The organism is Actinomyces sp. ICM58 (genome assembly GCF_000283035.1).
In the GTDB taxonomy this organism is placed as follows: domain Bacteria; phylum Actinomycetota; class Actinomycetes; order Actinomycetales; family Actinomycetaceae; genus Pauljensenia.
Map to the genome: position 1 here is coordinate 1 of NZ_ALIY01000014.1, position 40,605 is coordinate 40,605.

Consider the following 40,605-nt stretch of genomic DNA (forward strand, 5'->3'; position numbering starts at 1 on the left):
GGCCACGACGCCGGGCAGGCCCGGGTCGCGGAAAGCGGCGCCGGTCGAGTGGGAGTACTCGCGCGCGATGCCGCGCATCGAGAAGCAGTAGCCGCGGTCCGGGGTCACGTTGATCTCCAGGACCTCCTCCCCCAGCCCCAGCCAGGACACGATGTCCGTGCCGACCGCGGGGATCTCACGATCCGGGAAGTACTGCGGCAGGACGATGATGCCGCTGTGATCCTCGCCCAGACCCAGCTCGCGCGCGGAGCAGATCATGCCGTCGGAGACGTGACCGTAGGTCTTGCGTGCGGCGATCTGGAAGTCGCCCGGCAGCACGGCTCCCGGCAGCGAGACAACCACCAGGTCGTCAACGTCGAAGTTGTGCGCGCCGCAGATGATGCCGCGGCTGGGCAGCTCCGAAGGCTCCTTGCCCGTGCCGGGGGCGTCGTTGTACTCGCCCACGTCCACGCGGCAGTAGTTGACGGTCTTGCCGTTCGAAGCGGTCTCCTCCACGCGCGTCAGGACGCGGCCCACGACGAGGGGGCCGATGACGCGGGCGGGATGGATTTCTTCTTCCTCGAGGCCGACCTTGACCAGGGCGGCGGCCAGGGCCTCGGCGTCCGTCCCCTCAGGAACGTCGACGTGGTCGGCCAGCCAGCTCAGCGGAACCATAGGCATGTCAGTTTCCCCTTCCATTGACGCCGAACTGCTGGGAGAAGCGAACGTCTCCCTCGACGATGTCATGCATGTCAGCGATGCCGTGACGCAGCATCAGCGTGCGCTCAATGCCCATGCCGAACGCGAAGCCCGAGTAGACCTCGGGATCGATGCCGTTGGCGCGCAGGACGTTGGGGTTGACCATTCCGCAACCGCCCCACTCGATCCAGCCGGGGCCGCCCTTCTTCTGGGGGAACCACAGGTCCATCTCGGCGCTGGGCTCGGTGAAGGGGAAGTAGGAGGGGCGCAGGCGGGTCTTCGCCTCGGGGCCGAACATGGCCTTGGCAAAGTGATCGAGAACGCCCTTGAGGTGCGCCATCGTCAGTCCCTTGTCAACCGCGAGGCCCTCGACCTGGTGGAAGACCGGCGTGTGCGTCGCATCCAGCGCGTCGGAACGGAAGACCTTACCCGGGCACGCCACGTACAGCGGCACACCGCGCGCGAGCATCGAGTGGGACTGCACGGGCGAGGTGTGCGTGCGCATCACCAGGTGGCCGTCCTCCTCCTTCTCGCCGCCCACGCTGCGGCCGTCAATGTAGAGGGTGTCCTGCATCTGGCGGGCGGGGTGATCGATGTCGAAGTTGAGTGAGTCGAAATTGAACCACTCGTGCTCGATCTCGGGGCCCTCGGCGATGTCCCAACCCATGGCCACGAAGAAGTCAGCGACCTCTTCCATGAGCGTCTCCAGGGGGTGGCGGGCACCGGCGGGGCGGCGGCGCGTGGGGACCGTGACGTCCACGGACTCCTCGACCAGCATGCGTGCCTCGTGCTCGGCGGCGAGGACCTCCTTGCGGGCATCGAGCGCCTCGGTCAGCGCCTTGCGCGCCTGTCCGAGGTTCTTTCCGGCCAGACCGCGCTTCGAGGGCTCCAGCGAACCGATCGTGCGGTTCGCGGTCACGAGCGGGGCTTGATCGCCAAGAAGAGCGGCGCGAACGGCCTTGAGGGCGTCCAGCGAATCTGCTTCTTCAATATCGACGAGGCCCTGGGCGCGCACTGCGTCGACGGCGGCCTCGTCAAGAGGATCAAGGTCAGGGGCATTGCCAGCCATGTCCTGCTTCCTTCTTCTTTCCTACTGGGGTCATTACTGCGCGCATCACGCGCACTGTCCCCCATCCTACCCGGTCGCGCATCCTCACAGCTCACCGGGTCCGCCGCCGCGCTACCCTGGAAGGCGTGAATGCGCGTGAGCGCACCCGTTGTCTCCAGACAGGACCCCCATGTCTCACATCACGCACCCTGAAGGCGCGGCCCCGGCCTCGTCGCCAACCCCCACCCTCTTCAACGCCAAGCGCGTGCGCGTCCAGCACATCGCGCGCGCCAAGGCCGAGGGCATCCCCCTGACCATGCTCACCGCCTACGACGCCCTGACCGCGCCCATCCTGGAGGCCGCCGGGATCGACATACTCCTCGTGGGCGATTCGCTGGGGAACGTGATCTTGGGGCACGGCTCGACGCTGCCCGTCACCCTGGAGGACATGGAGCGCGCCACAGCCGCCGTCGCTCGCTCAACCTCTCGGGCGATGATCGTCGCCGATCTGCCTTTCGGCACCTACGAGGACACCGCGGAGCACGCCTTCGCCTCGGCGAGCACGCTCATGAAGGCCGGCGCCCACGCCGTCAAGCTTGAGGGCGGGCAGAGCCGCGCTCACATCATCGCCGCACTCACGGCCGCCGGCATCCCCGTGTGCGCGCACCTGGGATACACGCCCCAGTCCGAAAACACGCTGGGCGGACCGCGCATGCAGGGACGAGGCGCTGGTGCCGATCAGCTGCGCGCGGACGCCGAAGCCGTCGAAAAGGCCGGAGCCTTCGCCGTCGTCTTCGAGATGGTGCCCGCTTCCATCGCGACGGAGCTCACCCAAACCCTGAGTATCCCCACCATCGGCATTGGCGCGGGTCCGAACACCGACGGACAGGTGCTCGTGTGGTCCGACATGGCCGGATACTCCGACTGGACGCCCTCTTTCGTGCGACAGTTCGGCCAGCTTGGTCAGGCTCTGCGCGAGGCCGCGTCCGACTACGTGGAGGCGGTGCGCGAGCGCTCCTTCCCCGGCCCCGACAACTACAAAAACGACTGACGCCACCCGTTTGCAGGAGGAAGAACCATGGAAGCATCACCGCTGGCACGCCGCGCGCCCCTGGGCACGCTGAAGCCCGGACGCGTCTCGGCCCGGCGCGCCGTGCCTGAGCACATCGCGCGCCCCGAATACATGTTCCACGACGGCCCCGAGCGCGTCACGACCTCGGACGTCAAGAGCCCCGAGACGATCGCGAAGATCCGCGAGGCCGGGCGCATCGCCGCCGGTGCCATCGAGGCCGTGGGCGCCGCTATCGCGCCGGGCGTGACCACCGACGAGCTAGACCGTATCGGCCACGAGTACCTGCTCGCGCACGACGCCTACCCGTCGTGTCTAGGCTACATGGGCTTCCCCAAGTCCCTCTGTTCCTCGATCAACGAGGTCATCTGCCACGGCATCCCCGACGACCGCCCGCTTCAAGACGGCGACATCATCAACATCGACATCACGGCCTACAAGGACGGCGTCCACGGCGACACCTGCGCCATGTTCGAGGTCGGCACGGTCGACGAGGAGTCCCACCTGCTCATCGAACGAACGAAGAACGCGATGATGCGCGGCATCAAGGCCGTGGGTCCGGGCCGCGAAATCAACGTGATCGGGCGCGTCATCGAGGCATACGCGAAGCGATTCGACTACGGGGTCGTGCGCGATTTCACGGGCCACGGCGTCGGCGAGGCCTTCCACTCCGGCCTCATCGTCCCCCATTACGACGCGGCCCCCTCCTACGACACGGTCATGGAGGTCGGGATGGTCTTCACGATCGAGCCCATGCTGACGCTGGGCACCGTCGAGTGGGAGCGCTGGGACGACGATTGGACGATCGCGACCGCCGACCGCTCGCGCACCGCGCAGTTCGAGCACACGATTGTCGTGACCGAGGACGGGGCCGAGATCCTGACCCTTCCCTGATCACCGAAACGAACGCGGCCCGCCTCGTTTTCTCACGATATGAGGCGGGTCGCGTTCGTTTTGCAAACGAATTGTGTTTATCGCGGTGGCCTCCGTTACAATTCAAATACGTTGGGCGCCAGGAGCCCGCGCACACAACAGGACACACGTTACCCGAGGAGGGGTCATGGTTCAGGTCGCTTGCGGCATCGACATCGGCGGATCCGGCGTGAAGGGCGCGCTGGTGGATCTTGAGACCGGCGAGTACATCGGCGATCAGGTTCGTATTCCCACCCCCACCCCGGCAACCCCCGAAGCCGTGGCGCAGGTCTGCCGCGAGGTCATCGACCAGCTCGACGTGAAGGTCGGCGTGCCGATTGGCGTCACCTTCCCCGCCCCCGTCTTCGACGGCGTCATCCCCTACATGGCGAACCTCGATCAGTCGTGGGTTAACGTCAATGTGGATGCTCTGATGGAGCGTTTCCTGGGCCGCACCGTCGTCGCCCTCAACGACGCGGACGCCGCGGGCATCGCCGAGGTCGCCTACGGAGCGGCAAAGGGCCGCGACGGGGTCATCGTGTTTACGACGCAGGGCACGGGCATTGGCTCGGCCATCATCGTCAACGGCACACTGCTGACCAACACAGAGCTGGGCCACCTAGAGATCGACGGCACCGACGCGGAGAAGAACGCGTCTTCGGGCCAAAAGACACTCCAGGGCCTGAATTGGGAGCAGTGGGCGCAGCGCCTCCAGCGCTACTACAGCCACGTGGAGTTCCTGCTCAACCCCGACCTGTTCGTCGTGGGTGGGGGTGTCTCGGAGAACCACGAGAAGTTCATGCCCCTGCTCACGCTGAAGACCCCCATGATCCCCGCGAAGCTACTCAACACCGCTGGCATCGTCGGCGCCGCCTACTACGCGGCGCAGCATAGCGCCTAAGCGCCGCCCCGCGGCGGGCACTCGGCTCCCGAAACAACGGAAGGACCCCGACGCACGTCGGGGTCCTTCCGTGGATCTGTCGGCCTATACGCCGGGTTCTGTGCCCGCGGACCGTTACCGGTCTCGCGGTGGCGACCATCTATCTAGGACCGTCGTTGCCGACGGCCTCCAGCAACCTACCCGCAGGCATGAGGCGGGCCGCCCTGCCTGCTGCTCGGTCTTGCTCCGGGTGGGGTTTACCTAGCCGACGCGGTCGCCCGCGCCGCTGGTGAGCTCTTACCTCACCTTTTCACCCTTACCGCCACGATCAGTGGAGGTGGTTTCTTTTCTGTGGCACTGTCCCGCGGGTTACCCCGGGTGGCTGTTAGCCATCACCCTGCCCTGTGGAGCCCGGACGTTCCTCGAGCGTTTCCGCGCGCGGCCGCCCGGCCGGCAGATCCGCACCGATTCTAGCGCGCCTGGCGGCTTCGGCGCGATAGGGTGTCGTCATGCTGATCTGGTTGCCCCCATCGGAGGGGAAGAACGCGCCCGAATCCGGGCCTTGTCTGTCCCTGGACGCCCTCTCGCGCCCTTCGCTGAACGCGGATCGTCGCCGGGTCGCGGACGCGCTGGTCGCCCTGGGCTCGGGCCCGCAGGCGGCGGCCACGCTCAAGGTTGGGGCGCGCATCGACCTGTCCGTCAACGAGGGTCTTGACACCGCGCCCTGCGCCCCGGCCTCGTCGCTGTTCACGGGCGTCCTCTTTGAGGCCATCGAGGCCGTGGCACCGGGTGCCTGGCAGTGCTCGGGCGCGACGTCCGTGTCGGTGTTCTCAGGGCTCTTCGGTGTCCTCTCCCCCGCCGATCTCATTCCCGATCACCGCCTGGCCATGGGCGTGTCCCTGCCCGGTTTCGGCGTCCTGTCCACGTGGTGGGCGCCGCGCCTGGACGAGGCCCTGCACGAGGATGCATCAGGACAGGTCGTCATTGATGCCCGCTCGGGCCCCTACCGGGCGGCCTGCAAGGCGCCGTGGGCGCGCGTGTGGGAGCTGCGCGTCGTGCGCGAGGCCGACGGTACGCGCTCGGTGATTTCCCACGATGCCAAGCGCTGGCGCGGCGCGATGACGGGCACGCTTCTGGCGTCGGGAGGATACGCCGCGGGCGAGACGGCCGAGTGTGAGCAGGCGCTGACGGACGCTGCGCACGCGGTGACGTTGCACGACGCTCGCGGGGCCGAGCATCGCGTCATCGACGTCGAGTTCGGGCCCGAGATGGGCACGAAACAGGGCGGCGCGAGGCGAGCGCTCACGCTGGTGACCAATTAGCCGCTGGGCTATCCTTTGTCAGGAACCTGCAGGGCGCAGGCTTGGCCCGGCGCGGCCACGAAGCGGAGAAAACGTCGCGATGATCAACGAGGACTACCTGGCCAATATTCGGCCCACTCACCGTCAGCTCCAGTGGCAGAAGATGGAGATGTACGCGTTCATTCACTTTGGGATGAACACGATGACGGATCGTGAATGGGGCGAGGGCCATGAGGATCCGGCCCTCTTCAACCCCGCTGACGTGGACGTGGAGCAGTGGATGCGCGCTCTCGTCAGCGCCGGTATGACCGGCGTGATCCTGACATGCAAGCACCACGACGGGTTCTGCCTGTGGCCGTCGGCGTACACGGCTCACTCCGTGGCCTCTTCCCCCTGGAAGGGCGGCACAGGCGATCTGGTGCGCGAGGTGTCGGATGCGGCCGCGCGCCACGGCCTGAAGTTCGGTGTCTACCTGTCCCCCTGGGACATGACGGAGCCGACCTATGGGCAGGGCGAGGCCTACAACGACTTCTACATCAACCAGCTCATCGAGCTGCTCACCCATTACGGCCCCGTGTTTTCTGTGTGGCTGGACGGCGCGTGCGGGGAGGGCCCCAACGGTAAGGTTCAGACCTACGACTGGCAGCGCATCTACGACACCGTGCGTGCGCTGGCCCCCGAAGCCGTCATCTCGGTGTGCGGCCCCGACGTGCGCTGGTGCGGCAATGAGGCGGGATCCGTTCGGACCAACGAGTGGAGCGTCGTGCCCGCGTCCCTGCGCGAGGCCGAGCGCACCGCGGAGAAGTCCCAGAAGGCAGACGACGGCGAGTTTTCCCGGCAGGTGGCCTCCGGCGACGAAGACCTGGGCTCACGCGAGGCCCTGGCAGGTTACTCCGGCCCCCTGGCGTGGTACCCCGCGGAGGTCAACACCTCGACGCGCAAGGGCTGGTTCCACCACGACGTCGAAGACTCCCAGGTGCGCAGCGCCGACGAGCTGTTCGCCATTTGGAAGGGGTCGGTGGGCGGTAACGCGACCTTCCTGCTCAACGTCCCGCCCAACCGCCACGGCCGCCTGGCCGACGCCGACGTGCGGGTTCTGGCGCAACTCGGGGAGAAGATCGCTGACTTCCGTTCGCGCCGCATCGACGCCGCCCGCGAGGATTCGTCGAACACGGTGACGCTGCGTTTTGGTTCGCCGCAATCGGTCGGCGCCCTCGTCCTGGAGGAGGACATCGCCTGCGGGCAGCGCATCGACGAGGCCGTGGTGGCCTCGTGCGTGGAAGGTGACGACGAGCGGGAGATCGCTCGCGTCCAGTGCGTGGGCTACCGGCGCATCATCACCATGGACAAGCCCGTGACCGCCACCCGGGTGCGGGTGACGGTCACGGCGAGCAGGCAGGGCTTCTACCTGGCGGACGTCTACGCGGTTCGGGCCTGAGCCTCAGCGGGGCGTGTTCGCCGCCGTGCGCACGACAATCTGGGAGGTGTCCTCGGTCAGGTACAGCTCGTCGGCGGGGGTCAGGCGAATGCGTTCGAGCTCCATCGGGCTCAGGTCGGCGGCCACGCCGATGCCGTAGCCGTCGCGCACCTCGATGACGGCCAGGGCGCCGTTGCGGCGGCGCGCGTCCTCGTATTCCTCGAGGAGGGAGTGCGGGAGGCGATCGGCCAGAGCGCGGCGGGCGGCGATGACGCGGCGCAGGTCCTCGTCGGACTCGGCGACGTCGGCCTCAAACTCGGCCTTGAGGTGCTCGATGTCGGCGGTGATCGCCTGGGCTTCGGCCTTCATCTTGTCCTGCGCGGCGCGCGCGGCTTCGAGGCGTTCTTCGGCCTCGACCTGGTCGTCTTCGAGCTTGGACAGGCGCCGGTCCATCTGCGCGATCTCGTGCTCCATAGCGGAGATGTCGCGCAGGGGCACCTGGTTGTTATCGATGCGCCCCTGCTGGCGCTTGCGGCGCTCGCTCACCTTGCCGATCTCGTCTTCGATGCGGGTGATGTCGCGGCTCACATCGGCGATGATGGCGTTCTGGCTGATCGCGGCGCGCTGCAGGTCTGCGACGCGGCCCGCGAACTCGCGCACGGTGGCGTGGGCGGGGTGAGAGTCGCGCTTGTGGCGCAGCGCCGATTCCTTCTGGTCAAGCTTCTGAAGCTCGAGAAGCTCGAGCTGGTCGGTGTGCGTCGCTTTCACGCTAGTCCTCCCTGGGTGACTCGGTGGCTGGTCCATGGCTCGGTGACAATCGTAGAGACTTCGACGCGAAGTTCCACATCGGCGGCCGCTGCCGCCGCTTCGATGCGCCGGGCGAGCACGGGCAGCCACGGCGACTCTGTGGCCCAGTGGGAGCCGCACAGCAGCGCGGGGGAACCACCCTCGAGGTGCTCTAAGGCCGGGTGATGGCGCAGGTCTGCTGTCAGGTACACGTCGACGCCGGCTGCGCGCGCTGCGTCCAGTGCGCTGTCCCCCGCGCCACCCAGGACGGCGACCCGACGCACCGCCATGGCCTCGTCCCCTCCGACGAGGAGACCCGTAGGACCGGCGGGGAGCGCGGAGGCGACGTGGTCGGCGAAGGCACCGAGCGTCGTCTCGTCGACCGTTCCGACGCGGCCCAGTCCGATCTCGTGTCCCTCGGCGTCAACGCCGCAGGGTTCGAGCGGCACCGTGTCGCGTAGGCCGATCAGGTCGGCGAGCGCCGTGGCCACGCCCTCGCAGGCGACGTCGGCGTTCGTGTGCGCGTTAAACAGGGAGATGCCGGCCCGGATGAGCCGTGTCACGACCGCTCCCTTGGGGTCGGTGACCGGCAGGAAGGAGGCGCCGCGAAGGAGTAGCGGGTGGTGCGTGATCACCATGTCGTAGGGCTGTCCGTCCCCGTGGGGTCCGGCGACGGCCTGCTCGGCAATGGCGGCGGTGGGGTCGAGGGCGAGGAGGAGTGAGCGCACCGGGGCGTCGGGGTCGCCGACGATGAGGCCGACGCGGTCCCAGGGCTGCGCGGTGGCCTGCGGGTACCAGGACTCCATGAGGGACATGAGGTCGCGGACGCGCCACGAGGCCTGGGCTGAGTCGGGAGCGTCGGGTTCGGAAGAATGAGAGGACAATCGCATGCGACAAGCATACCGGACCCCCAACAAGCAAGGGACCCTGCCCGCGACTATGATCACATCCGTGCAGATTTTGAGCTTACTCGACCGGGGGTTGGTCGATTATTCGCAGGTTGACGCGCTCCAGCGCTCCCTGCACGAGGAGGTCCTCGCCGGCGGCGAGGACACGCTCATCGTTTCCCAGTTCACGCCCACGTGGACGGCGGGGCGCCACACGAAGCCCGAGGATATCCCCTCCACGACCGTCCCGATCATTCGGACGGATCGCGCCGGTTCGGCGACGTGGCACGGTCCCGGGCAGGTCGTCGTCTACCCCGTCGTTCGGCTGCGCGAGCCCGTCGATCTCGTGCAGTGGATCCGCGCGGTTGAGGCCTCGGTCATTGACACCGTGCGCGAGGCGTGGGGACTGCCGGTGCACCGCGTCGAGGGACGCGCGGGCGTGTGGCTGACCGAGGAGGGGCGCCGCGACCGCAAGATCTGCGCGATCGGCCTGAAGGTCGCGCGCGGGGCAACCCTGCACGGCGTCGCCCTGAACGTCGATATCGACCCTGCCCACGCCTTCGAGGGCATCATCCCCTGCGGCCTGACCGACGCCGACGTGACTTCCCTGTCGTGGGAGGGCGTTCACACGACCGTTGCCGAGGCCGCGACGCAGCTCATCCCGCGCATGGTGGAGCACATCTCCCCGTGCCTGGCCACCCAGCCCGCTTCCGTTTCCTACACGACGAGGTCCCCCCTATGAGCACCCTGCCTGATCCCGAAGGACGCAAGCTCCTGCGCATCGAGGTGCGTAACTCGCAAACGCCGATCGAGAAGAAGCCTGAGTGGATTCGCACGACGGCGAAAGCCGGCGAGAACTACCAGGACATGCGTTCGCTTTCCCACGCGAAGGGCCTGCACACGGTATGCGCCGAGGCGGGGTGCCCCAACATCTACGAGTGCTGGCAGGACCGCGAGGCGACGTTCCTCCTCGGCGGCGCCCTGTGCACGCGCCGCTGCGATTTCTGTGACATCGCGACGGGGCGTCCCACGGAGTACGACAAGGACGAGCCTCGCCGCATCGCCGAGTCGGTGCGTGACCTGGACCTACGCTACGTGACGATCACGGGCGTGACCCGAGACGATCTGCCCGACGGTGCCGCGTGGCTGTATGCGCAGACGTGCCGTCTCATCCACGAGCTCAACCCGGGCACGGGCGTGGAGCTCCTCGTGGACGACTTCCGCGGACAGGCCGAGTCGATCGACATGGTGATCGAGGCCGGCCCGCAGGTGTTCGCGCACAACCTGGAGACGGTGCCACGCATCTTCAAGAAGATTCGTCCCGCCTTCAACTACGATCGTTCGCTCGCGATGATCAAGCGCGCCCACGACGGCGGCATGGTCACCAAGTCGAATCTGATCCTCGGCATGGGCGAGACGCGCGAGGAAGTCAGCGCCGCCATGCGCGATCTGCATGAGTCGGGCTGCGATCTGCTGACGCTCACGCAGTACCTGCGTCCCTCTCCCCTGCACCACCCGATCGACCGCTGGGTGCACCCGGAGGAGTTCGTCGAGCTGGCGGCCGAGGCCGAGGAGATGGGCTTCGCCGGTGTCATGGCCGGCCCCCTCGTGCGTTCCTCCTACCGCGCGGGCCTGCTGTGGGCCAAGGGTATGCGTGCTCGCGGCTTTGAGATCCCCGAGCAGCTGCGCCACATCGAGAACTCCGGTTCGACGCTCCAGGAGGCCGGCTCGGTGCTGGCTCGCCTGAAGGAGCGCTCGGAGCGTCACGCGGCCATGGCAGCCGCGAAGGCCGCCTCGGCCTCGTGATCCCCGATTATTCGCCCGCGCGGGCTCTCCTGGCCGCCGCGCGCCGCCACCCCGAGCGGCTCTCCCTCGTGGATGCGGTGACGGGCCAGGAGTGGAGCGTGCGCGAGGCCGCCGATACGGTCGCTCGCCTGGCTCGTGCCTTCGCGGAAGCGGGCATCGGTGAGGGCACGCGCATCGGCGTCGTCGGGGTGAACTCGCCGTGGCACTACATCGCGTTCGTGGCGGCCTCGTGGCTGCGCGCGGTGACGGTTCCGCTCTCCCCGCGCATGCCCGACTCCGCGCTCGCGTCGATGTGCGCGCAGGGAGGCGTCTCGTGGGTGTTCCACGACGAGGCCTCCTCCCCCACTGCGCTCGCCCTGGCCTCCGCGGGTGTGCACCGGGCGTCGTTTGGCGACCTGGCCGCTTGGGTGGCTCGCGCGGCGCCGATGAGCACCGCGCCCGCGCGCTGCGGCACCGAGCTGGCGGCCATCTTGTTCACCTCCGGGTCGACGGGGACGCCGCGTCCCGTCGAGCTCACCCACGAGGTCATGTGGTGGGGGTCGACGAATTTCCGCGAGGGCTTCGACTACGCGCCGACCTCGTCGGTCGTGGGCGTGTGCGCGCCCGCCAGCCACATCGGAGGCTTCAACGGAACATCCATGGACGTGTGGACGCACGGCGGGACGCTGGTGACGCTGGGTTTCCCGGGTTCCTTTGATGCGCGCGGCGTGCTGGACGCGATCGCACGCTACGGGATCACCATGATGTTCGCCGTGCCCGCGATCGTGCGCGCCCTCGTCGAGGAGTACGAGGCCGGCGGCGGCGATCTGTCCTCGTGGGTGCGCCCGCTGATCGGCGGGGACGCGATGACGGCGGATCTGGCGGAGGCGATGCGTCGCGTGGGCCTGTCTCCCATCCACGTGTGGGGCATGACGGAGACGTCGGGGGCTGGAACGGTTGCGACGCCGCAGTGCGGCGCGCCCGCCGGGTCGCTCGGTGTCCCTTTTCCCTACGTGGACCTGGTTGTCATGGCCTCTCCCGAGCGCGAGGCGGGCGTCGGCGAGATGGGCGAGATCTGGGTGCGCGGACCCGGCGTCGTCACCGGCGAGGAGTGGCTACGCACCGGCGATTTGGCGACGAGGGACGCGAACGGTTGGCTGCACATGGTGGGACGCGCCCACCGCATGATCAACACGGCCGGTGAGCTGGTGGCTCCCCCGAGCATCGAGCGCGCTCTGCGGTCGCTGGATACGGTGTCCGATGCCCTCGTCGTGGGGTTGCCGGACGAGCGCTGGGGGCAGATCGTCGCCGCGCTCATCGTACCTTCTCCCAAGGGCCGCGCCCTGGCCTCGTCGATGAGCGCCGACGCGCTGTCGGAGGCCCTGCGCGAGGCCTTGGCGCCGTGGGAGAAGGTGCGGCGGATCGTGGTCGTGGACGAGCTGCCGACGACGGCGACGGGCAAGCCTGATCCGCTCGGGGCGGTGGAGCTGTTCTCGGCGTCGGAACGCTAGAGACGAGTGCGCGAGACTTCACAATTTATGCGCACCGCATTTAGGTAAGATTAGCCTTGCTTAATCAAAGGAGAGTCTTATGCCCCGTCATCGCATCGTCATCATCGGCTCCGGTTTCGCTGGCCTGACGGCTGCTCGTCGGCTGAAGAAGGCCGACGCCGACATCACTATCCTGGCCCGCACGTCGCACCACCTGTTCCAGCCCCTGCTCTACCAGGTGGCCACCGGCATCCTCTCCGAGGGCGACATCGCCCCCACGACGCGCGAGATCCTGCGCAAGCAGAAGAACGTGACCGTCCTGCAGGCGCTCGTCGAGGAGATCGACGTTGAGGCTCGCGTCGTGAAGTGGCGCAACCACAACAAGTATGAGCACACCGAGTACGACACGCTGATCGTGGCGGCGGGCGCGGGCCAGTCCTACTTCGGCAATGACCACTTCGCGGTGTTCGCGCCGGGCATGAAGACGATCGATGACGCACTCGAGCTGCGCGCGCGTATTTTCGGCGCGTTTGAGTTGGCGGAGATCGAGACCGATCCTGCTCTGATGGGCAAGCTCCTCACCTTCGTCGTTGTGGGCGCGGGCCCGACGGGCGTGGAGATGGCGGGACAGATCCGCGAGCTCGCCTCTCACACGCTGAAGGGCGAGTTCCGCAACATCGATCCGACGAAGGCTCGCGTCATCCTGGTGGACGGCGCCGAGCACCCACTCCCCCCGTTTGGCGAGCAGCTCGGGCATAAGACCGAGGAGGCGCTGGCCAAGCTGGGCGTCGAGATGAAGATGAACGCATTCGTGACCGACGTGGACGCCGAGGGCGTGACGCTGAAGTACAAGTCCGGCGAAGAGGAGCGGATCGAGTCCGTGTGCAAGGTGTGGGCTGCGGGCGTGTCCGCGAGCCCGCTGGGCCGGGCCCTGGGCGAGGCGACGGGCGCCGAGGTGGACCGCGCGGGCCGCGTGACCGTCAACAAGGACCTCACCCTGCCGGGGCACCCCGAAATTTTCGTGTTGGGCGACATGATGGCGTTCCCGGGCGTGCCCGGCGTCGCGCAGGGCGCGATCCAGTCGGCGCGCTTCGCCGCCGATACCATCGCCGCGCGCCTGGCGGGCCGTAAGCCGAGGGCGACGGAGTTCTCCTACTTCGACAAGGGGTCGATGGCGACGATCGCGCGCTTCAAGGCGGTCGTGAAGATGGGTAACACGAAGATGACGGGCTTCACCGCGTGGGTGGCCTGGTGCTTCCTGCACCTGCTGTACATCGTCGGCTTCAAGTCGCAGGTGGGCACGCTGGTGAATTGGTTCTTCAGTTTCCTGTCGGGTGCGCGTTCGCAGCGCACGACGACGAACCAGCAGATGGTGGGCCGCCTGGCCATGGAGCAGCTGGGGGCGGGTGCCTCCGGCAAGCTCGTCGCCGGCGAGGACGTCGTCGAGGAGCGCATTCACGAGGCCTGAGCACCTCACGCTCTGAGGGTCGATTCTGGCGCGCGTTCGGGCACAGCAAGCGCGCGCTGACAAACAGGCAGACAGGCATGGTGTGGGGCCGGAAGCAAGAGCTTCCGGCCCCATTGTCATGCCATCTTCTATCAGGCAACATCTGCTCCTGCACGTATGTAGACTGTGCGCATGAGCACATTGAGGGCAGCAGTCAACATCTCCACAAGCATTGTCAAGTCTCTTGTGAAAGTAGCCGGCTTCGGCTTCGTCGCTGACGCAATAGAAGGTGGGCAAGAGCTCTACCAGCTCGCATGCAGTCTCAAAGACGAAACGTTCGGGAGTGCAGAAGCGCAGATGAGCGGAGCGCTCAGAAGCACGATCAAGAACGAGTTCGAAATTATCGAAGATGGCCTTGTTGTATCCGGCCTTGATTTGAAGAGTATTGATCTATTCATTGGCAGCCTTGAGACCGCGGCCAATGAAACCATAAGAAAGCTCCTCGATGACGAGGATGCATTATGTGAGGCAATCACAAAGCCCGAAACATTCCACGCCTACGTTCTGGAAAAATCGAAACAGGTACGAGTGAACTTCAAACCAGAAGAGGAGCACTACCTCGACAACCTCCTACGCTGCATTGCCGACGAATACCTAGTTTTGGCCCCAAATTCTCCACGCTACAACATGGCTGCACTTAAGGCCGCGCTCGAACAGCTGTACGAAATTATCATAGAAGTAAGAAATATCAAAAGCATCATTGCATCGACAGCAGAAGCTCACAGTAAACAACATGAACAACTCCACAACGATATTGAATCATTGCGCACAGCTCACATAGACACGAGCACTAAAAGTTGTCCAAAGAAACTTAACAATAATGTTTGGGGCAGCCGCCCACGACCGCTGAGACACTGGATCGAACGATACCCTGAAATTGATGGCCAAACACTACAGGATCGTATTTTGAATCCGAGTACGATAAACTTCCCAAGCTTCAACGTATTAATCGGACATGCAGGAAGTGGAAAGACGCGCCTTGCCGCCGCGATAGCAGACAGATGTGAATCCGATGGATGGTCACTAGTCGCATGGATTAACGCCTCATCTTACAACACAATTACGAACGATATGATAGCATTTGGAGAATCGGTACTCAACGTGATGACAGGACTCTTCGAAGACAGAACTGTTAGAGTCAATCAGGTATTGTCAGTACTGCGGACAAGATCTTACACCAACTGCATCTTTATCTTCGACAATATTCAAAACATCGACGACTTATCCAGCCTACTTCCAAGCGGACCAGGCATACACATACTCGCAACGACTAGAAATAGGAACGGCTGGCGGCACCAGGACAACTGGAATGAATATATAATCGAAGACTTTACACGCAACGATTCAATCAAACTACTTCAGGACATTACGAAAGACGCGAATCGAGAAGCGGCAAATAACATTGCAAATTACTTGGGTGACTTGCCATTAGCGATAGCACAGGCAGGAACAACGTGCGCCCACTACTATCAAAACCTTGAAGACTACTTCAACGATATACAGTTACACAACGTCGACCGACTCCTTGAAGCCATTGAAGGAACTGAATACAGCACAGGAACCATAACGGCACTACACTTTGCCGTCACAACAACCTTAGATCGCTTGAGCGATGTTACGATACAAATTGAAGCCAAGAAAATACTCACAATCCTATGCTTCCTTGCAGAATCTGGCATACCAAGTAAATGGTTAAAGTTTAGTAACTTTCACTCTAGAAAAGCCTACTCACTCCTTTTTGACTTTTCGATAATATCCGAATCAGCCGATGGCGAAGTTGCTTTCATTCATCGACTCCAAGCACTAGCACTACGCACACACTTAACACCTAACGAACGCGCCATAGCTGAATTAACTTGCGTCAACTTCCTTATCCAGCATTATAAAGACTCTTCAGGCGCCGATACCATCACCACACACAGAGATAGGGCAATAGCGATTACTTCGCAACTCTCGGCTATGAGCCAGCAGCCTCACTCCCATTCCCTCTTTAGGCACGATGAGCTACAGAGCGCTCTGTTCGAGCTACTAGCCTTTGCATATGATCGACATACTGCACACCATACAATAACACTCACACACGCTCTTGGAATTATACAAAACCTGTTAGGAATTGACAATCTAACCGTATTATGCGCGCGCAACAATCTCGCTGAAGCATATTACGACAATGGATACATCATTGAAGCAATTCGCCTATATTCAGAGACTCTTGATCATTGCATTCAGACCCTAGGTGCCAATCATATTGAAACAAGAAATACGCGTAGCAACTTGGCAGACGCATATTTCCAGGCTGGTCACCACGAGAGAATCATAGAGCTTTATGAAGATGCCCTGAATAATGACTTGAAGTCGCTCGGCTCCACACATATCGAGACGCTCACCACGCAACAGCACCTCGCAGATGCGCATTCACGTTCCGACTTAATCGACAATGCTCTGAATCACTATCGAATACTTGCCGATAACCTCACTCAAGCGTTGGGCCCAGATGATGTCGACACTCTGAACGCGCGCTGCAGACTTGCTTTCACATATCACTCAGCTGGATACATTGATGACGCAATCCGGCACTTCAGCACATTGTTACGTGACTGCCAGATAGCACTCGGCTTGAATCATTTTTTAACTCATGAAGTAATCAACAACCTCGCACATACATACAAAGTAGCAGGGCGTAATAACGAGATTATCACTTTGTTAACAGAGGCACTTGACGCTAGTGCACAAACCAACGGGCCAACACATTATTTTACTCTCGAGCTCCAAAACGATTTGGCTAATGCGTACCTCGATATGTCCGATATTGACAGTGCCATATCCGAATTTGAGGACATCTTAAGGAAACGCCATTCAAATAATGACGACACTCAGCATGCGCGATATAATCTTGCGGAAGCACACCTCAGGGCGAAGCACTACGACACTGCCATTCATCACTTTCAAGTCATTGTTGACGAGCTTCAACATTCTAGCGGCATAACTAGTATGCGCACCCAACGAGCTCGTCGCAATCTTGCATCCGCCTATCACGAAGCCGGTAACTTCAAAGAAGCTTTGCGTCACCTTCGTAAGCTTTACAACGACTGCACTGACAGTCTAGGACCGGACCACCTTGACACTCTCGAGAATTACCAGCATCTCGCAAACCTAGTTCTAGATATAGGTTACTTCGAGCTGGCAATACAATATTTCGACAATCTATATAGAGACTATCGACGTATTTACGGATCGAAACACATTAATACATTATCATCGCGTTTCGCTCTTGCAAACGCATACTTGGAAAGCAACCGAACTGGGGAATGCATAAATCATTTGAAGGAGTTACTTGAGACGTGTGTGATCACTTTGGGGAGTGAGCACGCTCTGACAGTAACAGTCCGCGAACATCTTGAGACAGCCAAGGAAGAGTCCGGACAGGAGAAGGAGACACCCGCCGAATAGCGCGAGCAAATACGCGTTGGGGCCGGAAGCTTTTGCTTCCGGCCCCCGGCGTTTTGTGGGCCCTACCGGGCTCGAACCGATGACCTTCTGGGTGTAAACCAGACGCTCTAGCCAACTGAGCTAAAGGCCCCACGCAGGCGCCAATCTACCAGAATCGGCGTCCGCGGTCACATCCGAGGCCGAGCGTCACAGCGCACGGCAGCGCAGAGGAGCCCCGGCCTCGTCGATGAAACTATCGGCGCGAACGCGGACGCGCGGTCAGGCGCACGCCCGCCCAGTTCGCCCCCAGCGCCGTCGACGTCGTCGCGTGCAGGCCCGCGATCTCCGCGGCCTCCTCCACGTCGCCAACCCTCACAGAATTCGGGCGCCCCGGCTTAGGGATCAGCACCCAGATCAGGCCGCCGTCATCCAAGTTCGACATCGCATCCACGAGCACGTCCGCGAGATCCTCCTCCTCGGCGTCATCCGCGCGCCACCAGACGATCGCGCCGTCCACGACGTCCGCGTAATCGACGTCAACGAGCGGCTGACCCGTCTCCCCTTCAATCGCGTCGCGCACACCCTGATCCACGTCGTCATCGACGTAAAACTCCTGCACGATCGCATCGGACGCAAAACCCAGGCTCACTGCCATCACGCAGCACCACCCATCGACGAGCTGGCGCTCAGTGTCATATCAACGTTCACGCCTTCATCCTAGGGCATGAAAGCAGGTCGAATGCAAGGGATAACACCAATCGAAACACCCCTTCCAAGCAACGCCCCCGTGACCAGCAGCTTTACTTTTCCGCGGCATCACGAGGCGCGGTGATACGCACCTCATAGGCTCGCGCGCACCCAAACACTCGCAAAGCCACACCATTAGTGGGACAATGGTCCCGATATGTGCGATGTCGACCGAAGACACCGCCCACGAACGCTGCACGTCGCAGCTCCGAGTCAAGCGAGAAGGTACACCGTGAGCCAACTCCACGAGTCACGCCCCGTCGTCGTCAACGGGCTGATCCCTCAGGTCCCCGACAACGACCCCCAGGAAACCGCCGAATGGGTCGAGTCCCTGACCGGACTCATCAACGAAAAGGGCGGCCCCCGCGCGCGCTACATCCTGCTGCACATGCTCAGCGAAGCGCGCCGCAATGGCGTTCAGCTCCCCCAGGAATACACAACCCCCTACGTCAACACCATCCCCGTTGACCAGGAGCCGTACTTCCCCGGCGACGAAGCCATGGAGCGCGAATACCGCCGTTGGATCCGCTGGAACGCCGCCGTCCAGGTGACGCGCGCCCAGCGCCCCGGCGTCAAGGTCGGCGGACACATCTCGTCCTACGCCTCCGTCGCCACCCTCTACGAGGTCGGCCTCAACCACTTCTTCCGCGGCAAGGACCACCCCGGCGGCGGCGACCACGTCTTCTTCCAGGGCCACGCCTCCCCCGGCCCCTACGCCCGCGCCTTCCTCGAAGGACGCCTCTCCGAAGAGGAGATGGACGGCTTCCGCCAGCAGGTCTCCACCGCTCACGGCCTGCCCTCCTACCCGCACCCGCGCCAGCTCGACCACTTCTGGGAGTTCCCCACGGTCTCGCTCGGCCTAGGCCCCGCCGAAGCCATCTACCAGGCGTGGTTCGACCGCTACCTGCACATGAACGGCATCAAGGACACCTCCCAGCAGCACACCTGGGCCTTCATCGGCGACGGCGAAATGGATGAGCCCGAATCCCGCGGCATGCTCCAGCTCGCCGCCCAGCAGCGCCTCGACAACCTGACCTTCGTCATCAACTGCAACCTCCAGCGCCTCGACGGCCCGGTGCGCGGCAACGGCAAGATCATCCAGGAACTCGAAGCCTTCTTCAAGGGCGCCGGCTGGAACGTTATCAAGGTCATCTGGGGACGAGGCTGGGACCAGCTCCTCGCCGCCGACAAGGACGACGCCCTCGTCCACGTCATGAACGAAACCCTGGACGGCGACTACCAGACGTTCCGCGCGAACGACGGCGCCTACGTGCGCGAGCACTTCTTCGGCCGCGACCCGCGCACCAAGGAAATGGTCAAGAACTGGACCGACGACCAGCTGTGGGAACTCAAGCGCGGCGGCCACGACTACCGCAAGGTCTACGCCGCCTACAAGGCCGCCATGGACCACACCGGCCAGCCGACCGTCGTCCTCGCCCACACCATCAAGGGCTACGCCCTCGGCACGCACTTCGCCGGCCGTAACTCGACACACCAGATGAAGAAGCTGACGCTCGAGGACGCCAAGCAGCTTCGCGACCGCCTCCAGATCCCGATCACGGACGAAGAACTCGAACGCGACCCCTACAAGCCCCCGTACTACATGCCGCCGGCCGACCACCCGGCCCTGCAGTACATGAAGGAGCGCCGCGAAATCCTCGGCGGTTGGGTGCCCGAGCGCCGCGCCGACCGTGCGCCCAAGCTCCCCACCCTGCCCACGCGCCCCTTCGAGGCGCTGTCCAAGGGCTCCGGCAAGCTCGAGGTCGCCACGACCATGGCCCTCGTGCGCCTCATCAAGGACCTCCTCAAGGACAAGGAGGTCGGCAAGTACTTCGTTCCGATCATCCCCGACGAGGCCCGCACCTTCGGCCTGGACGCGATCTTCCCGTCGGCGAAGATCTTCAACACGACCGGCCAGTCCTACACGCCCGTCGACGCGGACATGATGCTGTCCTACCGCGAGTCCGAGCAGGGCCGCATCCTGCACACGGGTATCACCGAGGCCGGCTCCTCGGCCGCCTTCCAGGTCGTCGGCACGGCATACGCGACGCACGACCTGCCGATGGTACCGATCTACATCTTCTACTCGATGTTCGGCTTCCAGCGCACGGGCGACCAGTTCTGGGCGGCGGGCGACCAGCTGACCAAGGGCTTCGTCATCGGCGCGACCGCCGGCCGCACGACGCTCGCGGGCGAGGGCCTGCAGCACATGGACGGTCACTCTCAGGTTTTGGCCGCGACCAACCACGCGTTCGTGTCCTACGACCCGGCCTACGCCTACGAGATCCGCCACATCATGGCGGACGGCCTGGAGCGCATGTACGGCGACGCGGGCGGTCGCGACCCGAACGTCATGTACTACATCACCGTCTACAACGAGCCCATCCACCAGCCGGCCGAGCCGGAGAACGTGGACGTCGAAGGCATCATCAAGGGCATCTACAACCTCGATGAGCACCAGAACTTCGGCGGCCCCAAGGCTCAGCTGCTCGCCTCTGGCGTCGGCGTGCCGTGGGCGCGCGAGGCCCGCGAGCTGCTGGCCCGAGACTGGGGCGTGGACGCCGCCGTGTGGTCCGTGACCTCGTGGAACGAGCTGCGCCGCGACGGCCTGGACGCCGAGGAGCACAACTTCCTGCACCCCGACGAGCCGCGCCGCACGCCTTACGTGTCCGTCAAGCTCGAGGGTCGCGAGGGCCCCTTCGTCGCCTCCTCGGACTTCGACCGTATGCTGCCCGACCAGATCCGCCAGTGGGTGCCCGGCGACTACCACGTGCTCGGCGCGGACGGCTTCGGCTTCTCCGACACGCGGCGCGCCGCTCGCCGCTGGTACCACATCGACGCCGAGTCGATGGTCGTGCGCACGCTGGCCGCCCTGGCCGACAAGGGGCAGATCGACCCGTCGGTCGTCGGCCAGGCGATCGCGAAGTACGACCTGTTCAACTACTCCATCGCAGGCTCGGATCACGCCGGCGAGGAGTGAGCGCCGTTAGGCGCCCGCTCCTCCACCGCGGTGCCTAACGACAACTGACGAGGCCGGGGGCCCCACGCGGGTCCCCGGCCTCATCCTTCACGCCGATGGAACAGCGGCTGCCCACGCGCCGCGACCGGTGCACAATGGGAACATGCACGTTCCCTACGAAACAGAAAAGTTCTACTACGGCTTTCCCGTCTACATACTGGCCTACCCGGACGACGCCGTCGGCGTCGGCATCACGACGGGGTCCTCCTCGTACTCGCTGGGACAGATGGTGATGATCGGCTGCGATTCCACCACGCATGCCGATCGATCAAGCGCTTCGGAGTCTGCTCGCTCAATCTCTTCGGGGCCGAGGCCATGGGCCTGTTCGAGTACGCGGGCACCGTCTCGGGTGGGAACAAGCTCGCCGACGCGCACGTTCCATCAAGCGACCACGACGGCATCCCGATCCTCGACGATTCGCAGATGAGCCTCCTGTGCCGGGTCCTCGAGGCCACGGACGACGGCACTTACACGCACTTCCGCTGCGAGATCACAGGGCGCCTGGTCGACTCCTCCCTCGTCGACGAGCACGGCCGTTTCCGCTACGAGGAGCTGCACACCGTCGAGTACGTGGGTGACGCGCGCAGGCGCATCTACCGCTACTTCTCGGACCGCGTGGAGCGCTTCGGCACCTTCGTTCGTTCCTTCAAGGAGTCCCTGCTCCCCTAGCGGCACCGGCAAGCGACCAGGCCGGGGCCCCACGCGGGAACCCCGGCCTGCGCCATTCGCTCAGGCGGCAAGGATCGAGCTCACTCCTCCTCGGTGCCCGCGTACTTCGGGTGCGCGAGGTTTTCGGGAGACAGGATACGCTCCACCTCGGCCTCGGAGAGGAGCTCCATCTCGTGGATGACTTCGCGGACAGTCTTGCCTTCTGCGGCGGCGCGCTTGCCCACGACGTCGCCCAGGTGGTGGCCGATGACGTCGTTGAAGTAGGTGACGATGCCGATGGAGTTCTCCACGTAGCCTCGGCACACATCCTCGTTCGCGGTGATGCCCGAGACGCAGCGTTCGCGCAGGGTATCGCAGGCGTTCACGAGCAGGTTGATGGACTCGATGAGCGCCTGTGCGATGACGGGCTCCATGACGTTGAGCTGGAGCTGGCCGGCCTCGGCCGCCATGGTGACGGTGTGGTCGTTGCCGATGACCTTGAAGCACACCTGGTTGACGACCTCGGGGATCACCGGGTTGACCTTCGCCGGCATGATCGACGAGCCGGCCGCCATCTTCGGCAGGTTAATCTCGTTGAGGCCGGCGCGCGGCCCCGACGCCAGCAGGCGCAGATCGTTGCAGACCTTCGACAGCTTCACGGCGCTGCGCTTGATCGTGGCGTGCATGGACACGTAGGCACCCGTGTCGGAGGTCGCCTCCAGCAGGTTCGGGGAGCCGACGACGCGCGCGCCCGTGATGCGCCGCAGGTGACGCACGACGACCTGCTGATAGCCGTCCGGGGTGTTCAGGCCCGTTCCGATCGCGGTCGCGCCCAGGTTCGTCTCCAGGAGAAGCTCTGCGTTGTTCACCAGGCGCTCGTCCTCCTCGCGCAGCGTGTGCGCGAATGCGGAGAACTCGCTGCCCAGCGACATGGGGACGGCGTCCTGGAGCTGCGTGCGCCCCATCGTCAGGATGTGTCGGAACTCCGCGCCCTTCTCGTCGAAGGAGTCGGCCAGCTCGTCGATAGCCTTGCGCAGGCGATTCACCTTGCGCCACAGAGCGATGCGGAAGGCCGTCGGGTAGGCGTCGTTCGTCGACTGGGAACGGTTGACGTGATCGTTGGGGTTGATGACGTCGTAGTTTCCCTTCTCCTCCCCCAGGATTTCCAGCGCCAGGTTCGCGATAACCTCGTTCGCGTTCATATTCACGGAGGTTCCGGCACCTCCCTGGAACTGATCGACGGGGAACTGGTCCATGCAGCGCCCGTTTTCAATGATCTCGTCGCAGGCGGAAATGATGGCCTCAGCCTTCACGGGCTTCATGGCCTTGAGCTGCATGTTCGCCATGGCGCAAGCCTTCTTCACCTGCGCGAAGGCGCGGATCAGCTCGGGTGCCTCGTTGATGGTGCGGCCAGAGATCTGATAGTTCTCAATGGCGCGCAGCGTGTGAATGCCCCAGTACGCGTCATCGGGTACTTCACGCGTGCCAAGCAGATCCTCTTCGGTGCGGGTCAACGTCGTTCCTTCCGTTCGAGTCAGCGCCGGACAACCCCCGGCGATCCGCCTCCATCGTAGGCCCGAAGCACCCTATTTTCAGGCACTTTACGAACATTGGGAACGTCGTTGACACTCCCCTAACGTTCCCCTTGCGTCAGGACTGTGAAGCGGCGGTGGCGGCCGCGTCGAGCAGGTCCCCGAGGGTCTGCCACCCCTCGATCTGCGCGTCGCTGAAACCCACCTTCGCCTCGCGTTCGATGCGCGCGACGACGGCGTACAGCGATACGTCATCCATGTCCAGGTCCGAGCGCAGCGTCAGCTCCGTTCGCGCGTGCGCAGGCTCCAGGTCCGCCTCATCGAGGACGGCCTCCATCGCGGCCTCGCGCGCGAGCTCCGCGGCCGTGGGGCTCGCCGACGACGAGCCGACCGACGAGGCCTGGGCCGTGTCGGGGGCTTCCCCGTCGGCGTCGGGATCGACCAGCTGCGCTAAGCCCGCACGCAGCTGGTCACCCAACAGGTCAGCGATAGACCCCATCAGCCCACCCGGTTGTTCAACCAGCGCACGGGCGCGCCGGCGCCGGCGTGACGGAACGATTCGAGCTCGTCATCCCAGGCCTGACCGAGGGCCAAGTCAAGCCCCTCGAGCAGCTCCTGATAGGAGGAGGCGGACTCCATGGCGGCGCGGATACGATCCTCGGGGACCACAACGTTACCCACGGAATCCATCTGAGAGTGGAAGATACCCAGGGACGGGGTGTGGCACCAGCGTCCCCCGTCGCTCGAGGCCGTGGCTTCCTCAGTCACCTCGTAACGCAGGTGCTCCCAACCGCGCAGCGCGGACGCCAAACGGGCGCCCGAGCCGATCGGTCCTACCCACGAAAACTCGCAGCGAACCATGCCCGGCGCCGCTTCCTGATCCGACCACTGGAGGCGGACCTCCTGGCCGAGCGCGGTGCCCAACGCCCACTCGATGTGCGGGCACAGAGCTGGCGGTGTTGAGTGCACGAAAAGTACACCGCGGGTGTATGACCCTCTCATTGTTCCTCCTGTTGGCTTTGTCAGGATCGTCTTCCCCTACGTCCTAAGTCGCCGCGAGTCGCAATGAACCGTGCCTGATCGGCACGCACGATGTGATTACAGGATAGTGGAACGCGCCGAGGAATGCACTCCATTCCTCGGCGCGTTCTCACGCTGTGGCGCCGTCTCTCTCAGAAGCCAGCGTTGCGGATGTCGCGCAGCGCCTTCTTGCGAGTCGGGCGATCCAGACGGTCGATGTAGATGTGGCCGTCCAGGTGGTCGCACTCGTGCTGGATGCAGCGGGCCATGAGCTCCTCACCCTCAACGACAACCTTCTTGCCGTCCAGATCCGTGCCCTCGCAGCGCGCGTACCAGGCACGCTCGGTTGGGTACCACAGGTCCGGAACCGACAGGCATCCCTCGTCGCCGTCCTGGTACTCGTCCTCGCTCAGGGCGACGATGCGGGGGTTGAGCACGTAGCCGATCTCCCCGTCGATGTTCCAGGAGAAGGCACGCAGGCTCACGCCGATCTGGTTGGCTGCGAGACCCGCGCGCCCGTCCATGTCGACGCCCTCGAGCAGGTCCTCGACGAGAGCCTTCACGTTCGGGGTGATGTCCGTGATCGGGTCGCACACGGTGCGCAGGACCGGGTCACCGATGATGCGGATGGGACGAATAGCCATGTCACTCCCCCTTCAGGGCCGCCGCGTGGGCCTCGCGCAGACGAGCGACGGCCTCCTCGACGGGCACCACGATCGTCTCACCGGTGGCACGCACGCGGATCTCGACCTGGCCGTCGGCCAGCGACCGGCCCACGACCAGACCGAAGGGTACGCCCACAAGCTCGAAATCCTTGAACTTCACGCCCGCGCTGACCTTCCGGCGGTCGTCCACCAGGACGTCCAGGCCGGCCGCGTCGAGCTGCTCACCCAGAGACTGTGCGGTCTCGAAGACCTCGTCGCCCTTGCCCGTGGCCAGGACGTGCACGTCGAAGGGGGCGATCTGCGCGGGCCAGCTCAGTCCCTTGTCGTCGCAGTTGGCCTCGGCCAGGGCCGCCATGACGCGGGTGACGCCGATACCGTAGGAGCCCATGGTCACGACCTGGGTCTTGCCGTTCTCGTCGAGGACGGTCAGGCCCAGCGCCTTGGCGTACTTGCGGCCCAGCTGGAAGATGTGGCCGATCTCGATGCCACGCTCCAGATGAAGGGGGCCCGAACCGTCGGGGGCCAGGTCGCCCTCGCGCACCTCGGCGGCCTCGATCGTCCCGTCGGCGGTGAAGTCGCGGCCCATGACCAGGTTCAGGACGTGACGCTGCTCGGCGTTCGCGCCCGTCACCCAGGCTGTGCCCTCGACAACGCGGGGATCGACCAGGTAGCGCACGGAACCGGAGGCGTTGCCCTCCTCATCCACGACACGCTTCGGCGAGTTGGGTCCCAGGACCGTGGGGCCGATGTAGCCGCGCACCAGCTCGGGGTGCGGCTCGAAGTCCGAATCCGACGCCATCTCGACCTCGGCGGGAGCCACGGCGGCCTCGAGGCGCTTCATGTCGACGTCGCGGTCGCCGGGCACACCCACGACGAGGAGCTCGCGCTGCCCGTCCGGGTGGGTGAGCGTCACGACGACGTTCTTCAGCGTGTCGGCGGCGGTCCAGGGACGATCATCGCGCGGATACTGATCGTTGAGCAGATCGACGAGCGCCTCGATCGTGGGGGCATCGGGCGTGGGGACCTCCACGGGCGCGGGCACGCCGGACGCATCGACGGCCTCGGGGACGGGGGTCGTCACGGCCTCGGCGTTGGCAGCGTAGCCGCCCGGGGACGCCACGAACGTATCCTCGCCGATCGGCGAGGGGTGCAGGAACTCCTCCGAGCGAGAGCCGCCCATCGCGCCACTCATCGCGGAGACGATGACGTAGCGCAGGCCCAGGCGCTGGAAGATGCGCTCGTATGTGTCGCGCTCAGCCTGGTACGAGGCGTCCAGGCCCTCGTCGTCAATGTCGAAGGAGTAGGCGTCCTTCATGACGAATTCGCGGCCACGGATCAGGCCGGCGCGCGGACGCGCCTCGTCGCGGTACTTCGTCTGAATCTGGTACAGAGTCGCGGGCAGGTCCTTGTACGAGGAATACATGTCCTTCACCAGGAGAGTGAACATCTCCTCGTGAGTGGGGGCCAGCAGGTAGTCGCCGCCCTTGCGATCGTTCAGCTTGAACAGCGTCGGGCCGTACTCCTCCCAGCGGTTCGTCGCCTTGTAAGGCTCAGCGGGAATCAGGCCCGGGAAGTGCACCTCCTGGGCGCCCATCGCGTCCATCTCCTCGCGCACGATGTTCTCGATCTTGCGCAGCGTGCGCAGGCCGAGAGGAAGCCACGTGTAGATGCCGGGGGCACAGCGGCGGATGTAACCGGCGCGAACCAGAAGCTTATGGGAATTGACCTCGGCGTCGGCCGGGTCCTCGCGCAGGGTCCGCAGGAAGAAAGTCGAGAGATTTCGAAGCATGGTCCAAGAGTACGGCACGCGCCGCCAGGTGGGCCACCGGCACAGCCGTGTGGCCCCTCATCGGGGGCTCGAAGTCCCTCAGATGAGAGCACCGACCCCCAGCTCGCGCTCGCGCGCCTGCGGGTGCGCGGCGTAGTAGCGGCGCGCCATCCACCCCGGGTAGGCCCACTCGGGCATGCCACCCAGGTACAGGGACTGGACAGCGACCAGGATCATGGCGGCGAGGAGGCCCAAGAGCAGAGCGCAGGGGCCGAGCGTGTCGAGACCGGCGGCCTCACGACCCACCAGGTCAGCGGTGACGAACCAGACGACGGAGAGCAGGGGCATGAGCGGCCACACCAGGCGCGTCATCTCCGCGCTGGCCGATCCACCGCGCAGATCCATGCGCATCGCGACGCGACGGGCGCTCGCGCCGACGCCGGACCACGTCCACGCCCACAGGAGCGCGACGAACAAGCCCACGAGCGCGAGCAGAGCGGTGGAAGTGACGAACACCGTATCCCCCTTCGGATAGTGCAACATCCCCGTCGGCGTTGCATACGAAGCGATACTACAACACCAACGGGGATGGCTGTCCAACCGAACGGGCTCGAAGGAGACTAATCAGGCATCGGCAAGCCCGCCGACGCATGCCTCGCGGATGTCGCGCAGCATGGACAGGGACGACAGGGACTCCGCAGTGACGCCCGCCCACACGAGCGCCAGCTCACGGCCCGAGGCCTCGTGACGCTCGCGAATGTGCAGCAGGGTGCGCGACGGGGACAGGGGCAGCAGGGCGATCACGCACGTGCCCGAGGCCGGGGCCCCCGCGGGAGCGCCGGGCGCGGCCACCCGCATGAGCACGTGATCCTCCTCCTCAACGTCCACGATCGTCGACTCGTCCTCGGGCTCAAAGGCGCGCCCGAGCACGTCCCACACGACCGAGGCGGGGGCGTCGATGGCGACGCCGCGGTCCACGACCACGTTCGCGCCAGGCAGGAGCAGGTCGCCGGGCAGCGACACGTCGGCCTGAGACGCGGTCAGGCCAATGCGCCGCGGAAAACCGCTGGCCGCCAGCGCGCACGCGCCGCCGATCAGGGACAGGCAGGCAAGGGTACGAAGACGCATAATGAATCCTCCAACGCTCAGCGATCGATGCCCGGAAGTTTCACGTCCGGGGCGGTGATCGGGGCAACCTCAACGGTTCCGGACCCCGGTTCGAGGCCGAGTTCCTCGGCCAACGCGTTAGCACGACGGATCAGTGTCTCGACGATCTGGTCCTCGGGCACCGTCTCCACCACCTCACCGCGGATGAAGATCTGGCCCTTGCCATTGCCCGAGGCGACACCCAGGTCCGCCTCGCGAGCCTCACCCGGGCCGTTGACGACGCACCCCATGACGGCCACGCGCAGCGGGACGGTCAGGTCCTTGAGCCCTTCGGTGACGTTCTCGGCCAGCGTCCACACGTCCACCTGAGCTCGGCCACAGGAGGGGCAGGACACGATCTCGAGGGTCTTGTCACGCAGGCCCAAAAACTCCAGCATCTTCGTGCCCACCTTGACCTCCTCCACGGGAGGCGCCGACAGGGAGACGCGAATCGTGTCACCGATGCCCTCGGCCAGCAGGATCGAGAAGGCGGACACGGACTTAATCGTGCCCTGGAAGGCAGGCCCAGCCTCGGTGACACCCAGGTGCAGCGGCCAGTCCCCCGTCTCCGAGAGCATCCGGTAGGCCTGAACCATCGTGAGCACGTCGTGGTGCTTGACCGAAATCTTGAAGTCGTGGAAGTCGTTCTCCTCGAAAAGAGAGGCCTCCCAGATCGCCGACTCGACCAGGGCCTCGGGCGTCGCGCGGCCGTACTTCTTCAGCAGGCGCGGATCCAGCGAACCCGCATTCACGCCGATGCGCAGGGAGACGCCGTGATCGGAGGCCGCCTTGCAGATGTCCTTCACCTGGTCGTCGAACTTACGGATATTGCCCGGGTTCACGCGCACGGCGCCGCAACCGGCCTCGATCGCCTGGAATACGTACTTCGGCTTGAAGTGAATGTCCGCGATGACGGGAATACGGGACTGCTTCGCGATGATCGGCAGCGCATCGGCATCCTTATCCGTCGGGCACGCGACGCGCACGATGTCACAGCCCGCGGCGGTCAGCTCCGCGATCTGCTGCAGCGTCGCGCCAATATCGTGTGTCTTCGTGGTCGTCATGGACTGGACGGACACCGGCGCCCCACCGCCCACGGGAACGTCTCCCACCATCAGGCGATGCGTCTGCCGACGCGGGAACGGCGACGCCGCGACGTCGGGCATACCAAGATTGATTTCACTCACCCGCCCATTATCGCGCACCCGGGCCATTCCTTCCCACGCGGACGCCAGCCACGTGGGAAGGCTCGCTTTCCGCCCGCCGCCGATAGGGTCGGCGCCGCCACGTCAACCGAGGGACACGGGCTTGACGATGTCGGCGACGATCAGGATGACGCTCATCGCGACGAGCAGGCCGCCCACGGCCCAGGTCAGCGGAACCAGGCGAGCCGTGTCCGCGGGACCCGGGTCCTGCGCGCCCCGCAGGCGTGCCGCCTGGCGGCGCACGCCTTCAAACACGGCGCCGAGGATATGACCGCCATCCAGAGGCGGAAGCGGGATCAAGTTGAAGACGAAGAGCGCCATGTTCAGCGACGCCAGCAGACTCAGCAGCACAGCGACCACCTGACGGGTGTCGCGCAGGCCCAGGGCCGCCGAATCCCCCGTCACCTCACCGGCCATGCGGCCCACGCCCACGACCGACACGACGCCGCTCGCATCACGTTCCTCGTCGGTGACGATTGAGCGACCCACCTGCCACACGGCCTGCGGCAGGCGCACAACCACCGAGGCGGTGCCCGTGAACATCTGCCAGTCAGCCCGAGCGACGTCCGCGGGCGAGGCCGACACGTACTCGTAGGCGGCCGTCACTCCCACGTAACGCGCGCCCTGAGCAGCCGTGACAGGCGTCACCGTCAGATCCACGCGTCCACCGTCACGCTCAACGGTCAGAGTCGCGGACTCGCCCTCGGGGGTCGCACCCACGGCCTGCTGAAGCTCCGCGAAGGTCGCGACCGGCTGCCCGTTCCACGCCTCCACCGTGTCCCCGGGACGCACCCCCGCCTCGTAGGCGGGAGAAGCAACCTCACCCGAGGACGTGGAGATCGTCGCCGGCACCGCCGCGATGGTGCGCGAGGCGGTGGGAGCCCCGATCCCGATCATCGTCACGGCGCTGAGCACGATCGCGATCAGCAGGTTCATGAGGGGCCCGCCCAGCATCACCACGACCTTCTTGGGCGCGCTGAGCAGGTAGAACGCGCGATGCTCCTGCCCCTGCGGGATCTCCTCCGCCGAGGCCTCGCGAGCCTCCTGAGCGAGCGTCGGCTTACCACCCCGCCCCACCAGGCGCGTGCCCGGGCGCGCCGGCGCGTACATGCCGACGATCTTCACGTAGCCGCCGAGCAGGATAGCGCGCAGCGCATACGTCGTATCCCCGATCTTCTTCTTCCACAGGGCTGGACCGAAACCCACCGCATAATCCGGCACCAGGACGCCGAACTTCTTGGCAGGTAGCATGTGCCCCACCTCGTGCAGCGCGACCGACGCCAAAATCCCCACGATGATGACGACGATACCGACGATAGAACCCACGCTCACATATCCTTCCATTGACCAGCCGCGACACACTCGCGTGCGCGCCGGTCGGCCCAGCGCTGCGCGGCCACAATATCCTCCAGCGAGGGGTCCGCGACACCCTCATGCTCATGAACGATCGCCGACACAGTGTCGACGATCGCGAGCCACGGAACGGTGCCCTCGATGAAGGCGTCGACCATCACCTCATTCGCGGCGTTGAGCACCGCGGGGTGCGTGGCCGAAGCGCCGACGGCAAAACGCGCCAGATTAATCGCCGGGAACGTCTGGTCGTCCACCGGCTCAAACGTCCACTGCGAAGGATTGCCCCACGACAGGGGCTCCTCCACGCCATCGAGGCGCTCCGGCCACGTCAGCCCCAGCGCGATCGGCAAGCGCATATCCGGAGGGGATGCCTGCAACGTCGTCGCCCCATCGCGCCACGTCACCATCGAGTGCACGATCGACTGCGGGTGAACCGTCGCCACAATATGCTCCGGCTCCACGTCGAAGAGCAGGTGGGCCTCGATCAGCTCCAGGCCCTTGTTGATGAGCGTGGAGGAATTGATCGTCACGACCGGACCCATATCCCACGTCGGGTGCGCCAGCGCCTGCGCCGCGCGCACCCCGCGCAGCTGCTCGCGAGTACGACCACGGAAAGGCCCGCCCGAAGCAGTCAGCACCAGGTCAGCGACCTCCGAGTGCCCCGACACGACCGGCGACGTCAGCCCCCGCTCGTGCACGCCCGAAGCCAGGGCCTGCGCGATCGCCGAGTGCTCCGAATCCACCGGCACGATCTGCCCGGGGAAACGCATCGCATTCTTCACCAGCGCGCCGCCCACGACCAGCGACTCCTTGTTCGCCAGCGCCAGGCGGGCGCCGCAGCGCAGGGACGCGAGCGTCGACGACAACCCCACGCCACCCGTAATACCGTTGAGAACCACGGGAGTGACACTCGGATACAGCTCCTCCGCGCGCTGAACCGAAGCACACACGACCTCGTCCGAGGCGTCCTCGCCGACGAATACCTCCGGGCACGTGCCGCCCATCGACTCCACGGCGGCCGCCAGCTCCGCGCGCACGTCGCGGGCCACGCCGACGAACGCGGGGTTCAAGGCGAGGACCTGCGCGGCGAGCTCGGTAACCGACGAACCGCCAGCACTCAGGCCCAGTACGTCGAAACGGCCCCGGTTCGCTTCGATGACCTCGCGGGCCTGCGTGCCAATCGAGCCGGTCGAACCGAGCAAAACAACGGGGATGGGGCCGAGCCCGGACACGTGATGGCCAGCCATCAGTCGACCGCGAGCAGGATCTCGATCGCGCGCCCCAGGTAGGCGTCCACCGGCCCCTCGGCGTAGGCCTTCTTGCCACGCTTAGCGCGGAAGGTCGCGGTGCGAATCTCGTCCGCGGTCAACTCCCCGGCCTCGTCGAAGTAGGCGGCGATACGATCAAGCAGATCATCCACGGCCTCGCAGTCGTAGCCCCGCCCGCTGCTCGGGTGGGCGAAACGCTCACCGCGGGGGCGCTGGAGGCGCGGATACAGGGTCGTCGCGCGGTCCGCGACGCGGTCGTACCACGCGGCCTCGCCCTCGGCGGCCACGGAATCGGCGCGGTCACGCTTAACGAACGCAGCCTCCAGGCGGTTCATAGCGGCGTCGACGGCCTCGATGTTGTAGCCCCGGTTCTTCAGCTCAAAGGTCGCCAGGCGCACCTGTTCCGCGCTGAACTGCTCGGGAGGTAGACCCCCCTCGTACGCGCGACGCGCATCCTCAAAGAACGCATCGACCTGTCCGCGGTGGTATCCCTTGGAGAAGAAACCAACCTTAGGGAACTCAGTCATCATTGCTCCTTACTCTGAGTCATGGAACGAAGAATCTCATCGACGGCCTCCTGGGTGCCGAACTCGGCGGCCACCTGGTCCACGACCGTCTGGATGGGCGGATCGGCCGCGAGGCGATCGAGCATGCGGTCGACGTCGAGGCTATCGGTGGCCACGGGCGCGCTCGCGTCTACGGTCGGCGCGGGGACAACGAGTGCTTCTGGCGGCTCCGGGGACACCAGCACGTCACCAGAATCCGCCCGGGGTATACGCGTCTCAGGGGCGATTGGCCAGATGTCGGAGGCGGCGGGCGCCTGAGAGACTGCGGAAGGAATTGCGGGCACCTGAGAGACTGCGGAAGGAACTGCCGGCGCTTCGGGGCCGCTGCGCGAGTCGGTCAACGAGGCCGGGGCGGGCTCGTGCGCGTGCGCAGCCGACACTTCCTCGCCGGCCTCGCCCTCACGCTGGGCCGCCCACTCGCGGTCGCGATCAAGCCCCCTCAACACGCCGATCAAGCGATCGATCTCGGCGTCCACCTGGTCCATGTTGAAGCCACGGAACTTGACGGAAAACTCTATCTCCTCAGCCTTGCGGGCGGTCACGATCTGATCCGGCTCGCTCGCCTGCCCCCTGATTGTGCGCTCCACATCGGCGAGGAATGCGCGCACCTCGCTCATGTCGTAGCCCTCGCGCAAGAACGTGCGCGAAAAATCGTTCGTCCTCACGCGTGCTCCTCACCGGCGGACCTGCGCCCCTCGGAAACCGCCGTGGCCAGCTGACCGCACGCGCCGTCGATGTCAGAACCCCGGGTATCGCGAATCGACGTCGCAATTCCGTTGTCGCGCAAGCGCTTGACGAACGCATCCTGGGCATGCTTCGTAGACGCCGTCCAAATCGATCCCGGCGTCGGGTTCAGGGGGATCGGGTTCACGTGAACCCAGCCATGGCCTCGTTTGTTGAGCTCGTCTGCCAGAAGCTGGGCGCGCCACTCCTGATCGTTCATGTCCTTGATGAGCGCGTACTCGATCGACACGCGCCGTCCCGTTGCCAGGAAGTAGGCGCGGGCAGCATCCAGGAGCTCCCCGACCTTCCAGCGCGAGTTGATCGGAATGAGCTCATCACGCAGATCGTCGTCGGGAGCATGCAGCGACACCGCGAGCGTCACCGGCATCCCCTCCCCCGCGAGCTTCTTAATCGCGGGAACCAGGCCGACCGTGGAGACGGTAATATTGCGCGCGCTCATACCGAAACCCTCTGGCGCGGGATCGATGAGGCGATGCAGGGCGCCGATCACCGTCTTGTAATTGGCCAGCGGCTCACCCATTCCCATGAACACGACGTTCGACAGCGTCGTGGGTCCACCGGCGAGCGCTCCATCTCGGCATGCCGCCTGCGCGTAGCGGACCTGATCGACGATTTCCGCCGTCGACAGGTTACGAGTCAGGCCCATCTGACCCGTCGCACAGAACGGACACGCCATGCCGCAACCGGCCTGCGAGGACACGCACAGGGTGGTGCGCTGCGGGTAGCGCATGAGCACCGACTCCACCTGGGCCCCGTCGTACAGCCGCCACAGGTCCTTGATCGTGCGGCCGCCGTCCGCCTCCAACGAGACGACCTTCGATACGAGCGTCGGCAGGAGAGCCTCGCTCACCTGGGCGCGCATGCCAGCCGGAATGTCACTCATGCGCTCAGGGTCGGCCTCGAAGTGCGTGAAGTAGTGGCGCGAGAGCTGATCCGCACGGAATGCGGGCAGCCCCAGGTCCTTGAGCACCTGCTTGCGCCCGGCCGCGTCGAAATCAGCCAAATGCGCGGGCGCCTTGCCCCGGCGCCGAGCGGTGAAGGACAGGACGGGCTTCGCGTCCTTATGCGTCGCCCCCTCCGGCGGCTGATCGCTCGGGCGCACCTCTCGGCGCGCACCGTGGAGACGCTGCGCCGAGGCCGTGGCCTCCTCGCGGGAGCGAACCTGCGCCCCGCGTCCTGTCTTAGTCGTGAGGCTCAATGGCTCGACTCCCAAGAAATACCGGGCAGCGCCCACGCGAAGATGAAGTAGGCGACCGGCGCGCTCATCAGCAGCGCGTCCACCCGGTCCAGAACGCCACCGTGCCCGGGCAGGATGTGGGACATGTCTTTGAGGCCCGACTCGCGCTTAATCAGCGACTCGGTCAGGTCACCCATCGTGCCCACGAACGCGATCGAAACACCGGCGACGATGCCCCACCACCAGGCGGCACCCAGCAGCCACAGCCCCACGCAACCGACACCGACCGCCGTAGCCGCGGAACCAGCGAAGCCCTCCCACGACTTCTTCGGAGACAGAGCCGGCGCCATGGCATGCTTGCCGAACAAGACACCGGCAGCCCACCCGCCCGTATCGTTCGCGATGACCATCAGCTCAAAGACGACAAACACCCACGGATCGCGCCACGCCGCGAGCATTAGTACGACGAAAGAGGCCAAGAAGGGCACGTAGACGGCCGTGAACGTCGAGGAGACGACGTCACTCATCCGCGACTCCTGCCGCCGGTCGAGCAGCCTCCACGCAGCGCACACGAAGACCGTGATATACAGCGCGAAGAGCGTGCCCTCGCTGCCCAGCCACCACGCACACGTGATCATGCCGATCGCGCCCACGTACAGCGGTGTCACGGTGAGCGTGATGCCCATGCGCGCAAAAGCGCCGGCCAGCTCCCAGATACCAACGAGACACACGAAGCCGATGACGCCGACAAACGCCGGAAGCGAGGTAAACAGGGGGACCGCGACGGCAACGATGAGGACAACCGCCGTCGTGATCGCCTGCGGAAGGTTACGACCCGCCTTCCCCGTCGCCCCACTCGCTGGATGATTGTCGCGCGTGGGGCCCGGGGAAAAGATACGAGCCAGCAGTGAAGAATCCGTTGACGCCATCAGATCGTCAGCAGTTCGCTTTCCTTCGTCGCGAGCATCTTGTCGATCTGCTCCGTGTGAGCCTTCGTCATCGAATCAAGGTTCTTCTCTGCGCGATCGACGTCGTCCTCGGACGCCTCGCCATCCTTCTTGAGGCGATCCAGCTGATCCTTGGCCTTGCGGCGCACGCCGCGCACGGAGACACGACCATCCTCAGCCTTGCTCTTAGCCTGCTTGACGTACTCCTTGCGGCGTTCCTCGGTCAGCGCAGGCAGCACGACACGAACAATGTTGCCGTCGTCCGTGGGGTTCACGCCCAGGTCGGACTCGCGCAGCGTGCGGATAATCTCCTGCGTCGCCGTGCGGTCGAAGGGGGAAATCAGCACCGTGCGCGCCTCGGGAATCTGGAAGCTCGCGAGCTGCTGCATCGGGGTGGGCGCGCCGTAGTAGTCCACCAGCAGCTGCTCGAACATCGAAGACGTCGCGCGCCCCGTGCGGATGTTCGTGAACTCATGGCGGGCAGCCTCGACGGCCTTGTCCATCTTGTCCTCGGCTTCGAGGAGAATATCGTCGATCACTATGTGCTCCTTAACGTCAGTGGTCTGTGAAGGTTATATCACGCCGTCACTAGGGTACCGATTTCAGCGCCCATGAGCGCGCGCGTGACCGCGCCTTCCCCACCCATGCCGAAGATGCGAGTGGTCAGGCCATTCTCGCGGCACAGCGCCAGCGCCGAGCCGTCGATCACCTTCAGGTCGCGGCGCAGCGCCTCCGAATAGGTCAGCGAGTCGAAACGATGCGCGTTGGGGTTCTTGTTCGGATCGTCGTCGTAGACGCCGTCCACGCCGTTCTTCGCCACCAGGAGCTCGTCACAGTGAATCTCAAGCGCGCGCTGCGCCGAGACGGTGTCGGTCGAGAAATAGGGCAGGCCTGCACCGGCGCCGAACACGACGACGCGCCCCTTCTCCAGGTGACGGATCGCCCGCAGCGGCAGATACGGTTCAGCGACCTGGGCCATCGTGATGGCCGTCTGAACGCGTGCGGGAATCCCCGACTGGTCGATGAAGTCCTGGAGGGCCAGAGCGTTCATGACGGTACCAAGCATACCCATGTAGTCGGCGCGGGAACGCTCCAGGCCCTCACGAGCCAGCTGGGCGCCGCGGAAGAAGTTGCCACCACCGACGACAATCGCAACCTGCACGCCCTCGCGCACGGCGCTCGCCACCTGCTCAGCAATATTGCGGACGACCTTGGGGTCCAAGCCGATAGACCCACCTCCAAACGCCTCTCCGGAAAGCTTGAGCAAAACGCGGCGCTTCGTCGACATGACGCTTCTCCTTTATGACGGCCCGGGATGGGCGGAACGGTTAGGAACCATACTACCTGGTAAAAGGGAAGCGGCCCCGCCGTTAGGCGGAGCCGCTCCCAACTGTCAGCAAGCTGACGCACAGACCGAATCAGGCACCCACGTGCACGCGCACGAAGTTGGTGACCGTGGCACCGGCCTCCTTGAGGATCTGGCCGACGGACTTCGAGGGGTCACGGGCGTAGGCCTGGTCAACGAGGCAGTTGTCCTTGTAGAACGCGTTCAGGCGGCCCTCAACGATCTTGGGAACGATGTTGGCGGGCTTGCCCTCCTCGAGGGTGATCTTCTCGAGGGTGGCGCGCTCCTTCTCGAGCACGTCGGCGGGAACCGACTCGCGGTTGAGGTAAGCGGGCATGTAGGCGGCGACGTGCATCGCGATGTCGTGGGCAACGGCCTTGCCGGCAGCGTCAGTCACGACGAAGACGCCAACCTGCGGGGGCAGGTCCGGGCTGGTCTGGTGCAGGTAAAGGTCGACGTTGTCGCCCTCAACGCGCACGATGCGGCCAACCTGCAGCTTCTCGCCGATGATCGCGGCGAAAGCGTCCAGGCGGTCCTTGACGGTGCCCTCGCCCATGGGGGCGGCGAGCAGCGCGTCCAGGTCGGCGGCGCCGGAGGCAACGGCGGCGGCCAGGACCTCGTTGGAGAAGTCGATGAACTTCTGGTTCTTCGCGACGAAGTCCGTCTCGGAGTTGACCTCGACCAGCACGCCGACGGTGCCGTCGGTCTGCGCGGCCAGCAGGCCGGCGGAGGCCTGGCGGCCCTCGCGCTTGGACAGGGACTTCAGGCCCTTCAGGCGGATGATCTCGAGAGCCTTCTCGGCGTCGCCGTCGGCCTCGGTCAGAGCCTTCTTGACATCCATCATGCCGGCGCCGGTCTGCTCACGCAGCGCCTTCACATCTGCAGCGGTGAAATTCGCCATCGGATGATTCCTCTCAGTTAAAAGTTCAGTCCTGCTTGGGGGCTTCGGCGGCCTCAGCTGCGGCGGCGGACTCGTCGGCCTGAATCTCGCCCTCGAGGAGCTCGCGCTCCCACTCAGCCAGCGGCTCAGCAGCCGTCTCTTCGCCCTTGCCCTTGCGCACGTCGGAGCGAGCGATGAGGCCCTCGGCGACGGCGTCGGCGATCACGCGGGTGAGCAGCGCGACGGCGCGGATGGCGTCATCGTTGCCGGGGATGCGGTAGTCGACCTCGTCCGGATCAGCGTTGGTGTCGAGGATGGCGACGATCGGGATGTGCAGCTTGCGAGCCTCGGAGACCGCGAGGTGCTCCTTCTTGGGATCGACGATCCACACGGCCGAGGGAACCTTGGCCATGTCGCGGATGCCGCCGAGCGTGCGGGACAGCTTGTCCTTCTCGCGGCGCATCATGAGCAGTTCCTTCTTGGTGTGACCGGAAGAGGCCACGTCGTCGAAGTCGATCTGCTCGAGTTCCTTCAGGCGCTGCAGACGGGTGGCAACGGTCGAGAAGTTGGTGAGCATGCCGCCGAGCCAACGGTGGTTCACGTAGGGCATGCCGACGCGCTGGGCCTGCTCGGCCACGGCTTCCTGGGCCTGCTTCTTGGTGCCGACGAAGAGCAGGGTGCCTCCGTGGGCGACGGTCTGCTTCACGAAATCGAAGGCGATGTCGATGTCAGCGATGGTCTGCTGCAGGTCGATGATGTAGATACCGTTGCGCTCGGTGAGGATGAAGCGCTTCATCTTCGGGTTCCAACGGCGAGTCTGGTGGCCGAAGTGGACACCGGACTCGAGGAGCTGACGCATGGTAACGACTGCCATGGTTCGTCCTTTCCCCGCAAGTCGCGAGTGATCAGTGGGGTTTCCCCCGGGTTATCGGTTTGCTGTACGCGGTGCGTACCCTGGTGCCATGACCGGCGACCATCCCCAAAGGGACCGAAGCCGCCGCGCCTCGCTACCCTGGCGGTCTCCCGTAGGTCGCGATAAATGGCACGCGAAGTCACCTGCACAAGGCAAGTGCCCGGCTATCTTACCTCATGGACCCACTACCCTCCGGGACGTGGAGGGTGTGAGTGTGCCGACTTTCACGTTCATCGACGAGGCCTGGGTGGCCATCCACAGGGTGACGAGCCTCTCTCGCGCCGACGCCGCATTATCCACAGGGGTCTGCGCGTTCGGGGCGCCATGCACAGGACAACAACGTCGACTGGATCGCACAGGGGTCCCGGGCACATCGTGGACGTATGAATCACCGTCCGCTTCACGCCGAGCGTTCTCTCGCTGCTCTCGCACTGCTCCTCGGCGCCATAGTGCTCGCCCTCCTGGCTCCGCCAGCAGGCGGCACGGAGAGCAGCAAACTCTGGCAGTGGCCCAGCGGCTCCCCCGTGCCCGTCGTCACCTCCTTCGCTCCTCCCGCCCACGACTGGCTGCCCGGCAGACGGGGGGTCACCCTCTCCTATCCGTCCGGCTCGCCGGTCTACGCGTGCGCCAACGGGACGGTGACCTTCGCAGGCCAGGTCGGCGGTCGCCAGGTCGTGTCTGTTCGGCACGACGTGCGCGGCCGCGCGGTATGGTCCACCTATCTGCCAGTCACGCCGAGCGTATCAGCAGGGCAGGCCGTGACCGCGGGGCAGGTCATCGGGGTCGTCGAGGAGGGATCGGACACCCTGCACTGGGGAGCGAAGACGGGCCCGACCGCATATATCGACCCGATCCGCCTGACGGTGGGGCGGCCTCGTCTCCTCCCCTGGGACGGGTAGCGCCAGAGGAGGCCTCAGGCGCGAGGGTGAGCACGTTGATAGATGGCGCTCAGGCGAGCGGTGTCCACGTGCGTGTAGCGCTGCGTCGTGGACAAGGAGGCGTGGCCGAGCATCTCCTGCACGGCGCGCAGATCCGCGCCGCCTTGCAGGAGATGGGTCGCCGTCGAGTGGCGCAGCCCGTGGGGGGCGACGTCGTGTACTCCTGCCTTGGCGGCCAGCCGATGGACCATCGAGCGCACAACGCGAGGATCAATGCGCCCCCCGCGGTCGCCGAGAAACAGGGCCTCGCCACTGGATTGGGCGACCAACTGCGGACGGCCTCGGACCAGCCAGTGGTCGAGTGCCTCGCGCGCCGGCGGGCCGTAGGGCACGACGCGTTCCTTATTTCCTTTGCCGAGCACGCGCACGGTCAGAGCCTCACGGTTGAGTGAGGACACGTCGAGGGCACACACTTCGGACACTCGCAGGCCGCACGCGTAGGTGAGCTCGAGAATCGCCCAAGCGCGCATCTGCGCGGCACTCCCGTCCACCGCCTCAGCGCGGGCCAGGTTCATGAGGGTGCGGGCCTCGGACTCATCCAGGGGAGTGGGAAGACGTTGATCCGCGCGTGGGCTCGTCAGCGCCGCGGCCGGGTCGTTCGCCAGGATCTCCTCGCGCACGGCCCACGCCGTGAAATTGCGGATAGCCGCCGTGTGGCGCGCGATGGTCGAGCGTGCTCCCCCGCTGGCCAGCGTGTGGGCCAGCCACGAGCGGATGGAGCGGTGCGTGAGCGCCTGGCCGAACTCGCCGGCGGGCGCGTCCCATCGAAGCCCCACGTAGTCCAGGAGCGCTCGCAGGTCCCCCAGGTAGGCGTCGATGGTGTGCTCGCTCATGCGGCGGCTCAGTCGCAGATACTCACCCCACTGGTCCCCCACGCTCTCGATCATGCCGTCATCCTACGGCGTCCCCGCCCTCCCTGCGTGCCCACCCGCGGGTGGAACTGGTGACCAATCCAGCCACGGCCAAGTCCATCAGCGCACGGCTCACCTCCTCGCGGCCGAGCCCAGCACTGACGCAGATTGCGGACACATCCGCACACGCGCGTGCCGGAAGCGCTTCCCACACGCGACGCGCCACCGGGGGCAGGGCGGCGATGCCGTGATCTCGCTCGACCGGCATCCCGAAGAGCGGGGCGACATCCTCCGCCCCGATGGGGCCCGCCAGTTCCGCGGCGTCGCGGCCATCGCGAATGATCGTCGCGCCGTTCCTGGCCAGTTCGAGGCAGCCCACCGACATGGGCGCATCCACCGCCCCGGGCACGGCACCGAGCTCGCGTCCGCACCCCATCGCCCACCTGGCCGTGGCCAGAGCGCCCGAACGAGCCCCGGCCTCGACGACGATGGTGGCCGCGCTCCACCCGGCGATCAGCCTGTTGCGAGTCAGAAAACGCCACTTCGCGGGACGGGCGGTGGGAGCAACCTCCGAGACGATCAGCCCGCCCCTGTCGATGATCGCGCGGAAATCCTCGGTGTGACACGCAGGATAAGGATTGAGTACCCCGCCGGCCAGAACACAGATCGTTCGCCCGCCGCCAG

Annotated in this window: 37 protein-coding genes, 1 tRNA gene, 1 other RNA gene and 1 pseudogene; 13 read left to right on the forward strand and 27 right to left on the reverse strand. The window is 65.3% G+C overall.

Annotation, left to right across the window (positions count from 1 at the left end; genetic code table 11):
- Together HMPREF1138_RS00380 and pheS are read right to left on the reverse strand one after the other, a co-directional pair.
- Positions 1-660: pseudogene (locus HMPREF1138_RS00380) on the reverse strand (phenylalanine--tRNA ligase subunit beta); the annotation flags it as partial.
- A gap of 1 nt (position 661) precedes the next feature.
- Positions 662-1,747, reverse strand: coding sequence for a phenylalanine--tRNA ligase subunit alpha (gene pheS / locus HMPREF1138_RS00385; protein WP_009055187.1), 1,086 nt, complete (start codon positions 1,745-1,747; stop codon positions 662-664).
- 169 nt (positions 1,748-1,916) lie between these two features.
- Here pheS and panB point away from each other — a divergent pair, with 169 nt between their 5' ends.
- From panB to ppgK, 3 genes are all read left to right on the forward strand, one after another.
- On the forward strand, positions 1,917-2,777 hold the full coding sequence (gene panB, locus HMPREF1138_RS00390) for a 3-methyl-2-oxobutanoate hydroxymethyltransferase (protein WP_009055191.1): 861 nt from the start codon (positions 1,917-1,919) through the stop codon (positions 2,775-2,777).
- 27 nt (positions 2,778-2,804) lie between these two features.
- Positions 2,805-3,689 (forward strand): type I methionyl aminopeptidase, encoded by an 885-nt coding sequence (gene map / locus HMPREF1138_RS00395; protein ID WP_009055232.1) that lies wholly within the window; start codon positions 2,805-2,807, stop codon positions 3,687-3,689.
- Positions 3,690-3,855: 166 nt separating this feature from the next.
- Positions 3,856-4,608 carry a polyphosphate--glucose phosphotransferase gene (gene ppgK, locus HMPREF1138_RS00400; RefSeq protein ID WP_009055180.1) on the forward strand — a complete coding sequence of 251 codons (753 nt, stop codon included), beginning with the start codon at positions 3,856-3,858 and terminating at the stop codon, positions 4,606-4,608.
- Positions 4,609-4,679: 71 nt separating this feature from the next.
- Here ppgK and rnpB read toward each other — a convergent pair.
- Positions 4,680-5,045, reverse strand: an RNA gene (gene rnpB, locus HMPREF1138_RS10440) — RNase P RNA component class A.
- A 51-nt stretch (positions 5,046-5,096) separates the two neighbouring features.
- Between rnpB and HMPREF1138_RS00405 the strand changes: the two genes are divergently transcribed.
- Both HMPREF1138_RS00405 and HMPREF1138_RS00410 read left to right on the forward strand, forming a co-directional pair.
- Positions 5,097-5,909, forward strand: coding sequence for a YaaA family protein (locus HMPREF1138_RS00405; protein ID WP_009055217.1), 813 nt, complete (start codon positions 5,097-5,099; stop codon positions 5,907-5,909).
- Positions 5,910-5,988: 79 nt separating this feature from the next.
- Positions 5,989-7,326, forward strand: coding sequence for an alpha-L-fucosidase (locus tag HMPREF1138_RS00410; protein WP_009055210.1), 1,338 nt, complete (start codon positions 5,989-5,991; stop codon positions 7,324-7,326).
- Positions 7,327-7,329: 3 nt separating this feature from the next.
- On the opposite strand, the gene HMPREF1138_RS00415 is transcribed toward HMPREF1138_RS00410, so the two are convergent.
- Entirely contained in the window at positions 7,330-8,073 is a 744-nt protein-coding gene (locus HMPREF1138_RS00415; protein WP_009055181.1) for a zinc ribbon domain-containing protein, read from the reverse strand.
- Complete coding sequence (locus HMPREF1138_RS00420; RefSeq protein WP_009055193.1) at positions 8,070-8,981, reverse strand: Nif3-like dinuclear metal center hexameric protein; 912 nt, start codon at positions 8,979-8,981, stop codon at positions 8,070-8,072. Before HMPREF1138_RS00420 ends, HMPREF1138_RS00415 begins: the two co-directional genes overlap by 4 nt.
- Before the next feature lie 61 nt (positions 8,982-9,042).
- On the opposite strand from HMPREF1138_RS00420, the gene lipB reads away from it, so the two are divergent.
- From lipB to HMPREF1138_RS10540, 5 genes are all read left to right on the forward strand, one after another.
- Entirely contained in the window at positions 9,043-9,720 is a 678-nt protein-coding gene (lipB, locus tag HMPREF1138_RS00425) for a lipoyl(octanoyl) transferase LipB (RefSeq protein ID WP_009055176.1), read from the forward strand.
- Positions 9,717-10,784, forward strand: a complete 1,068-nt coding sequence (gene lipA / locus HMPREF1138_RS00430) for a lipoyl synthase (RefSeq protein WP_009055228.1) — start codon at positions 9,717-9,719, stop codon at positions 10,782-10,784. The genes lipB and lipA overlap by 4 nt, the downstream gene beginning before the upstream one ends.
- Positions 10,781-12,274 carry a class I adenylate-forming enzyme family protein gene (locus HMPREF1138_RS00435; protein ID WP_009055205.1) on the forward strand — a complete coding sequence of 498 codons (1,494 nt, stop codon included), beginning with the start codon at positions 10,781-10,783 and terminating at the stop codon, positions 12,272-12,274. The genes lipA and HMPREF1138_RS00435 overlap by 4 nt, the downstream gene beginning before the upstream one ends.
- A 79-nt stretch (positions 12,275-12,353) precedes the next feature.
- A complete protein-coding gene (locus HMPREF1138_RS00440; RefSeq protein WP_009055208.1) occupies positions 12,354-13,721 on the forward strand; it encodes an NAD(P)/FAD-dependent oxidoreductase in 1,368 nt (455 codons plus the stop codon).
- A 171-nt stretch (positions 13,722-13,892) separates the two neighbouring features.
- Positions 13,893-17,210: a tetratricopeptide repeat protein gene (locus HMPREF1138_RS10540; protein WP_009055223.1), complete on the forward strand. Its 3,318-nt coding sequence runs from the start codon at positions 13,893-13,895 to the stop codon at positions 17,208-17,210.
- Between the two features lie 56 nt (positions 17,211-17,266).
- Here HMPREF1138_RS10540 and HMPREF1138_RS00445 read toward each other — a convergent pair.
- Positions 17,267-17,340, reverse strand: a tRNA-Val gene (locus tag HMPREF1138_RS00445).
- Between the two features lie 102 nt (positions 17,341-17,442).
- Positions 17,443-17,844 (reverse strand): DUF3052 domain-containing protein, encoded by a 402-nt coding sequence (locus HMPREF1138_RS00450; RefSeq protein WP_039936275.1) that lies wholly within the window; start codon positions 17,842-17,844, stop codon positions 17,443-17,445.
- A gap of 324 nt (positions 17,845-18,168) precedes the next feature.
- Here HMPREF1138_RS00450 and aceE point away from each other — a divergent pair, with 324 nt between their 5' ends.
- Together aceE and HMPREF1138_RS11430 are read left to right on the forward strand one after the other, a co-directional pair.
- Positions 18,169-20,916, forward strand: coding sequence for a pyruvate dehydrogenase (acetyl-transferring), homodimeric type (gene aceE / locus HMPREF1138_RS00455; protein ID WP_009055197.1), 2,748 nt, complete (start codon positions 18,169-18,171; stop codon positions 20,914-20,916).
- Between the two features lie 306 nt (positions 20,917-21,222).
- Positions 21,223-21,624, forward strand: a complete 402-nt coding sequence (locus tag HMPREF1138_RS11430) for a flavin reductase (protein WP_337459472.1) — start codon at positions 21,223-21,225, stop codon at positions 21,622-21,624.
- 80 nt (positions 21,625-21,704) lie between these two features.
- Here the strand turns inward: HMPREF1138_RS11430 and aspA are convergent, their stop codons facing one another.
- The 18 genes from aspA to rpsB all read right to left on the reverse strand — a co-directional run bounded on the left by aspA (position 21,705) and on the right by rpsB (position 38,093).
- Positions 21,705-23,117: an aspartate ammonia-lyase gene (gene aspA, locus HMPREF1138_RS00465; RefSeq protein ID WP_009055207.1), complete on the reverse strand. Its 1,413-nt coding sequence runs from the start codon at positions 23,115-23,117 to the stop codon at positions 21,705-21,707.
- A gap of 136 nt (positions 23,118-23,253) precedes the next feature.
- Entirely contained in the window at positions 23,254-23,634 is a 381-nt protein-coding gene (locus HMPREF1138_RS00470; protein ID WP_009055230.1) for a phosphopantetheine-binding protein, read from the reverse strand.
- Positions 23,634-24,137: a DUF3145 domain-containing protein gene (locus HMPREF1138_RS00475; RefSeq protein WP_021611768.1), complete on the reverse strand. Its 504-nt coding sequence runs from the start codon at positions 24,135-24,137 to the stop codon at positions 23,634-23,636. The genes HMPREF1138_RS00470 and HMPREF1138_RS00475 overlap by 1 nt, the downstream gene beginning before the upstream one ends.
- A 170-nt stretch (positions 24,138-24,307) precedes the next feature.
- On the reverse strand, positions 24,308-24,799 hold the full coding sequence (gene def / locus HMPREF1138_RS00480) for a peptide deformylase (RefSeq protein ID WP_009055186.1): 492 nt from the start codon (positions 24,797-24,799) through the stop codon (positions 24,308-24,310).
- Position 24,800: 1 nt separating this feature from the next.
- Positions 24,801-26,609, reverse strand: a complete 1,809-nt coding sequence (locus HMPREF1138_RS00485; RefSeq protein WP_009055190.1) for a proline--tRNA ligase — start codon at positions 26,607-26,609, stop codon at positions 24,801-24,803.
- Positions 26,610-26,687: 78 nt separating this feature from the next.
- Entirely contained in the window at positions 26,688-27,104 is a 417-nt protein-coding gene (locus tag HMPREF1138_RS00490; RefSeq protein ID WP_009055170.1) for a hypothetical protein, read from the reverse strand.
- A 108-nt stretch (positions 27,105-27,212) separates the two neighbouring features.
- A complete protein-coding gene (locus tag HMPREF1138_RS00495) occupies positions 27,213-27,716 on the reverse strand; it encodes a hypothetical protein (RefSeq protein WP_009055192.1) in 504 nt (167 codons plus the stop codon).
- Positions 27,717-27,733: 17 nt separating this feature from the next.
- A complete protein-coding gene (gene ispG / locus HMPREF1138_RS00500; RefSeq protein WP_039936278.1) occupies positions 27,734-28,900 on the reverse strand; it encodes a flavodoxin-dependent (E)-4-hydroxy-3-methylbut-2-enyl-diphosphate synthase in 1,167 nt (388 codons plus the stop codon).
- A 123-nt stretch (positions 28,901-29,023) separates the two neighbouring features.
- Positions 29,024-30,265, reverse strand: a complete 1,242-nt coding sequence (locus tag HMPREF1138_RS00505) for a M50 family metallopeptidase (protein WP_009055168.1) — start codon at positions 30,263-30,265, stop codon at positions 29,024-29,026.
- A 2-nt stretch (positions 30,266-30,267) separates the two neighbouring features.
- On the reverse strand, positions 30,268-31,539 hold the full coding sequence (dxr, locus tag HMPREF1138_RS00510; RefSeq protein WP_009055219.1) for a 1-deoxy-D-xylulose-5-phosphate reductoisomerase: 1,272 nt from the start codon (positions 31,537-31,539) through the stop codon (positions 30,268-30,270).
- Positions 31,539-32,087, reverse strand: coding sequence for a DivIVA domain-containing protein (locus HMPREF1138_RS00515; protein ID WP_009055203.1), 549 nt, complete (start codon positions 32,085-32,087; stop codon positions 31,539-31,541). Before HMPREF1138_RS00515 ends, dxr begins: the two co-directional genes overlap by 1 nt.
- Positions 32,087-32,791, reverse strand: a complete 705-nt coding sequence (locus tag HMPREF1138_RS10435; RefSeq protein WP_009055174.1) for a DivIVA domain-containing protein — start codon at positions 32,789-32,791, stop codon at positions 32,087-32,089. The genes HMPREF1138_RS00515 and HMPREF1138_RS10435 overlap by 1 nt, the downstream gene beginning before the upstream one ends.
- Positions 32,788-33,972: a 23S rRNA (adenine(2503)-C(2))-methyltransferase RlmN gene (rlmN, locus tag HMPREF1138_RS00525; RefSeq protein ID WP_155887110.1), complete on the reverse strand. Its 1,185-nt coding sequence runs from the start codon at positions 33,970-33,972 to the stop codon at positions 32,788-32,790. The genes HMPREF1138_RS10435 and rlmN overlap by 4 nt, the downstream gene beginning before the upstream one ends.
- A 92-nt stretch (positions 33,973-34,064) precedes the next feature.
- Complete coding sequence (locus tag HMPREF1138_RS00530) at positions 34,065-34,976, reverse strand: phosphatidate cytidylyltransferase (RefSeq protein WP_009055184.1); 912 nt, start codon at positions 34,974-34,976, stop codon at positions 34,065-34,067.
- Positions 34,976-35,533, reverse strand: a complete 558-nt coding sequence (gene frr / locus HMPREF1138_RS00535; RefSeq protein WP_009055199.1) for a ribosome recycling factor — start codon at positions 35,531-35,533, stop codon at positions 34,976-34,978. The genes HMPREF1138_RS00530 and frr overlap by 1 nt, the downstream gene beginning before the upstream one ends.
- Positions 35,534-35,571: 38 nt before the next feature.
- Positions 35,572-36,282: a UMP kinase gene (gene pyrH / locus HMPREF1138_RS00540; protein WP_009055178.1), complete on the reverse strand. Its 711-nt coding sequence runs from the start codon at positions 36,280-36,282 to the stop codon at positions 35,572-35,574.
- A 130-nt stretch (positions 36,283-36,412) separates the two neighbouring features.
- On the reverse strand, positions 36,413-37,240 hold the full coding sequence (gene tsf, locus HMPREF1138_RS00545) for a translation elongation factor Ts (protein ID WP_009055172.1): 828 nt from the start codon (positions 37,238-37,240) through the stop codon (positions 36,413-36,415).
- 25 nt (positions 37,241-37,265) lie between these two features.
- The gene (gene rpsB / locus HMPREF1138_RS00550; protein ID WP_009055225.1) at positions 37,266-38,093 is read right to left on the reverse strand and encodes a 30S ribosomal protein S2; all 828 of its coding nucleotides are present in this window, start codon (positions 38,091-38,093) and stop codon (positions 37,266-37,268) included.
- Positions 38,094-38,515: 422 nt separating this feature from the next.
- Here rpsB and HMPREF1138_RS00555 point away from each other — a divergent pair, with 422 nt between their 5' ends.
- Positions 38,516-39,031 (forward strand): M23 family metallopeptidase, encoded by a 516-nt coding sequence (locus HMPREF1138_RS00555; RefSeq protein WP_081495940.1) that lies wholly within the window; start codon positions 38,516-38,518, stop codon positions 39,029-39,031.
- Positions 39,032-39,045: 14 nt separating this feature from the next.
- Here the strand turns inward: HMPREF1138_RS00555 and HMPREF1138_RS00560 are convergent, their stop codons facing one another.
- Positions 39,046-39,957 (reverse strand): tyrosine recombinase XerC, encoded by a 912-nt coding sequence (locus HMPREF1138_RS00560; protein ID WP_009055183.1) that lies wholly within the window; start codon positions 39,955-39,957, stop codon positions 39,046-39,048.
- Between the two features lie 4 nt (positions 39,958-39,961).
- Positions 39,962-40,605 (reverse strand): DNA-processing protein DprA (locus tag HMPREF1138_RS00565; protein ID WP_009055195.1); only part of this gene is annotated, 644 nt, incomplete at its 5' end.

What these genes read in the sequence shown, in the direction of transcription:
- pheS (WP_009055187.1), bottom strand. Translation starts at nt 1,747, where the DNA reads ATGGCTGGCAATGCCCCTGACCTTGATCCTCTTGACGAGGCCGCCGTC.
- panB (WP_009055191.1), top strand. Translation starts at nt 1,917, where the DNA reads ATGTCTCACATCACGCACCCTGAAGGCGCGGCCCCGGCCTCGTCGCCA.
- map (WP_009055232.1), top strand. Translation starts at nt 2,805, where the DNA reads ATGGAAGCATCACCGCTGGCACGCCGCGCGCCCCTGGGCACGCTGAAG.
- ppgK (WP_009055180.1), top strand. Translation starts at nt 3,856, where the DNA reads ATGGTTCAGGTCGCTTGCGGCATCGACATCGGCGGATCCGGCGTGAAG.
- HMPREF1138_RS00405 (WP_009055217.1), top strand. Translation starts at nt 5,097, where the DNA reads ATGCTGATCTGGTTGCCCCCATCGGAGGGGAAGAACGCGCCCGAATCC.
- HMPREF1138_RS00410 (WP_009055210.1), top strand. Translation starts at nt 5,989, where the DNA reads ATGATCAACGAGGACTACCTGGCCAATATTCGGCCCACTCACCGTCAG.
- HMPREF1138_RS00420 (WP_009055193.1), bottom strand. Translation starts at nt 8,981, where the DNA reads ATGCGATTGTCCTCTCATTCTTCCGAACCCGACGCTCCCGACTCAGCC.
- lipA (WP_009055228.1), top strand. Translation starts at nt 9,717, where the DNA reads ATGAGCACCCTGCCTGATCCCGAAGGACGCAAGCTCCTGCGCATCGAG.
- HMPREF1138_RS00440 (WP_009055208.1), top strand. Translation starts at nt 12,354, where the DNA reads ATGCCCCGTCATCGCATCGTCATCATCGGCTCCGGTTTCGCTGGCCTG.
- HMPREF1138_RS10540 (WP_009055223.1), top strand. Translation starts at nt 13,893, where the DNA reads ATGAGCACATTGAGGGCAGCAGTCAACATCTCCACAAGCATTGTCAAG.
- HMPREF1138_RS00450 (WP_039936275.1), bottom strand. Translation starts at nt 17,844, where the DNA reads ATGGCAGTGAGCCTGGGTTTTGCGTCCGATGCGATCGTGCAGGAGTTT.
- HMPREF1138_RS00470 (WP_009055230.1), bottom strand. Translation starts at nt 23,634, where the DNA reads ATGGGGTCTATCGCTGACCTGTTGGGTGACCAGCTGCGTGCGGGCTTA.
- HMPREF1138_RS00475 (WP_021611768.1), bottom strand. Translation starts at nt 24,137, where the DNA reads ATGAGAGGGTCATACACCCGCGGTGTACTTTTCGTGCACTCAACACCG.
- def (WP_009055186.1), bottom strand. Translation starts at nt 24,799, where the DNA reads ATGGCTATTCGTCCCATCCGCATCATCGGTGACCCGGTCCTGCGCACC.
- HMPREF1138_RS00485 (WP_009055190.1), bottom strand. Translation starts at nt 26,609, where the DNA reads ATGCTTCGAAATCTCTCGACTTTCTTCCTGCGGACCCTGCGCGAGGAC.
- HMPREF1138_RS00495 (WP_009055192.1), bottom strand. Translation starts at nt 27,716, where the DNA reads ATGCGTCTTCGTACCCTTGCCTGCCTGTCCCTGATCGGCGGCGCGTGC.
- ispG (WP_039936278.1), bottom strand. Translation starts at nt 28,900, where the DNA reads ATGCCCGACGTCGCGGCGTCGCCGTTCCCGCGTCGGCAGACGCATCGC.
- dxr (WP_009055219.1), bottom strand. Translation starts at nt 31,539, where the DNA reads ATGGCTGGCCATCACGTGTCCGGGCTCGGCCCCATCCCCGTTGTTTTG.
- HMPREF1138_RS00515 (WP_009055203.1), bottom strand. Translation starts at nt 32,087, where the DNA reads ATGACTGAGTTCCCTAAGGTTGGTTTCTTCTCCAAGGGATACCACCGC.
- HMPREF1138_RS00530 (WP_009055184.1), bottom strand. Translation starts at nt 34,976, where the DNA reads ATGGCGTCAACGGATTCTTCACTGCTGGCTCGTATCTTTTCCCCGGGC.
- pyrH (WP_009055178.1), bottom strand. Translation starts at nt 36,282, where the DNA reads ATGTCGACGAAGCGCCGCGTTTTGCTCAAGCTTTCCGGAGAGGCGTTT.
- tsf (WP_009055172.1), bottom strand. Translation starts at nt 37,240, where the DNA reads ATGGCGAATTTCACCGCTGCAGATGTGAAGGCGCTGCGTGAGCAGACC.
- rpsB (WP_009055225.1), bottom strand. Translation starts at nt 38,093, where the DNA reads ATGGCAGTCGTTACCATGCGTCAGCTCCTCGAGTCCGGTGTCCACTTC.
- HMPREF1138_RS00555 (WP_081495940.1), top strand. Translation starts at nt 38,516, where the DNA reads ATGAATCACCGTCCGCTTCACGCCGAGCGTTCTCTCGCTGCTCTCGCA.
- HMPREF1138_RS00560 (WP_009055183.1), bottom strand. Translation starts at nt 39,957, where the DNA reads ATGATCGAGAGCGTGGGGGACCAGTGGGGTGAGTATCTGCGACTGAGC.